Annotated in this window: 48 protein-coding genes (2 of these 48 only partly in view); 23 read left to right on the forward strand and 25 right to left on the reverse strand. The window is 69.7% G+C overall.

Translation table 11 applies throughout. The features are described from left to right. From QSJ60_RS14285 to QSJ60_RS14295, 3 genes are all read left to right on the forward strand, one after another. Positions 1–82 carry the 3' portion of an AAA family ATPase gene (locus QSJ60_RS14285; protein ID WP_189086305.1) on the forward strand. It extends 890 nt beyond the left edge of the window, so only the last 82 of its 972 coding nucleotides appear in the window; its start codon lies beyond the left edge, outside the window; the stop codon is at positions 80–82. Position 83: 1 nt separating this feature from the next. Continuing rightward, on the forward strand, positions 84–1469 hold the full coding sequence (locus QSJ60_RS14290) for a DUF58 domain-containing protein (protein WP_285464011.1): 1386 nt from the start codon (positions 84–86) through the stop codon (positions 1467–1469). 195 nt (positions 1470–1664) lie between these two features. After that, entirely contained in the window at positions 1665–2390 is a 726-nt protein-coding gene (locus QSJ60_RS14295; RefSeq protein WP_230765978.1) for an aquaporin, read from the forward strand. A 102-nt stretch (positions 2391–2492) separates the two neighbouring features. Here QSJ60_RS14295 and QSJ60_RS14300 read toward each other — a convergent pair whose 3' ends face one another. Next, positions 2493–3488, reverse strand: coding sequence for a stage II sporulation protein M (locus QSJ60_RS14300; protein ID WP_285464012.1), 996 nt, complete (start codon positions 3486–3488; stop codon positions 2493–2495). A gap of 17 nt (positions 3489–3505) precedes the next feature. Between QSJ60_RS14300 and QSJ60_RS14305 the strand changes: the two genes are divergently transcribed. After that, positions 3506–4342, forward strand: coding sequence for an RDD family protein (locus tag QSJ60_RS14305; protein WP_285464013.1), 837 nt, complete (start codon positions 3506–3508; stop codon positions 4340–4342). Positions 4343–4427: 85 nt separating this feature from the next. Here QSJ60_RS14305 and ahcY read toward each other — a convergent pair whose 3' ends face one another. The 3 genes from ahcY to QSJ60_RS14320 all read right to left on the reverse strand — a co-directional run bounded on the left by ahcY (position 4428) and on the right by QSJ60_RS14320 (position 7658). Beyond that, positions 4428–5909 carry an adenosylhomocysteinase gene (gene ahcY, locus QSJ60_RS14310; RefSeq protein ID WP_285464014.1) on the reverse strand — a complete coding sequence of 494 codons (1482 nt, stop codon included), beginning with the start codon at positions 5907–5909 and terminating at the stop codon, positions 4428–4430. A gap of 97 nt (positions 5910–6006) precedes the next feature. Then, positions 6007–7446 (reverse strand): phosphomannomutase/phosphoglucomutase, encoded by a 1440-nt coding sequence (locus QSJ60_RS14315; protein WP_285464015.1) that lies wholly within the window; start codon positions 7444–7446, stop codon positions 6007–6009. Beyond that, positions 7443–7658 carry a DUF3499 family protein gene (locus tag QSJ60_RS14320; protein WP_189086299.1) on the reverse strand — a complete coding sequence of 72 codons (216 nt, stop codon included), beginning with the start codon at positions 7656–7658 and terminating at the stop codon, positions 7443–7445. Before QSJ60_RS14320 ends, QSJ60_RS14315 begins: the two co-directional genes overlap by 4 nt. A 45-nt stretch (positions 7659–7703) precedes the next feature. On the opposite strand from QSJ60_RS14320, the gene QSJ60_RS14325 reads away from it, so the two are divergent. Beyond that, on the forward strand, positions 7704–8147 hold the full coding sequence (locus tag QSJ60_RS14325) for a hypothetical protein (protein WP_189086298.1): 444 nt from the start codon (positions 7704–7706) through the stop codon (positions 8145–8147). A 25-nt stretch (positions 8148–8172) separates the two neighbouring features. On the opposite strand, the gene QSJ60_RS14330 is transcribed toward QSJ60_RS14325, so the two are convergent. From QSJ60_RS14330 to QSJ60_RS14350, 5 genes are all read right to left on the reverse strand, one after another. Beyond that, positions 8173–9594, reverse strand: a complete 1422-nt coding sequence (locus tag QSJ60_RS14330; RefSeq protein ID WP_285464016.1) for a DUF5719 family protein — start codon at positions 9592–9594, stop codon at positions 8173–8175. Continuing rightward, positions 9584–12649: a glycosyltransferase family 2 protein gene (locus QSJ60_RS14335; RefSeq protein WP_285464017.1), complete on the reverse strand. Its 3066-nt coding sequence runs from the start codon at positions 12647–12649 to the stop codon at positions 9584–9586. Before QSJ60_RS14335 ends, QSJ60_RS14330 begins: the two co-directional genes overlap by 11 nt. A gap of 152 nt (positions 12650–12801) precedes the next feature. Continuing rightward, a complete protein-coding gene (locus QSJ60_RS14340) occupies positions 12802–13122 on the reverse strand; it encodes a WhiB family transcriptional regulator (RefSeq protein ID WP_189086295.1) in 321 nt (106 codons plus the stop codon). Between the two features lie 214 nt (positions 13123–13336). After that, positions 13337–14299, reverse strand: a complete 963-nt coding sequence (gene galE / locus QSJ60_RS14345) for a UDP-glucose 4-epimerase GalE (protein ID WP_285464018.1) — start codon at positions 14297–14299, stop codon at positions 13337–13339. A 60-nt stretch (positions 14300–14359) separates the two neighbouring features. Beyond that, positions 14360–14509 (reverse strand): hypothetical protein, encoded by a 150-nt coding sequence (locus QSJ60_RS14350; protein ID WP_230765961.1) that lies wholly within the window; start codon positions 14507–14509, stop codon positions 14360–14362. An 84-nt stretch (positions 14510–14593) separates the two neighbouring features. Between QSJ60_RS14350 and QSJ60_RS14355 the strand changes: the two genes are divergently transcribed. Beyond that, positions 14594–15562, forward strand: a complete 969-nt coding sequence (locus tag QSJ60_RS14355; protein WP_189086292.1) for a GlxA family transcriptional regulator — start codon at positions 14594–14596, stop codon at positions 15560–15562. 13 nt (positions 15563–15575) lie between these two features. Here the strand turns inward: QSJ60_RS14355 and manA are convergent, their stop codons facing one another. Further along, positions 15576–16823: a mannose-6-phosphate isomerase, class I gene (gene manA, locus QSJ60_RS14360; RefSeq protein ID WP_285464019.1), complete on the reverse strand. Its 1248-nt coding sequence runs from the start codon at positions 16821–16823 to the stop codon at positions 15576–15578. Positions 16824–16927: 104 nt separating this feature from the next. Between manA and QSJ60_RS14365 the strand changes: the two genes are divergently transcribed. Then, the gene (locus tag QSJ60_RS14365; RefSeq protein ID WP_285464020.1) at positions 16928–18109 is read left to right on the forward strand and encodes an acyl-CoA dehydrogenase family protein; all 1182 of its coding nucleotides are present in this window, start codon (positions 16928–16930) and stop codon (positions 18107–18109) included. Here QSJ60_RS14365 and QSJ60_RS14370 read toward each other — a convergent pair. Then, on the reverse strand, positions 18106–19203 hold the full coding sequence (locus tag QSJ60_RS14370) for a glycosyltransferase family 2 protein (RefSeq protein WP_285464021.1): 1098 nt from the start codon (positions 19201–19203) through the stop codon (positions 18106–18108). The two genes, QSJ60_RS14365 and QSJ60_RS14370, sit on opposite strands and share 4 nt — an antisense overlap. Positions 19204–19258: 55 nt before the next feature. Next, positions 19259–22408, reverse strand: coding sequence for a CDP-glycerol glycerophosphotransferase family protein (locus QSJ60_RS14375; protein WP_285464022.1), 3150 nt, complete (start codon positions 22406–22408; stop codon positions 19259–19261). Positions 22409–22490: 82 nt separating this feature from the next. Between QSJ60_RS14375 and QSJ60_RS14380 the strand changes: the two genes are divergently transcribed. The 3 genes from QSJ60_RS14380 to QSJ60_RS14390 are packed head-to-tail and all read left to right on the forward strand — an operon-like array spanning position 22491 to position 26591. Next, complete coding sequence (locus tag QSJ60_RS14380) at positions 22491–23903, forward strand: bifunctional cytidylyltransferase/SDR family oxidoreductase (protein WP_189086287.1); 1413 nt, start codon at positions 22491–22493, stop codon at positions 23901–23903. Between the two features lie 23 nt (positions 23904–23926). After that, positions 23927–25288, forward strand: coding sequence for an O-antigen ligase family protein (locus tag QSJ60_RS14385; protein ID WP_285464024.1), 1362 nt, complete (start codon positions 23927–23929; stop codon positions 25286–25288). A 16-nt stretch (positions 25289–25304) separates the two neighbouring features. Continuing rightward, a complete protein-coding gene (locus tag QSJ60_RS14390; RefSeq protein WP_285464026.1) occupies positions 25305–26591 on the forward strand; it encodes an O-antigen ligase family protein in 1287 nt (428 codons plus the stop codon). A 27-nt stretch (positions 26592–26618) separates the two neighbouring features. Here the strand turns inward: QSJ60_RS14390 and QSJ60_RS14395 are convergent, their stop codons facing one another. Next, positions 26619–26834: a hypothetical protein gene (locus QSJ60_RS14395; RefSeq protein ID WP_285464028.1), complete on the reverse strand. Its 216-nt coding sequence runs from the start codon at positions 26832–26834 to the stop codon at positions 26619–26621. A gap of 53 nt (positions 26835–26887) precedes the next feature. After that, positions 26888–28333, reverse strand: coding sequence for a LicD family protein (locus QSJ60_RS14400; RefSeq protein ID WP_285464030.1), 1446 nt, complete (start codon positions 28331–28333; stop codon positions 26888–26890). Positions 28334–28470: 137 nt separating this feature from the next. On the opposite strand from QSJ60_RS14400, the gene QSJ60_RS14405 reads away from it, so the two are divergent. Genes QSJ60_RS14405 through QSJ60_RS14415 form a run of 3 tightly spaced genes read left to right on the forward strand, consistent with a single transcriptional unit; the run spans position 28471 to position 30789 of the window. After that, positions 28471–29343, forward strand: coding sequence for an ABC transporter permease (locus tag QSJ60_RS14405; protein WP_285464032.1), 873 nt, complete (start codon positions 28471–28473; stop codon positions 29341–29343). Next, positions 29327–30070, forward strand: a complete 744-nt coding sequence (locus QSJ60_RS14410) for an ABC transporter ATP-binding protein (RefSeq protein ID WP_229781795.1) — start codon at positions 29327–29329, stop codon at positions 30068–30070. Before QSJ60_RS14405 ends, QSJ60_RS14410 begins: the two co-directional genes overlap by 17 nt. A gap of 14 nt (positions 30071–30084) precedes the next feature. Continuing rightward, entirely contained in the window at positions 30085–30789 is a 705-nt protein-coding gene (locus QSJ60_RS14415; RefSeq protein WP_285465337.1) for a class I SAM-dependent methyltransferase, read from the forward strand. A 13-nt stretch (positions 30790–30802) separates the two neighbouring features. On the opposite strand, the gene QSJ60_RS14420 is transcribed toward QSJ60_RS14415, so the two are convergent. Genes QSJ60_RS14420 through QSJ60_RS14430 form a run of 3 tightly spaced genes read right to left on the reverse strand, consistent with a single transcriptional unit; the run spans position 30803 to position 33020 of the window. Continuing rightward, positions 30803–31888 carry a glycosyltransferase family 4 protein gene (locus tag QSJ60_RS14420; protein ID WP_285464033.1) on the reverse strand — a complete coding sequence of 362 codons (1086 nt, stop codon included), beginning with the start codon at positions 31886–31888 and terminating at the stop codon, positions 30803–30805. Further along, positions 31885–32286 carry a DUF2304 domain-containing protein gene (locus QSJ60_RS14425; protein WP_189086279.1) on the reverse strand — a complete coding sequence of 134 codons (402 nt, stop codon included), beginning with the start codon at positions 32284–32286 and terminating at the stop codon, positions 31885–31887. The genes QSJ60_RS14420 and QSJ60_RS14425 overlap by 4 nt, the downstream gene beginning before the upstream one ends. After that, positions 32283–33020 carry a glycosyltransferase family 2 protein gene (locus QSJ60_RS14430; RefSeq protein ID WP_189086278.1) on the reverse strand — a complete coding sequence of 246 codons (738 nt, stop codon included), beginning with the start codon at positions 33018–33020 and terminating at the stop codon, positions 32283–32285. Before QSJ60_RS14430 ends, QSJ60_RS14425 begins: the two co-directional genes overlap by 4 nt. Positions 33021–33136: 116 nt before the next feature. On the opposite strand from QSJ60_RS14430, the gene QSJ60_RS14435 reads away from it, so the two are divergent. From QSJ60_RS14435 to QSJ60_RS14450, 4 genes are read left to right on the forward strand one after another with little or no spacing between them, the layout of a single operon-like run. Continuing rightward, entirely contained in the window at positions 33137–34228 is a 1092-nt protein-coding gene (locus QSJ60_RS14435) for a polysaccharide biosynthesis C-terminal domain-containing protein (RefSeq protein WP_285464035.1), read from the forward strand. Further along, a complete protein-coding gene (wecB, locus tag QSJ60_RS14440; protein ID WP_285464036.1) occupies positions 34225–35370 on the forward strand; it encodes a non-hydrolyzing UDP-N-acetylglucosamine 2-epimerase in 1146 nt (381 codons plus the stop codon). Before QSJ60_RS14435 ends, wecB begins: the two co-directional genes overlap by 4 nt. Before the next feature lie 3 nt (positions 35371–35373). Next, entirely contained in the window at positions 35374–36561 is a 1188-nt protein-coding gene (locus QSJ60_RS14445) for a glycosyltransferase (RefSeq protein WP_285464037.1), read from the forward strand. Positions 36562–36612: 51 nt separating this feature from the next. After that, positions 36613–37644 carry a polysaccharide biosynthesis protein gene (locus tag QSJ60_RS14450; protein WP_285464038.1) on the forward strand — a complete coding sequence of 344 codons (1032 nt, stop codon included), beginning with the start codon at positions 36613–36615 and terminating at the stop codon, positions 37642–37644. 71 nt (positions 37645–37715) lie between these two features. Here the strand turns inward: QSJ60_RS14450 and QSJ60_RS14455 are convergent, their stop codons facing one another. Both QSJ60_RS14455 and QSJ60_RS14460 read right to left on the reverse strand, forming a co-directional pair. Next, entirely contained in the window at positions 37716–38963 is a 1248-nt protein-coding gene (locus QSJ60_RS14455; protein ID WP_285464040.1) for a hypothetical protein, read from the reverse strand. A 19-nt stretch (positions 38964–38982) separates the two neighbouring features. Continuing rightward, positions 38983–41271, reverse strand: coding sequence for a DUF6541 family protein (locus tag QSJ60_RS14460; protein WP_285464041.1), 2289 nt, complete (start codon positions 41269–41271; stop codon positions 38983–38985). Here QSJ60_RS14460 and QSJ60_RS14465 point away from each other — a divergent pair. The 3 genes from QSJ60_RS14465 to QSJ60_RS14475 all read left to right on the forward strand — a co-directional run bounded on the left by QSJ60_RS14465 (position 41215) and on the right by QSJ60_RS14475 (position 43827). After that, positions 41215–42342, forward strand: a complete 1128-nt coding sequence (locus tag QSJ60_RS14465; protein WP_285464042.1) for a hypothetical protein — start codon at positions 41215–41217, stop codon at positions 42340–42342. The two genes, QSJ60_RS14460 and QSJ60_RS14465, sit on opposite strands and share 57 nt — an antisense overlap. A 65-nt stretch (positions 42343–42407) precedes the next feature. Continuing rightward, positions 42408–43394: a glycosyltransferase family 2 protein gene (locus QSJ60_RS14470; RefSeq protein ID WP_189086273.1), complete on the forward strand. Its 987-nt coding sequence runs from the start codon at positions 42408–42410 to the stop codon at positions 43392–43394. Next, on the forward strand, positions 43387–43827 hold the full coding sequence (locus QSJ60_RS14475) for a GtrA family protein (protein ID WP_189086272.1): 441 nt from the start codon (positions 43387–43389) through the stop codon (positions 43825–43827). The genes QSJ60_RS14470 and QSJ60_RS14475 overlap by 8 nt, the downstream gene beginning before the upstream one ends. Before the next feature lie 54 nt (positions 43828–43881). Here the strand turns inward: QSJ60_RS14475 and QSJ60_RS14480 are convergent, their stop codons facing one another. Further along, entirely contained in the window at positions 43882–46494 is a 2613-nt protein-coding gene (locus tag QSJ60_RS14480; RefSeq protein ID WP_285464047.1) for an LGFP repeat-containing protein, read from the reverse strand. Between the two features lie 192 nt (positions 46495–46686). Between QSJ60_RS14480 and glf the strand changes: the two genes are divergently transcribed. Together glf and QSJ60_RS14490 are read left to right on the forward strand one after the other, a co-directional pair. Further along, positions 46687–47850: a UDP-galactopyranose mutase gene (gene glf / locus QSJ60_RS14485; protein WP_189086270.1), complete on the forward strand. Its 1164-nt coding sequence runs from the start codon at positions 46687–46689 to the stop codon at positions 47848–47850. Between the two features lie 36 nt (positions 47851–47886). Then, a complete protein-coding gene (locus QSJ60_RS14490) occupies positions 47887–49923 on the forward strand; it encodes a glycosyltransferase (protein ID WP_285464050.1) in 2037 nt (678 codons plus the stop codon). Positions 49924–50048: 125 nt separating this feature from the next. On the opposite strand, the gene QSJ60_RS14495 is transcribed toward QSJ60_RS14490, so the two are convergent. The 3 genes from QSJ60_RS14495 to QSJ60_RS14505 all read right to left on the reverse strand — a co-directional run bounded on the left by QSJ60_RS14495 (position 50049) and on the right by QSJ60_RS14505 (position 53921). After that, the gene (locus QSJ60_RS14495) at positions 50049–50879 is read right to left on the reverse strand and encodes a glycosyltransferase (RefSeq protein WP_285464051.1); all 831 of its coding nucleotides are present in this window, start codon (positions 50877–50879) and stop codon (positions 50049–50051) included. Next, a complete protein-coding gene (locus QSJ60_RS14500; RefSeq protein ID WP_285464053.1) occupies positions 50876–51811 on the reverse strand; it encodes a glycosyltransferase in 936 nt (311 codons plus the stop codon). The genes QSJ60_RS14495 and QSJ60_RS14500 overlap by 4 nt, the downstream gene beginning before the upstream one ends. Before the next feature lie 88 nt (positions 51812–51899). Further along, positions 51900–53921 carry an acyltransferase family protein gene (locus QSJ60_RS14505; RefSeq protein ID WP_285464055.1) on the reverse strand — a complete coding sequence of 674 codons (2022 nt, stop codon included), beginning with the start codon at positions 53919–53921 and terminating at the stop codon, positions 51900–51902. 178 nt (positions 53922–54099) lie between these two features. On the opposite strand from QSJ60_RS14505, the gene QSJ60_RS14510 reads away from it, so the two are divergent. Further along, positions 54100–55242, forward strand: a complete 1143-nt coding sequence (locus QSJ60_RS14510) for a glycosyltransferase (protein ID WP_285464056.1) — start codon at positions 54100–54102, stop codon at positions 55240–55242. A gap of 21 nt (positions 55243–55263) precedes the next feature. On the opposite strand, the gene QSJ60_RS14515 is transcribed toward QSJ60_RS14510, so the two are convergent. Both QSJ60_RS14515 and purE read right to left on the reverse strand, forming a co-directional pair. Beyond that, positions 55264–56646, reverse strand: coding sequence for an LCP family protein (locus tag QSJ60_RS14515; protein WP_189086265.1), 1383 nt, complete (start codon positions 56644–56646; stop codon positions 55264–55266). Then, on the reverse strand, positions 56643–56874 hold the 3' end of the coding sequence (gene purE / locus QSJ60_RS14520; protein ID WP_285465338.1) for a 5-(carboxyamino)imidazole ribonucleotide mutase. 236 nt of this gene lie beyond the right edge of the window; 232 of the gene's 468 nt are visible here — the last part of the coding sequence; the start codon falls outside the window, past its right edge; its stop codon occupies positions 56643–56645. The genes QSJ60_RS14515 and purE overlap by 4 nt, the downstream gene beginning before the upstream one ends.

The following is a 56874-nucleotide window of genomic DNA, read 5'->3' on the forward strand; positions in this document are numbered from 1 at the left end:
GCGGCCGGAGGCCGAGCTGGAGGGCGTCGCCGTCGATCAGGTGCTCCGCGGCATCGTCCAGCAGGTCAGGGTCCCGCTCTGAGATGACGATCTCCGGGAGGTTCGTGCTGCTCCTCGCGCTCGGCGTGGTGCCGATCGTGGTCGCGGGTGCGCTGGCGGGCGCCGCGTCGGGTGCGCCGACGCCGGCCTCGGTGGCGGCCGCCGGGGGGCAGGCCGCCTGGCTCATGCTGCTCGCCTGGGCGGCGCTCTGCGTCGGGCTCGGTGCGATCGATCTCTCCCTGGCCGCCTCCCCGCGGCGGGTCGCGCTGCAGCGGGAGCTGCCGCCGCGGGTCCGGCTCGGAGAGGCCGCGGATTCGCACCTCATCGTGCAGAACCTCGGCGGGCGGGCGCTCCGCGCCGTCGTCCGCGACGGCTGGCAGCCCTCCGCCGGCGTCGTCGGGGCGAACCGCTCCCGGCTCCGTATCCCCGCCGGCGAACGACGTCGGGTGTCCCTCGTGCTGGTCCCCCGCCGACGGGGCGACCGTCGGGTCCAGCAGGTCACCATCCGCAGCGCGGGCCCGCTCGGCCTGTGGTCGCGGCAGGCGACGCTCGCCGCGCCCGGCGTGCTGCGCGTGCTGCCGCCGTTCGCCTCGCGGGTGCACCTGCCGTCCCGGCTGACGAGGCTCCGGGAGCTCGACGGGCGCACGCCGATCCTGATCCGCGGGCAGGGAACCGAGTTCGACTCCATCCGCGAGTACGTCCGCGGCGACGACGTCCGCTCGATCGATTGGCGGGCGACCGCGCGCCGCACCGACCCCGACGCCCCGGGCGGCACCCGGCTGATGGTGCGCACCTGGCGCCCGGAGCGTGACCGGCGCATCGTGATCGTCACCGACACCTCGCGCACCGCGGCCGCCCGTGTCGCCGACGAGCCCAGGCTCGACACGGCCTTCGAGGCCTCCCTGCTGCTCTCCGCCCTCGCCTCGCACGCCGGCGACCGGGTCGACTGGCTCGCGTGGGACCGCCGCGTCCGCGGCCGGGTGCACGGGGCGAACGGGGCCGAACTGCTCGCCAAGCTCGTCGACGTCATGGCGACCATCGACCCGGAGCTCATCGAGGCCGACTGGGCCGCCGTCCCCGCGCAGGTGCGGCGGCTCACCAGCCGTCGCGCGCTCGTCGTCCTCCTCACGGGCGTGGACTCGCCCGCGAACGCCGCCGGTCTGCTCGCCATGCTCCCGCAGCTCACCTCGCGCCACCTCGTGATCGTCGCCTCCGTGGCCGATCCCGACGCGGTGGCCGCGAGCGCCCGCACCGAGGACCTCGACGACGTCTACCGGGCCGCCGCCGCCGAGCGCGCCCTGCTCGACGGGGCACGGGTCGAGGCGGCCATCCGCCGGCTCGGCGCGGAGACGGTGAGCGCCCCGCCGCACGAGCTCCCGCCCGCGCTCGCAGACCGCTATCTGGCGTTGAAGGCCGCTGGCCGGCTGTAGCCGTCGCCTCCGAGCGGCCCGAAGCGGCACGCGACGTCGCCCGCCGTCATCCGACGTCGTGGCGCGACACACCGGCGCGCCTCGCCGCTTCGGCGATCCGCGTTCTCGATAGGCTCATGCCCGGCGCGGAGGGGTCCCGCGCCGTTTCGTCGCCTCCGCAGGAGGCGATTCGTCTCCCTAGGAAAGGACACCAGCATGGCCGGAACGGCCGCCCCCTCGACGGGGCAGAAGCTCACCGCCGAACTCCTCGGCACCTTCATCCTCGTCTTCGGCGTCATCGGAGCGGCGATCTTCTCCTCCGCCAACGCCACCCTCCTCGGCGTCGCCTTCGCGCTCGGCCTCAGCGTGCTCGTCGCCGCCTACGCCTTCGGTCCGATCTCGGGCGGGCACTTCAACCCCGCGGTGACGCTCGGCCTCGCGGTCGCCGGTCGTTTCGCGTGGAAGGACGTCGCCGGATACCTCGTCGCGCAGATCGTCGGCGGCATCCTGGGCGCCGTCGTGCTGCTCGGGATCGTCGCGAGCGCTCCCGGGGCCGACGTCGTCGCGACGTTCCGCTCGGCCTCGACGGGCTACGACGAGCTCTCCCCCGCCGGCTTCGGCATCGGTGCCTTCTTCATCGCCGAGATCGTCGCCACCGCGGTCTTCCTGTTCGTCATCCTCGGCGTGACCTCCGCGGGCCGCGCCGCGGCGAACTTCGCCCCGCTGGCCATCGGTCTCACGCTGACCGTGCTGGTGCTCGTCGCGGGCCCGATCACGAACGGCTCGTTCAACCCGGCCCGCTCGATCGCGACGGCGATCTTCGGCGGCGGCGACGCGCTCGTCCAGCTCTGGGCGTCGATCGTCGCCCCGATCGTCGGCGGACTCATCGCAGGCGTGCTCTACAAGCTGATCTTCGACCGGGCGGCGAAGCTCAGCGCCTGAGCCGGACCACCACGATGGCGGATGCCCCGGACGGGGCATCCGCCATCGGCGTCTTCGCACCGACTCGGCCGATTCCTGCTGGCGGGCGCGGCCGGAGCGGACTCAGCCGGCGACGATCCGGCGCTCGCCGGAATCGAACTCCGCGAGGTCGCCCGTCTCGCCCGCCTTCGCAGCGCGGCGGCCGAGCACGAGCATCGTGAACAGGAACGCGGCCAGCGCGAGCGCGCCGATGCCGATCTTCACGGCCCACGGCCACGGCTGCGGGGTGACGAAGCCCTCGATGAGCCCGGAGACGAACAGCCAGAACACGAGGCCGATCGCGATGGTGAACAGCGCCCTGGCCTCGGCTGCGAGCGCCGCGCCTCGCCCGCGTGGGCCCGGGGCGATCCAGGCCCAGAAGATGCGCAGCCCGGCGGCGGCCGCGACGAACACGCAGGTGAGCTCGAGCAGGCCGTGCGGCGCGATGTAGAGGAAGAAGGTGTCGGCCTCGTCGAAGTGCAGCATGATGCCGGCGGTCACGCCCAGGTTCTGCGCGTTCTGCAGCAGCACCCACGGCACCCAGACGCCGACGATGCCGAAGGCGATGCACTGCGCGGCGATCCAGGCGTTGTTGGCCCAGACCGAGCCGGCGAAGGAGGCCGCCGGGTGCTCGGAGTAGTAGGCGACGAAGCCTTCGTCGGCGAGCTGCTTGAGCTCGGCCTCGCTGCCGAGATTCGCGATCACGCGCGGGTCGGAGAGCACCCAGGATGCGAAGAGGCCGGCCACGACGACGGTCGCGACGGCCACGGCGAGGGTGATCCAGCGCACCCGGTACAGCGCGGCGGGGAGCGAGACGAGCCAGAAGCGGGTGAACTGGCGCAACGGGTTCTCGGGCACGCCCGTGAAGCGGAGCCGCGCCCGTGCGAGGAGGATCGACAGCCGCTCGCCGAGTGCGGTGGATCCGGCGGTCGTCTTCACCGTCGACAGGTCGGACGCGGCCGACTGATAGCGCTCGATGAGCTCGTCGGTCTCGCGACCGTCGAGGCGGCGCTGCCGGGTGAGCGCGTCGAGACGCTGCCAGTCGTCGGCACGGGCTGCTGCGAGAGCGTCGAGATCCATCTGCTTGAATACTACCCATGACCGTCGCAGCGCCCGAGCGCCGTTCCACCGTGACCGACGAGGGCGTGCTCACGGGCGAGGCGGTGCAGCTCGACGTCCGCCCGGCCGGCGCGGTGCTGCGGGCCGCCGGTGCCGCGATCGACGTCCTGGCGACGCTACTCGTCGGCGGCGGGCTCGTCTGGCTCGCCGCGAGCCTCAGCCTCGACGAGGCGGCGTTCCGTGCCGTCAGCATCGCCGTGCTCGTGGTCTGCCTCGTCGTCGTGCCGACGACGGTCGAGACGGCGAGCCGCGGCCGATCGCTCGGCAAGCTCGCCGTGGGCCTGCGCGTCGTCCGCGACGACGGCGGCTCGATCGGGTTCCGGCACGCCTTCATCCGCGCGCTCACGGGCGTGCTGGAGATCTACTTCACGCTCGGCGGACTGGCGCTCCTCGTCGGCTTCCTGAACCCTTCCTCGAAGCGGCTGGGCGATCTGCTCGCGGGCACGCACGCGCAGATGGAGCGCGTGCCGAAGCTCGAGATCTATCCCTTCGGCGTGCCCGCCCCGCTCACGGCGTGGGCGGCGACGGCCGACGTCGGCCGTCTCCCGGCGCCGCTCGAGCGGCGCATCTCCGCGTTCTTCCGCAACGCGGCGCACCTCGTGCCCGAACGGCGCGCCGGATTCGCCGCGGCGCTCGCGCAGGAGGCGTCGCCGTACGTCTCGCCGATCCCGGATGCCCCGGCCGAGCTGTTCCTCGCGGGCGTCATCGCCCTGCGCCGGGAGCGCGACGCCGCCGCGCTCGAGCTGGAGGCGGCACGGATGCGCTCCCTCGAACCGGTGCTCACTGCACGTCCGAACGGCTTCCCCGAGCGCTGAGTGCCTGACGCCGACGTGGGCGCCGACGCAGGCGCGGGCGCCGAGCCGTCACCGCGGCGGCGCCGGCGCGCCGCCGCGGCATCCGTCAGTAGCGGTAGTGGTCCACCTTGTACGGACCTTCCACCGGCACGCCGATGTAGGCGGCCTGCTCGGGGGTGAGCTCGGTCAGCTCGACCCCGAGCGCGTCGAGGTGCAGGCGGGCGACCTTCTCGTCGAGGTGCTTCGGCAGCACGTACACCGCGGTCGGGTACGCCTCCGGACGGGTGAAGAGCTCGATCTGCGCGAGCACCTGGTTCGTGAACGAGTTGCTCATCACGAACGAGGGGTGCCCGGTCGCGTTGCCGAGGTTCATCAGCCGGCCCTCGCTGAGCACGAGCACGCTGCGTCCGTTCGGCAGCCGCCACTCGTGCACCTGCGGCTTGATCTCGATGCGCTCGGCGCCCGGGAGCGCCTCGAGGGCGGCCATGTCGATCTCGTTGTCGAAGTGGCCGACGTTCGCGACGACGGCGAGGTGCTTCAGCGCGAGGAGGTGCTCGAGGCGCACCACGTCCTTGTTGCCGGTCCCGGTGACGAGGATGTCGACGTCGCCGACGACCGACTCGAGACGGGCGACCTGGTAGCCGTCCATCGCCGCCTGCAGCGCGTTGATCGGGTCGATCTCCGAGACGATGACCCGGGCGCCCTGGCCGCGCAGCGCCTCCGCCGCGCCCTTGCCCACGTCGCCGTAGCCCGCGACGAACGCCACCTTGCCGCCCATGAGCACGTCGGTGGCGCGGTTGAGGCCGTCGGGCAGCGAGTGGCGGATGCCGTACTTGTTGTCGAACTTCGACTTCGTGACGGAGTCGTTGACGTTGATCGCCGGGAAGCGCAGCTCCCCGCGGGCGTGCAGCTCGTAGAGCCGGTGCACGCCGGTCGTGGTCTCCTCGGTGACGCCCCGGAGCTCGTCGGCGATGCGGGTCCAGCGGTCGCTCGACAGCTCGAGCGAGCGGCGCAGGGTCTCGAGCACCACCCGGAACTCGGCGCTGTCGTCGGCGGCGGCCTCCGGCACCGCGCCGGCGAGCTCGAACTCGCGGCCCTGGTGCACGAGCAGCGTGGCGTCGCCGCCGTCGTCGAGGATCATGTTCGGGCCGATCCAGTCGGCCCCGGCCGCAGCGGCCTCCGCCGACCAGTCGAAGATGCGATCGGTGCACCACCAGTACTCCTCGAGCGACTCGCCCTTCCAGGCGAAGACCGGCGCACCGGCGGGCTCCTCGGCGGAGCCGTCCGGGCCGACGACGACCGCGGCGGCGGCCTCGTCCTGCGTCGAGAAGATGTTGCAGCTCGCCCAGCGCACCTGCGCGCCGAGGGCGACGAGGGTCTCGATGAGCACCGCCGTCTGCACGGTCATGTGCAGGCTGCCGGCGATGCGGGCGCCGGCCAGCGGCTGCGCCTCGCCGAACTCCGCGCGGAGTGCCATGAGCCCCGGCATCTCGTTCTCGGCGAGCCGGAGCTGGTGACGGCCCGCTTCGGCGAGCGAGAGGTCGGCGACCTTGAACGGCAGGGTGGTGGCGAGGGGCTGGGAGCTCATGGCATCCATTCTCCGGCCTCGGCGGGAGAATCGGGAACTCGGGGCGCGAGTGTGACGCTGCACGCCTCGGACTCGAGGCGTGCGCCCGCGCCGCGGCTCAGGCGCGGATGAGCGCGAGCACCTCGTCGCGGATGCGGATCATCGTCGCCTCGTCGGCGCCCTCGACGTTGAGCCGCAGCAGCGGCTCGGTGTTGGAGGGGCGCACGTTGAACCACCAGAACGGCTCGTCGATCGCGGTGATGCCCTCGACGGTGAGGCCGTCGAGCTCGTCGAACTCCGCGCGGCCCGTGAAGGCCTCGAAGATACGGGCGTAGGCGGCCGGCACGTCCTCGACGGTGGAGTTGACCTCGCCCGAGAGGGCGTAGGGCGTGAAGCGTGCGGACAGCTCCGAGAGCGGGCCGGTCTGGGCGCCGAACTCGGCGAGCAGGTGCATCGCGGCGAGCATCCCGTTGTCGGCGCCCCAGAAGTCGCGGAAGTAGTAGTGCGCGGAGTGCTCGCCGCCGAACACGGCGCCGGTCTCGCGCATGCGGTCCTTGATGAGCGAGTGGCCGACGCGGGTGCGCACGGCCACGGCGCCGGCGCGCTCGATCGTCTCGGGCACGACGCGGGAGGTGATCAGGTTGTGGATGACGGCGACCTCGCCGGTCTCGCCCGCGGCGCGGACCCGGGCGATCTCGCGGAGCGCGACGATCGCGGCGACCGCGGAGGGCGTGACGGCCGTGCCGCGCTCATCGACCACGAAGCAGCGGTCGGCGTCGCCGTCGAAGGCGAGGCCGAGGTCGGCGCCGTGCTCGACGACCGCGCGCTGCAGGTCGACGAGGTTCGCCGGCTCGAGCGGGTTGGCCTCGTGGTTTGGGAAGGTGCCGTCGAGCTCGAAGTACAGCGGGACGAGCTCGAGCGGGAGCCGGGGCAGCCCCGCGGCCTCGCCGAGCACGGCGGGCACGGTGAGCCCGGCCATGCCGTTGCCGGCGTCGACGAGGATCTTCAGCGGCCGGATGCCGGAGAGGTCGACGAGGCCGCGCAGGTACGCGGCGTAGTCGGCGAGGACGTCGCGGGTCGTGACCGCCCCGGGCTCCGCGACGGACGGGATGCCGTGCTCGAGATAGCCTGCGGCGCGATCGCGGATGGCCGCGAGCCCGGTGTCGAGCGAGATGCCCTGGGCGCCGGCGCGGGAGAGTTTGATGCCGTTGTAGGCGGCCGGGTTGTGGCTCGCGGTGAACATCGCGGCCGGGGCGGCCAGGGCGCCCGAGGCGTAGTAGCTCTCGTCGGTGGAGCAGAGCCCGATCTCGGTGACCGAGGCGCCGCGCGCCGCCGCGCCGCGCGCGAACGCCGCCGCGAAGCGGGGCGAGGAGTCGCGCATGTCGTGGCCGACGACGACGGTGCCGCCGGCCGCGTCGACCTCGTCGACGAAGGCCGCGGCGACGGCCTCGACGATCGGCTCGGTGAGCTGTTCGTCGACGAGGCCGCGGATGTCGTACGCCTTGACGACGGCGGACAGGCTGGCGATGGAACCGGAGGGGTCGGGGGCGGAGATCACGCCTTGAAACCTACCTCACCCATCGGTTTGTGCCGCACGACCTGCCATCCGCGCGGGGCGCTCGTGCGCTCGGAGTGCCTGGCGCAGAGGTCGTAGCCGTGCGGCTCGCGCACCGGCGAGAGCGGCCCCACGACGATCATGGAATCGGCGTAGTCGTAGCTCAGCGTGGCGACCGCCTCAGCGGTGCATGCGGTGCGCGAACAACGTCTCATGGCTCGATCAGCGTAGCGAGCCGCACGGACATTACGATGGAGGGCATGCCCCGTCCTCGTCGTGTCGCCCGGGTCCCGAGCTCGCCGCGGCGCCTCGCGAGGGATCGCCACGGTCGCGGCCTGCGCTCCCCCGTCACCGGGCCGCATCTGCCGTTGCTGACCACCCGCATCGACGAGTTCGAGATGACGATCGCCGCGACCGCGTCGTATCTGCGCGGACTCTGGCCGGAGCTCGACGGCGCGGTGTTCGAGGTCGCGCAGGCGCCGGCGGAGGCCATCCACGACGACCACGTCGATCGTTGGCACGTCTCCCACGACGAGCGGCGCATCGTCTTCTTCCGGCTGCCGATCGTGCGCTTCCTGCGTCTGCAGGAGGGTGAGGACAAGGACGAGAAACTCCTGATCGAGAGCTGCGTGTTCCGAGCGGTCGGCGAACTCATCGGCCGTGATCCCTGGGAACTCGCCCCCGGACGCTACCGGCACTTCTGAGCCCGAGCGCCGCCCGAGCCGAGGCTCAGCGCGGATAGATCAGGATCGGCGAGTCGAGCGGGCCGGGCGGCTGCACGGCGAACGCGGCCAGCTGCCGCTCCCCGGAGAAGCTGACGGAGGCCTGCAGCCCCGCCCCGCCCGTGATGAGCACACGACCGCCGCTCGCCGGCATCGCCGTGGAGACGGCTGCGCCGGCCGGGACGGTGATCGCCTCCTCGCCGCTCTCGGCGACGAGGCTCGCCTCGACGTCGGCGTCGCTCGGGTTCGCGAGGTGCAGCTTCGCGCCGGGCCCCTGCGGCACCGCCACGAGCGTCTCGTCGAGCAGCGGCAGCGAGGCGGGGAACCAGGCGAAGTCGCTCGGCAGCTCGTCTTCTGCGACCCGCGTAGCGGTGCGCGCGGCGGCGACGAACTCGCCGTCGCCGTCGATGCGGACCGTGTAGTCGCCCGCGGCGAGTTCGCCGAGCGGGATGTCGCTCACCTGCCCCGCCTGCAGCACGACGTCGAAGACGGACCCCTCCCCGCCGGTCTCCGGCACGACGGAGACGGCGGCCTCGACCGGCTCGGTGCCGGTCGCGAGCAGCCGCAGGCTCGGGTGCGCGTCGCCCTCGGCGTGGTCCTCGTCGACGGCGATGCCGCCGGACTGCTGCACCACCACGCCGGTGATGGTCTGCCGCTTCGCCGGGGGCGCCGTCGCGCCGATGAGCTCGGCCCCGCTCGGGGTGAGCACGTCGATCGAGGTCTGCTCGAGGCTCGCCGCGACCGTGCCGCCGCTGCTCGTGACCTGCACGACGGGCGACGCGGCCGCGGGCGCGAGTCCCGCGATCGAGACCACGCGCTGCGCGCCGGGCTGCACCACGAGGCCGAGGCCTGACGGCGCGTCCACCGGACCGGTTTCCGAGTGCACGCGCACGTCGACCGTGGCGGGCACGTCGCCGGGGTTGGCGAGCAGCAGCAGCGTCGAACGGCCGAGCTCGGTCGTGCCGCCGGCGAGCCACGCCTCGGCGACGGGTTCGGCGCACGCCGCCGCCACGAAGCCGGCGGCGGTCTCGGTGCCGAGCTGCTGCGACTGCCCGCCGGCGAGCATGCCGGCATCCACCCCGCCCGGCTGCGTCGCGAGCGACACCGCGATGTCGTCCTCGGAGCCTCGCGGCGGGGCGAGGGTGAGCTGTTCGACGTCGGCGTCCGCGGGCTCGGTCGCCGTGACCAGGCGGACGCTCCCGAGCGCGGAGACGCTCTCCGCGTCGTCGCCGAGCTCGAGCATCGGGCCGGGGCAGACGCGGACCGTGCGGCTCTCGGCGGGCTGGATCGAGCGCGACAGCGGCTCAGCGCGATGCTCGGGCCACGGGACGATCGCGGCGGCGCCCAGCACGGTCACGCCGACGGCGGCGGCGACGAGGATGACGAGGCCTCGGCCGCCCGCGCGGATCAGGGTACGGCTATCGGGCATCTCGGCCTCCCTCGGGCTCCTCCGCCGGCGGCGTCCCGCCATCCCGGGCCTCGCCCGAGCTGGCCGGCGCGGGCGCATCATCCGACTCGGCCGAGTGCGAGGTCTCGGCGACCGACGTCGCGCCGTCGTTCTGCGCCGTCTCGCCCGGATCCGCGCCGGCGCCGTCCGCGGAGCCGGCAGCGTCCTCGGCCGAGTCCACCGCCGACGGCCGGGGCTTCGGCCGGCGGCGCGACGGACGTTCGGGCCGGGGGCGGCGCGGTCGCCTGCCCGGCTCCTCGCGGCCTACACCGGCCGGGATGGAGAGCAGGAGCACTGCGCCGAACACGAGCAGTTGCACGGCGGCGATCCAGCCCGTCAGCGGGGCCCCTGCCCGGGCCGGGATCTGCGCCGCCGGCGCGTCCGGCTCCGCGGCGGCGAAGCGCCACAGCGTGCCGAAATCGGTCTCACCGACCGGGACGAGCGCCGCATTGGCCTCGAGCGCGGCACGAGCACGATCGGCGGTCTGGATCTCGGAACGCTCCGCGTCCTCGCCGGCCGCCCCGAGCAGCACGTACGAGACGCCGAACTCGTCGATCGCGCGATCCGCGTCGAAGCCGCCGCGGGACGCGAGATTGCCGGCGATCTCGGCGAGGGCGAGTTCGCCCGCGTCGAGCTTCGTCCGCGTCTGCGCGAACGTCGACTGATCGTCGAGCGTCGCTCCGCTCCCGTGCTCGAGGGTCGCGCGGAGCCCGCCGGATGCCTCGGGGACGAGCCGCAGCGTGGTCACCCGGGGATCGTGGTCCGCCTCGGCCGTGACGAACGCGGGCAGCGACCGCTGGGGGGCCGGCGCCACGTCCGCGCGTCCGGTGCTCATCGAGACGCCGAGCGGGACGACCGCTCCCGCCGTCACGACGACGAGCAGCGCCGCGAGCCAGGCGGCGGCGCGACGCAGGCCGTCCAGGGCGACGACCGCCGCGAGCACCAGCCCCAGCCACATGAGGCTCTGCCCGGGGATCGTGGAGACCGGCACCGCCGTGTCGCCGACCACGGCGACGGAGAGCTGCGCTGCGGCGATCGCCGTGCCGAAGCCGAGGGCCACGGCCGCGAGCGTGAACGCGGCCGCACGGTACCGGCCCGTCGCGATCGAGGCGAACGCGGCGAGCAGCAGCGGGATCAGGAGCGCTGCGACCACCCAGCGCGGGTCGATCGGGGCGCCGATCGCGTCGAGCACCCCCTGCCATCCGCCGAGCTCGGCGCCGTCGAAGCCGAGGGCGATCGCGCCAGGGCCCGGCACCGCGGCGGGCACCGGGACCCCTGGGTCAGCGAAGAGGGCGATCGCGTTGCCCGCCGCGAGCTGGGCCCAGATGAGCGGCGCGGCGAGCGCGAGGGCCGGGATCGGCAGCAGCGCGAGGCGGGCGGCGCCGCGCCCGGAGAAGCTCATCGCGACGATCCAGGCCAGGAGCAGTGCGGGCGCGAGGCTCGGCGCCGAGGCCACGACCGCCGCGAACAGCAGGGAGGCGGTGGCGGCCGTCGCCCAGCTCGTCGCCGAACCGAGCGCGGCGTAGAGCAGCCAGCCGAGGAGGACGTGCGCGAGCACCGGCCCCGGCCGTCCGTCGGCGAGCGCCGTGAGCAGCGGCGGTGCGAACATCCAGAGTGCCGCGGCGAGCGCTCGGAGTGCGCCGCGCTCCGTCAGCCGGGCGGCCGCGAACCAGGCGCCGAGCGCGGCGACGGGGAGCGCGAGCAGCCACACCGCGACCATCGCCCACGACGGGGACCAGAAGGCGAGCGAGCCGAGCACGGCGAGGATCGCATGGAACGGGTCGGCGGCTCCCACGAAGCCGGTGCTGACGTCGCGCCAGCCGTAGGCCGCGTTCCGCCACAACTCCTCGACCGCCGGGGACAGCGGGAGCAGCCCGCCACCCGCGACGCCGCCCGCCGTCAGCAGCGGGAACAGCACGACGACCACGGCGACGACCGAGGCGAGCAGCACCCAGCCGCCGCCGGTGGCGAGGAAGTCGACGCCGTCGACACGGCCGCGGGCCCGTGCGCGGCGCTCCTCCGCCTCGATCCGGCGGCGACGGCGCATCTCGTCGGGCTGGAGCCGCAACGGTGCGATGGCCGACCACCCCACGGTACGGGCGCCGCGCAGGATCCGGCGGGAGTGCGCGATGGCCCCGAACGCGAACAGCGTGCGGAAGGCGGAGCCGAACTCGCCGACGATGCGGCCCGGCGCCTTCGTCACGAGCAGGACCACCGAACGCAGCAGTGCGAGCGGGAGCAGGCTCAACCAGTGCACCGGGAGCGCGGCGGCGGGGGCGTAGCTCATCCTGCGGTGCAGGGCTGCCCGCCGCGTCGCTGCGGCGCGCTTGCGGACCGCGCCGGCGCGATGGCCTGCGGCCGGTCCGATGAGCCCGCCGCCGGCGAATCGCACGTGCGCGCTCGGGACGACCGACACCCGGTGCCCGGCCAAGCGGGCGCGCACCGCCAGATCGAGGCCGTCGTCCACGACGGGCAGCGCGGGGTCGAAGCCGTCGAGCGAGCGCCAGACGGCGCGTCGGACGAGGATGCCGCCGGGGTCCACGCCGAGCACGTCGCTCAGCCCGTCGTGCTGCCCCTGGTCGAGTTCGCCGGAGACGAGCGGGACCGCGGCGCCGAAGCGGGTCATCGAACGACCGAGGCTCGCGATCCGGTCCGGCGCCTCCGCGTCGAGCAGCTTCGGTCCGGCGATCGCGACGGAGCGCGCGGTCTCGAGGGTGGTCTCGAGCGCGAGGAGCGCTCCGGGCTGCGGCTCGGTGTCCTCCGAGAGCAGCCAGACGGCGTCCTCGTCGTCCACGGGCGGGGGCAGGGTCTGCTCGGCGCGGCGCACCGCTTCGCCGAAGGCGACCCGCTCCTCGATCTGGATGAGACCGTCGGGGGCGGCCTCGGCCGCGAGGTCTCGGGTCTCCGCGTTCACCTGGGCGAGGACGATCAGCAGCCGCTCGGGCCGGCGCGATTGCGCGCGGATGGCGTCGAGCACACGGGTCAGGCGTTCGCCGCCGTGGTGCACGACGAGGATTGCGGTCACTCTGGGGGACATCGGAGTCAGCCTAAGCACCGGCTCGCCACCAGCCGGTGCCATCGGCGGGCGTGCCGCCGATCCGCGCGCCGGCCCGCCGGGGCATCCGTCCGCCCGCTCGCACGACGAAGGCCCGTGCGTCGCACGGGCCTTCGTTCGTCTTGCCGGTCTCGCTACACCGCTCGCTTGCGGAGCTTTCGTCGTTCTCGCTCGGAGAGCCCGCCCCAGATCCCGAACCGTTCGTCGTTCGACAGCGCGTACTCGAGGCACTGCGCACGGACCTCGCAGCCGGTGCAGATCTTCTTCGCGTCCCGGGTCGATCCGCCCTTCTCGGGGAAGAACGCCTCCGGGTCGGTCTGCGCGCACAGCGCGTCGCTCTGCCATGCCAGGGGGTTGTCGTCGTCCGTCGTTGGACGCACCCCCGGGACTCCCAGCCGCACCGGATCGATGAACCAGTCGTCAGGTACTCCAGAACGATATTCAGGAATTGCCATATCGTCTCCCACCCAGTTGTACCGCCCGCCGCTCCCGAGGATCCGGGGACCGCGTCACGACCAATTACAGCGGTGTAATTCGAGTGAGTCAAGTCGCAGATCGTAAACCCTCAAGCAGGGCTGGAGGCTTCCGCCTCGCCGCGACACGCCGGAGTCGTTCCGGAGTTGTGATCCTGCCCCCCACTCTGGGGGCACGACGCACCTCGCCGGAACCTCAGGCGGCGGCGCGTCGCGCCTCCCACGCGCTCCGCACCATGTCCTCGAGGGAGTGCCGCATCCGCCAGTCGAGATCGCGCGCGGCGAGCTCCCCGGAGGCCACGATCCGCGCGGGATCGCCGGGCCGCCGCGGCGCGGACTCGGGGACGAAGTCGATCCCCGTGACCTTCGCGACCGCCGACATGATCTCCGCAACGGAGACGCCGTCACCCGAGCCGAGGTTGTAGACGGGGGCGACGGGCTCGCCCGCCTCGAGCCGCTCGGCCGCCACGACGTGCGCCGCGGCGAGGTCGGCGACGTGGATGTAGTCGCGCACGCAGGTCCCGTCGGGCGTCGCGTAGTCGTCGCCGTTTACCTTCGGTGTGCGCCCGTCGAGCAGCGCGTCGAAGACGAGGGGGAAGAGGTTGTGCGGGCTCACGTCGAAGATCTCCGGCGTCCCGGAGCCCACGACGTTGAAGTAGCGCAGGCTCGTGTGAGCCAAGCCGGTGGCTGCGGCCTGGTCGGCGAGGAGCCATTCGCCGATCAGCTTCGACTCGCCGTACGGCGACTGCGGGTGCTTCGCGGTCTCCTCGGTGACGAGGTCGACGTCCGGGGTGCCGTAGACCGCGGCGCTCGACGAGAACACGATCCGGGCGACGTTCGCCGCCTCCATCGCGGCGAGCAGTGTCGCCGTGCCCGTGACGTTCTGCTGGTAGGTGTGCAGCGGCCGCTGCACCGAGACGCCCGCGTACTTGAAGCCGGCGAGGTGCACGACGCCGCGCACGTCGTGACGGGCGAAGACGCTCTCGAGGAGGGCGCCGTCGAGGATCGAGCCGTGCACGAAGTCGACGCCGTCGGTGACGAAGCCGCGGCGGCCGGAGGACAGATCGTCGAGCACGACGACGTCGATGCCCTTCGCCTGGAACGCACGCACCACGTGCGCCCCGATGTACCCCGCTCCCCCAGTGACCATCCAGCTCATCCGTCGTTCCCTCCGCAGCACCTCGACGCGGCGGCCGGTCCGGCCGCCGCCTCGACGATGCTAACGGCTGGAGATCGGCTCGTGCTGGGCGTGCCGCACGCGGTCGCGGATCTCCGGTCGGCCGTATCCGTCGGATTCAAGGCGGAGCAGGGTCGCCACCACGCCCCAGACGGCGAGGCCGGCGAGGATCAGGAGCAGGATCGTGGTCATGGCAGGAAATCTATGACTTGTGAGAAGCTGCCGAAAGTGGCAGCATTGCCACGATTCCACCAGTTCCTGCCACGCGAGGTGCCCATGCTCCGATCCATCGCCTGCATCGCCGTGCCGCACATGGCGCCGTTCGAGTTCGGCGTCATCTGCGAAGTGTTCGGCATCGACCGGCGCGAGCACGGCGGCCCCGAGTTCGACTTCCACGTCGTCGCGGCCGAGCCGGGGCCGATCCCGACGAAGCTCGGCTTCGACGTCGTGGTGCACGAGGGGCTCGACGCGGCCCGCACGGCCGATCTCGTCGCCGTGCCCGCCGCGCTCATCGATCAGGACGCCGACGAGCGGGTGCTCGCGGTGATCCGCGAAGCGGTCGACCGCGGTGCCTGGGTGCTGTCCGTCTGCTCCGGCGCGTTCATCCTGGGACAGGCCGGGGTCCTCGACGGCCGCCGTTCGACGACGCACTGGATGTACACCGACCGCCTCGCGGCCGCCTTCCCTCGGACGGAGGTCGATCCGGACGTGCTGTTCGTGCAGGACGGCCTCGTCGTCACGGGCGCCGGCACCGCAGCCGGCATCGACGCGGCGCTGCACATCGTGCGCACCGAGCTCGGCGCGAGCGCCGCGAACATCGTCGCCCGTCGGATGGTCGTGCCCCCGCAGCGCGACGGCGGCCAGTCGCAGTTCATCCAGACGCCGGTCGTCGAGTGCAAGAGCGACTCCTTCGCGACCGTCACAGCTTGGATGCTCGAGCACCTCGACGAGGAGCTCACCGTCGACCGGCTCGCCAGGAAGGCGCTCATGTCGCCGCGCACCTTCGCGCGGCGCTTCCGCGCCGAGACGGGCACGACGCCGAACGCATGGCTCAACCGCCAGCGCCTGCTGCGCGCGCAGCAACTGCTCGAGGAGACCGGCCTGAGCCTGGAAGAGATCGCGCGCGAGTGCGGCTTCGGCGCCGCCGCCGTGATGCGGCACCACTTCGTGAAGGTCCTCCAGACGACGCCGACGGCCTACCGGCGGCTGTTCGGACGGCGCGAACCGGTCGAGCTCGCCGGCTGAGCGGCGGCCGGCCTCAGCCCGTCGTCGCGACCCAGACGACGCCGGGGCGCTCGAGGCGCACTACGCCTTCGTCGGGCGTGACGAACGCGGCGTCGCCGCGCGCCAGCTCCACCGAGCCCTGCTCGCCCGTGATCTGCGCCGCCCCGCCCTCGGCGAGCACGATGGCGGGCCCGTCGAGGGCCACCTCGGGCCGCGGCCCCTCATCGCCCGCCTCGAGCCGGTGCAGCACGAAATCGGGCACCGGCGGCCGGAAGCTCCGCACCCCGGGAGCGGTCAGCTCCGGCGCGAGTCGGGGCGGCGGCATCGGGGTGAAGTCGAGCACCTCGACGAGCTCGGCGACGTCGATGTGCTTCGGGGTCAGCCCGCCGCGCAGCACGTTGTCGCTCGCGGCCATCAGCTCGATGCCGAGGCCCCCGAGGTAGGCGTGGATGTTGCCCGCGGCGAGGAACAGCGACTCGCCGCGGGCGAGGCGCACCCGATTCAGCAGCAGCGAGATGACGATGCCCGGATCACCCGGATAGGCCTCGGCGAGCGCCGTGACCGTGCGGAACGACGCCGCGTACGGCGAGGCGAGGGCGACATCCGCCCCGGCGAGCGCGACCACGCGCTCGACGAGCCACGCGGACTCCCCCGTGTCGCCGCCGCGGCCGTCGGTGAGCAGCCACTCAACCGCCCCTTCGAGCCCCTCGGCGTCGAGGCGTGCGGCGAGCAGCTCGATCGCCCCGGGCTGCGGGTCGGCCGAGGCGGCATCGGCGGCGCGCAGGGCCTCAACCACCCCGGCGACCTCCTCGAGCGGCCGGAAGCCGGAGAGCGCGTCGAACGTCTCGCTGAGCGCGACGACGAGCTCCGGCTTGTGGAAGCGGTCCCGGTAGTTGCGGTCGTAGGCGTCAACGGGCAGGCCCGCCGACTCCTCCTTGGCGAAGCCGAGCCGCGCCCGTTCCGTCGTCGGGTGCGCCTGCAGCGACAGGGGGCCGCCGGCGGCGAGCAGCTTCAGCAGGAACGGCAGCCGGGGCATCCCCTCGTCGGCGAAGCGCACCGAGACCTCGGCGCCGAGCGCGCGCTCGGGCTCCGCGGCGATCCAGCTCGCGAGCTCGTCGAACGGCGGCTCGGCGTCCAGGATGCGGGACGGCGAGCCGGGGTGCGCACCGAGCCAGAGCTCCGCCTCGGGGGCGCCGCTCGCCTCCCGGCCGCGGAAGCCCGCGATCAGCTCGCGGTCGCCCCAGGCGTAGTCCCTGGGCTCGTTGTCGATCCTGACGAACATCTCGGCGCAGTTCCTTTCGCGGCTTGGCTCCAAACTACCAACGGCTTCGGATGCCCCGACGCGGAGTCCTAGGCTCGGGGCATCCGACCCGCATTGGAGCAGTCATGACCTTCGCGCCCCTCTCGAGCGACTTCTACGGCTACGCCGAGGCCCTCCTCAGCGATCGCGAGCAGGAGGCCGTCATGGCCATCCGGGCCTGGGGCGAGCGCGAGGTGCAGCCCATCATCGGCGGCTACTGGGAGCGCGCCGAGTTCCCGACCGAGATCGTGAAGCCGCTCGCCGAGCTCGGCGTGCTGTCGTTCGCCTGGGACGAGACCAAGCCCTTCGAGAACTCGGCGGTGTTCCGCGGCTTCGTGGCCCTCGAACTCGCCCGCATCGACGCCTCGGTCAGCACCTTCGTCGGCGTGCAGAACGGACTGGCCGCCGGCTCGATCGCCGTCGCCGGCTCCGCCGAGCAGCGTGCGGAGTGGATCCCCAAGCTCGCTTCCGCCGAGATCATCGGGGCCTTCGGCCTCACCGAGCCGCTCTCCGGCTCCGACTCGGCCAGGGGCCTGCGCACCACGGCGCGGCGCGAGGGCGACGAGTGGGTGCTGAACGGCCGGAAGCGCTGGATCGGCAACGCCACGTTCTCCGATGTGACGATCATCTGGGCGAAGGACGAGGCCGACGGCCAGGTCAAGGGCTTCATCGTGCCGACCTCCACCCCCGGCTACACCGCGACGAAGATCGAGGGCAAGATCAGCCTGCGGCCGGTGCAGAACGCGGACATCGAGCTGCGCGACGTCCGTGTGCCCGAGGCGCTGCGGCTGCAGAACGCGAACTCGTTCCGGGACACCGCCGCGATCCTCCGCCAGACCCGTGCCGAGGTCGCCTGGGCGGCCGTCGGCACCGCGATCGGCGCGTACGAGGCGGCCGTCGCCTACGCGACCGAGCGCGAGCAGTTCGGCAAGCCGATCGCCGCGCACCAGCTCATCCAGGAGCACCTCGTGAACGGACTCGGGAACATCACCGCCTCGCTCGCCATGGTCGTGCGGGTCTCGCAGATGCTCGACGCCGGCACCCAGCGCGACGAGCACTCCGCCCTCGCGAAGGCCTACGCCACCGCGCGGATGCGCGAGACGGTGGCGTGGGCGCGCGAGACGGTCGGCGGCAACGGCATCGTGCTCGACTACGGCGTCGCCCGCTACTTCGCCGATGCCGAGGCGCTCTACTCCTACGAGGGCACCCGCGAGATGAACACCCTCATCGTCGGTCGCACCATCACGGGCGAGGCGGCGTTCGTCTAGGCGTCGGCCGCTTCGCGCTGGTCGAGCCAGGCGATCGCCTCGGCCCGATCGTCCGCGAGGACGAGGTCGAACAGCGCTCTCGTCCGCTGGGGAACCTCCCCGAACACCTGTGCGCCCGCGCGTTCGACGAGAGCGCTCAGTCCGATGCGCAGCGCGGCGAATGCCGCCTCGTCCATCCGCCGCAGCTCCGACGCCGCAATCGCCGCATCGTTCGAGAGGAACTGCGCCGCGCGGCGGTCGCTCACGCCCGCACCCGCCTCCCTTTCGAGGACGTCGAGGGCGCCGATCGCGGACGTGAATCGATCGCGCACCGCAGCAGCGCGAGCACCCTGCTGGGTCATCGAGCTGCCGTCGTCGCGGATCCGCCAGTCGACGGTCCGCCGGGCGAGCACATCGAACGATGTCGCCCGAGCATAGGCCCGGGCGCTCACGAGCTGGTCCTGGAAGTGCCCGCCGAGCGGAAACCGGAGCCCGGCGGCGTTCCAGAACGAGCGACGGTAGAGCTTCGTCCACTGCACGGCATTCACCATGATGTCCGGGAAGTCGGCGAGCGCGGTCGCCGGCCGCGCCACCGCGTGGGCGGTGTCGATCCAGGGGGCCGGTGCGACCCGTCGCCCACCGACGAGGCGGTCGTAGGAGCCCACGGCGAAGTCTGAGCCGGTCGATTCGAGACTCGCCACCAGATCCCGGAGGGCACCGGGGCGCAGCACGTCGTCGGCGTCGAGGAAGGTCAAGTACTCGCCGTCGCCGAGCGCGATCCCCTCGTTCCGCGTGGCGTTCACGTCGTGGTGCTCGACGTGGACGAGCGTGACGCGAGGGTCGCGTCGCGCCCAGCGTCGCACGCGTGCCGCGGTGTCATCGATGGAGGCATCGTCGAGCACGTAGAGCCGGAGCCGCCAGCGGTCCTGTGCGAGCACCGAGCGGATGGCGTCGTCGATGAACGCTGCGACGTCATGCGCCGGCATCACGATGTCGACCCGACCCGCCATCGTCGCCGTCCCGCCCGTCGCCATCAGCCGTCCGCGCAGCGCGTAGCCTCGCAGGGCCAGGCCGGTGAGGGCTGCACCGGGTGGACGGCCGATCGGGTTCAGCACCCGGGCAGCGTACCGCAGAGGGCGGCTCGGAGCGCGCTCGCCTAGAAGAGCTGGATTAGTCCGTTTCGGGCACCGCGGGCCGTGCGCCGACGGGTGGGTTCGGGCCGATCTGCGGAACGAACCGTCTCTTGGGCAACCGAGCGACGAATCCGAACCAGATGCGCTTCACCCGTCGGCGGAATCCCACCTTCCGTTGGAGCGTGAACAGGAGGGGTCCGAGCCCTCGCGAACGATGCATGCTCATCGGGAACGAGCGCGTGATCTCGCCGACCGGCTTTCCGCGGAGGTACGCGACGACATCACGGACGCGCAGACGGGGGGCGAACTCTCGTTCGGATCCGCCGAGTTCCACCGAGTAGCGAAGCGGTGCGATGAGCTCGAGGTAGTCCTTGAACGTGGGATTCGCCCGGTAGTGCTCGAAGCCGAAGCGGAAGGCGTCTCGCGCCAGCTGCGGGCGATCCAGCACCGGGAGCGCGAGGAACTGTTCCGTGAACTCCGGTAGCACTCGCTCAGCGGCCTCGAGCAGCGCGGCGTTGTGAGGCCGCGGGGAGGTCCGTGGTTCGATCCGCCCGTCCACCCTCTCGTACCCCTCAGTGGTGCCGTAGGGCAGATTCCCGAAGATGGACTCGACCATCAGCAGCGAGTACGACGCGGAGGTGTAGTTGTGCCGTTCGGACGATTCCTTGGGCGGGTAGATGCTGCGCGCGTAGTAGAACGGCGCGCCGTCGTCGACGCCCATCGTCCCGAAGAGCCGGACGAGGCAGTCCTGGGTGTATCCGCGCCCCCAGTATTCGACGAACGCGAATGGCTCGTCGAAATCGATCTCCTGAGCGAGATACGCCGTGACGAGCTCTCGGTCCTGGCGCGCGATCGCCGCGAGCCTTCCCCGGTACTCTGACGACGCACGAAGCGTCTCCACGATTCCAGCTGCCTCGGCCACGTCGAAGCGGCGCGCGCGTCGGAAGCGATCGAACTCCGGGAACATCGCAAGCAGTTCGGCTTCGTCGAGCCGTGACGCCTCGACCAGAGCGTCGAAGGTGCGGATGCCTCCGAAGCTCCCGTGTGGCGAGAACGTGTCGTCGTCGATCCCGTCGAGCTGGGACGCCAACCGCCATGCACGGCGCGAACCGAAGAGGTACTGCGTCTTCAGATCGAGTCCCAGACTCCGGATGCACGCATCAGCGATGAAGCGCAGCAGGTACCCGTCGCGCGAGACGAAATACAGTGTCCGATACCCTCGGGCGACCGCGTCCATGACCAGCCAGAGCACGTAGGGCACGAGGTAGAGCGCGACGATGCGGAAGACGAAGAGCTCCTCCGCGGTCGCACCGGCCAGCCGACGCTCTCGGAGCATTCCGGCCAGAAGGAAGCCGTCATATGAACCGATCGTGCGAGTCAACGCCCGCTCGAACTCGTCGAGCCGCGGGGTCTCGAGCGCAACTGTGGAGATACCGAGCTGAGACGCCATCCTGACGTCGGTATGCGCGTTGTCACCGGTGTGCACCCAGCGCCCGAACTCATAGCCCACATCGACGAAGGCGCGCACATAGAGCTGCTTCGTCGCCTTCTCGACCCCGAACTCGCTCGAGAGGTAGAGCGGCAGCCCCGCCAGGAGAGGGTCCGCGCTCGCCAGCATCCGCTGGATAACCTCCCGCGGCAGATACATGTCGCTGATCAGGATCACGCGTTCGCCCGCGGCGACAAGCGCCCTGACCTCCTCGACGCGCGCGACGGCCGGGACCACGTTGCGCAGTTCGTAGTCGATCTCCCATGCAATGAGGCTGGCCACCTGGTCCTGCGTGAGATCGAACACCCTCGCGATCCGGTCGTAGATGGCCTCGAAGGTGATCTCAAACTCGCCCGCCTCGGCGAGAAGGGGGTCCTTCCGGCGCCCCTCCCGCACTGCGAACTCACTCTGCTGGCGAATCTCCACGAAGTGCTGCGCAAGAAACGGCGGAAACGCGCTGCCCGCACGCTGGATCTCCTGACGCACGGCGTGGAAGATCGCGACCGGCGCAACGGCGCGCCGATGGATGAGCGTATCGAACACGTCGAAGCTGTAGAGGGTCGGGAGCTGTTCGTCTCGGATCTCATAGGCGAGCGCGTGCTCGACGATCCGCTCGAGCGTTTCGTCGTCGTCGTAGGACCAGAACCGCCGTCGCAGCTCCTCGAGTTGCGCATCGGGTACCCGATTGTCGGATCCGAGCGCGACGAGCAGTTCGTCGAACCCTTCGACCAGGGTGCCGCAGGAGGAGTCGAGATAGTCGAAGCCTGGTTCCAGGGCCGCCGGCGAGTCGAGATCGTAGGCGTACCGGATGAAGGAGTCGACTCCCGCAGCGATGAGGTCGTAGTGGATCGATGAGTAGTCGATGATCGCGGTGTCGATCTGACCGAAGACCTCGTACACGTCGAGCGCGTTGTCCCAGAAGAGGAGCCGCGGATGATGCCCATAGCGGGCGCGCAACTCGACGAACGCCCGATCGCCGAGCAACTGCGGGTGCATCTTGAGGATCAGGAGCTGATTGTTCCGCTCGAGCGCTTCGACGACGAGATCGAGATCGGGGAGCGCCCTGAGCATGAAGCCGCTGTTGCCGCTCAGCCGGTAGGTGGGAGCGTACAGGACGATCCGCGTGTCTGGAGCGAGCCCTTTGGCGCCCAGGAGGTCGTGGTCGTAGCTGGCGATCGGGCCGTGAAGTCTGGGGTAGATGTTCTGGGGGTAGCCGCCACGGATGATCTGGTCCTCGGAGAATCCGATCTGCCGCTCGAAGTGCTCCTCCATCATCTCGGAGGTCACCAGGAAGAGCTGGGTGTCGCGGTACGCCTTGTTGTTGCGGATGTACTTCGCGGCAATGCGCGGCAGCAACAGACCGGAGCTCATCTCCCGCTCGACGCGCTTCACCCCGACGCCGTGCCACAGGTTGAGCAGCACGATTCCCCGCATTGCTTCGGGGATGCGTTCTTTGACTTGGTTGACGACGAAGACGCCAGCCCGAGCCTGGAGACGCTGGCTTCGCTCCCCTTTGAAGCCGACGGCTTGGAATCCCAAATCGCGAACCCTGCGGGCGATTTGTGGCGAGTCCGTGATCCAGTACGCCTCGATATCCGGACGGAATCGGGTCACGAAGGTGAAGAGCCACTTTGGGTTGCCGGAGAAATCCGCGGAATTGAACAGCCAAACCCGCCGATCACGCACAATTTGCGACAAGATACTCCACTTTCTGCCCCCGGCTCTCCCCTAGTCTAGGGGCTTGAACATTCGATGAACGAGTCCGGGAGGGATCCCAATGATGAGAGCCGACCGAGTGATCGCCGTCGTGCTCGCTGGAGGAGTCGGGACTCGTGTCGGCCTCGGCATGCCCAAGCAGCTCATCCGGATCGCCGGCAAGGCGATCGTCGAGCACACCCTCGAACGGCTCGAGCAGCACGCGACGATCGACGAGATCCTCGTCGTGATGAACGCCGGCGCGATCCACGAACTCGATCACCTCCGGGCCGATCCGCGCTTCACGAAGCTCTCCGCCATCATCCCGGGCGGCGAGACGAGAAACGACAGCACGCGGGCGGCCCTGGCCGCGATCCCGGATGTCGACGCGAAGGTGCTCTTCCACGACGCAGTCCGGCCGTTCCTCGACGACCGCATCCTCGACGACTGCATTGCCGCCCTCGACTCCTATGACGCGGTCGACACCGCGATCCCCTCGGCCGACACGATCATCGAGGTCGACGCCGACTCGGTGATCACGAGCATCCCGAAGCGCGCGGTGCTCCGTCGAGGGCAGACCCCGCAGGGATTCCGGCTTCCCGTCATCCGCCGCGCTTACGAACTGGCAGCCGGCGACCCCGACTTCGCCGCCACCGACGATTGCGGCGTCGTCTTCACGTATCTGCCCGAGGTCGCGATCAAGGTCGTCGAGGGCACGGCCGAGAACATGAAGGTCACCGAGCCGCTCGATCTCCACATCGCCGACAAGATCTTCCAACTCCAGTCCGCCTCGTTCGCCGCGGAACCTTCGGAGTCGGCGCCCCCCGACCTCACCGGGCGGTCCGTCGTCATCTTCGGCGGCAGCTACGGAATCGGTGCGGCGATCGCCGACCGCGCTCGCGCAGCGGGCGCGCTGGTGCACGCCTTCAGCCGCAGCGGCAGCGGAACCGACGTCAATTCCCGGAAAGCGGTGCGCAGAGCGCTGGCCGAGGCGGCGCGCAGCGCGCCGATCGACTACGTCGTGGTCACCGCCGGCGTGCTCACGATGTCCGAGCTGACGCGAACCTCGAAGAAGCGCCTCCGTCGGACGGTCGAGACGAACCTGGTCGGACCTGCCAAAATCGCCCAGGAGGCCTATCCGTACCTCGAGGCGTCGCACGGTCAGCTCCTGCTGTTCACGTCGAGCTCGTACACGCGCGGCCGGGCCGGGTACAGCATGTACTCGGCGACGAAGGCGGGAGTCGTCAACCTGTCGCAGGCGCTCGCAGACGAATGGGCCGAGGCGGGCGTCTCGGTGAACTGCATCAACCCGCAGCGCACCAGGACGCCGATGCGCGTACAGGCGTTCGGAGAGGAGCCGGCGGGAACGCTGCTCGACCCGGACGAGGTCGCCCGGGTGTCGCTCGAGGTGCTCGCCTCCGGCCTCACCGGCCAGGTGGTCGACGTGCGAGTGCAACCGAAGACCGCCGCATCCGTGCGGCGCGCCTCGGCCGGGTGATCCGCCGCGCTACCCTGGTCCGCATGACCCCGGCCCGTCGCGACACTCTCGTGGGCGCGTACGCGACCTTCGCATTCTTCACGCTGTTCGCCGGGCAGTTCTGGCGGAACCTGCTCGGCTGGTGGGGCTTCGGGGCGATCGCGCTCCTCGTCGTCGCCGGCGGCGTCTGGCTCCTCCTCTCGCAGCGACCGGCCTGGAGCTGGCGGCGTGTGCCGAAGTCCACGCTCGTGTTCGCGCTCATCGCCACAGCCTCGATCGCCTGGTCCGCCTACCCCGGGTCCTCAGCGCTCGGGGTCGCGCTCGCGCTCGTCACCATGTTCGTCGGCGTCTCGCTCGCGACCGCGCTGAGCTGGAATCGCATCGCACGGGCGCTCGCGGCCGCCCTGAAGTGGATCCTCGCCCTCTCCCTCCTCTTCGAGCTCTGGGTCGCGCTCATCGTCCGCGGCCCGCTCCTGCCGAACTTCCCCGACTTCGAGGTCACCGGCGAGAAGCTGCCGATGGCGTTCTACTGGTCGCGCGGACTCCTGCTCGGCGGCGGCCCGATCGAGGGCATCGTGGCGAGCCGCAACCTCCTCGCGATGGTCGCGCTGCTCGCGGTCATCCTGTTCGCCACCATGCTCGCTGCGGGCAGCGTCCGTCGCGGGTCCGGCATCACCTGGCTCGTCATCGCCCTGCTCACCCTCGCGCTCACCCGTTCCGCGACGGTGATCCTCGCGGGGCTGCTGGTCGCCGTCGCGCTCGCCTTCGCGGTCTGGGCGCGGCGGGTGGGCCCCGAACGCCGCCGACGCGTCTACGTGACGGCCCTCGCGGCCCTGCTCGCCGGCGTGAGCGCCCTCGTCGCGGGCTGGGATCTCCTGCTCCGGGTGTTCGGCAAGGGCGAGGATCTCACCGGCCGCCTGGACATCTGGAACGCGGTCCTCGGGATGGCCCTGGAACGACCGTGGTTCGGCTGGGGCTGGATCGGCTACTGGATGCCGTGGGTGCCCCAGTTCGAGGACCTCGCGGTGCGGAAGGGCGTCACCTACCTGCAGGCGCACGACGCCTGGCTCGACGTGTGGATGCAGCTCGGCGTGCTCGGTCTGCTGGCCTTCGCCTCCATCGTGATCGGGGCGCTCTGGCGCAGTTGGTTTCTGGCGGTCGATCCACCGATGGACGCAGTCGGCCACCGTCTCCGGCACACGGCCGCTTCTCTCGCCCCGTTGCTCCTGCTCGTCGCCCTGATCGGGCAGAGCTTCGCCGAGAGCCGGCTCCTCGTCGAAGGCGGGCTGGCGCTCCTCATCGTGATCGCGTGGTCGACCAAGCGCGGCCAGTGGCTGCCGGAACCGATGCCGGCCGAGGCGCCGCCCGTTCCCGCCCACCGGCTGCCGCCCGAGGCGGACGCATGACCCGGAGCGCCCGCCGATGACCCAGGGCCCGGCCGTCGCCGCGCTGCGCGAGTTCGCGGGCTCCGCCCGCCTCGCGCAGGCGCTCACGCTGATCGCGGTCGGCCTCGCCTTCTCGACGCACGCCGTCCGGAGCCTCATCGGCTGGCCCGGTCTCCTGGCCGCGCTCACGGCGCTCATCGCGCTCTGCGGCGTCTCGCTCGTCGCCAGGTGGCGCGCGGTCGAGTGGTACGGCATCCTTCCGCTCACGATCCTCGTCTTCGTCGGCTGGTGCGCGGCCTCCGTGATCTGGAGCGCGACGCCGGCACGGAGCGCCGCCGGAGTCGCCTACCTGGTCGCGTTCACGGTGCTCGGGATCTACGTGGCGCTCATGCGCGACACCATCCAGATCGTCCGCGCGTTCGGGGACGTCCTCCGCTTCCTGCTCGTCGTCTCGCTCGCACTCGAGGTGCTGTCCGGCGTCCTCCTCGACCTCCCCATCGTGTTCCTCGGCATCGAGGGGGACATCGCGTCGCTCGGCCCGATCCAGGGGGTGTTCGGCTCCCGCAACCTGCTCGGCTTCGTCGCCCTCATCGCGCTGCTGACCTTCGTCATCGAATGGCGCACGAAGAGCGTGCAACGCGGGCGGGCGATCGCCTCCGTCGTCATCGCCGGAATCTCGCTCCTGCTCACCGGCTCGCCGACGACCTGGATCGCGCTCGGCGCAGCCCTCGTCGCGGCCCTGGCCCTGTACGGCCTGCGACGAGCTGCCCCAGCGACCCGGTGGAATTGGCAAGCGGCGCTGCTCGGCATCGGCATCATCGGCATCATCTCCGCCTGGCTGCTGCGCATCCGGATCATCGAGATCCTCGACGCACGAGCCGAGTTCGACGTCCGTCTCGACGTCTGGCGGGAGCTCTCCCGCTACCTCAATCAGAATCCGCTGCAGGGCTGGGGCTTCGTCGGACCCTGGCCCGACCGGATCCCCTACACCTGGATCGAACTCGCCACGGGCCGTCCGCACGGGTCGGCGCTCAGCGCCTATATCGACGCCTACTTCCAGGTCGGCGTCATCGGCGCCGTCCTCTTCGTCGCCCTGCTCGGGATCGCCCTGGCCCGTTCGTGGCTGCTGGCCTCGACGCGGCGGAGCGTCGTGTACACCTGGCCGGCACTCATGCTCGTCGTCCTCGTCGTGACGAGCTTCGCCGAGAGCTTCGCGCTGCTCGAGGGCGGCTGGATGCTGCTCGTCGTGTGCGCCGTGAAGGCCGCGCGTGACATGAGCTGGCGGGACGCGCTCGCGCAGGCCAGATCGGCCGCCGGCGGCTGAGCGCGCCCGGCCGGTCCTCGGCGAGCGTCAGCGCCGCTCGGCGAGCCGCTCGAAGACGAGGTCGTAGAGCTCGGCGATCCGCGGGGCGTCACGGCGGAGCTCGTCGATCTCGCCCGACGCCTCGTCGAGCCTCGCCACCAACTGCCCCAGATCCTCGCGAAGCTCGACGTTCTCCGCTCGAAGCCGCTCGATCTCGACCAGCACACCGCCGTAGCGGCTCTGGATCTCGGCGAGCTCCGTCATCCCTTCCGCCGTGCGGGGGGCCAGTGCCCTGAGCATTCGGCCGATCGCACGTCTCATCGCGTGTCCTTCCCTTTCGGCCGGAGAATCCGGCTGTCGACGTTTTCGTCATTGCGCCGCTCCACTGCAGCGCGATCCGTCGCGATTCCGTCGAGCACCTGTGCGTTCGCCGGGTCTCGCTCCGCGAGCACCACGACCCCACCGCCGCTGACGACGGCATCGACCAGCAGGCGAGCATTCGTGAGCCCGTCGTCCGAAAGGTCCGAGAGGACGTCGCTCAGCACGACGGTCGCCCCGCTCCCGGCCAGCTCGACCCCGAACTCGAGCACCTGGCGCCGGTCGTACAGGTTGAGAGAGCGGGTGGGCACTCCGGCCGCTCGCTGGATCGCGAGTGCTTCGAGCGCATAGTCGAGCGCCACCGCCGTGCCGCTTCGGCGGATGAGCGCGGAGGTGAGCCCCGACGTACCTGCGCCGACGTCGTACACGGGACCGCCCAGCTGCCGGAGCAGGGCAAGCAGCCGGCGGTCCGGTTCCGCGATCGCGGCGCCGCGGAAGACGGACTCCCAGTAATCGCGCCGATGGTTGAATGAGCCGAACCAGGCGTCGAACCGTCGACGAGTGCTCAACGGTGTATCGAACCGGAACCCCGGGTCCGGCTCGCGCCACCCCGGCCCGTAACAGAGCGCGAGCCATGCGTCCGGGGAGGCGGGCGCGGGGAAGAGCCGCCCCTCGAGGTTCGTCGTGCCCAGGGGAAGGATCGCCTCTCGGCGCATCGTGCCACGCATGGCGAACGGCTGGTGGTACTCGCCGTCGCGGAAGTACCCGGTGAAGATGTCCAGATAGAAGCGAGGCGCGGATGGCTCCTCCGCCCCGAAGTAGAGCTGAAGGTGCGCTCCACTGTGCCGGACGACCGTGTAGCCGAGCTCGAGCAGCGCCCGTTCCATCCGATAGCTGAGCAGGTTGAGGTCTGCGGGGTGCCCGGTCGGTGCGACGAACCCGAAGTCGATGTCGTCGTCGTGCGCGAGCAGGACGCCGCCGCGAAGCGCCCCGAGGAGCGAGCCGCTGCAGAGGAAGAGGTCGATCCCGGCGCCGCGGACGTCCTCGACGAGCCGGCTCGCATGGTCGAGCAGACGCGCGGCGAATCCGGACGCGCGCCCCTCGATGGCGACCGCGAGATCCCCCCATTTGTTCACCGACAGCCGCTGACCGTGCTGGTCGGTCAGCTCGGGCCCGCCGTCGTCGTCGGAGAACCGGGCCTCCACCGCGGCGCCCGGCGCGCCACCGTTCGATGGCCGGACCTCGACCTGCGCCTGCCCTCGCAAGCGCTGCGCGAGCGCCGACGGCCAATCGAAACGCTGGCCCGCACCAGCAGCATCCCTCACGGGATCGACGACGACCGACCAGACGCGATGGCCGTCGATGAGCACGTCGAAGCTGCCGCCGGGGGCCCCGGGCTCGATCACGACTCGGATCGACTGTGCGTCCGCGTCGATGCGTCGCACAACTGGAACGGTGAAGGGCAGGGGTCTCTTCGCTTTCGATCGCGTGCGGGGGCACGTGCCGCCATTCTTCCATGATCGGACGCGCCTTGCGCGCCCGGGTGACGGATTGGCGCGCCAGCCCAAGTACAATCGTGCGAGTGACGAGATCGACCCCGGCCGAGGACCTGAGCGGCTTCAGCGTTCCCGGTGCCGGCCGAGGAATCCTGGACGTCTTCCGGTATCGCTACCTGCTTCGCCTCCTCATTCGTAAAGGGACGCAGACGCGCTACCACGGTTCGGTGCTCGGCTGGACCTGGTCGTATGTGAAGCCCGCCGCGCAGTTCGCGATCTTCTACGTGGTGCTCGGCGTCTTCCTCGACCTCAATCGGGGCATCGAGGGCTTCCCGATCTACCTGTTCTCGGGGATCATCGTCATCAACCTCTTCAACGAGGCTTTCGGCAACGCGACGAAATCGATCGTCAACAACGCACCGCTGGTGAAGAAGATCTATCTGCCTCGCGAGCTCTTCCCGGTCGCCGATGTGTTCATCGCGTTCGTCCACTTCCTGCCTCAGCTCGCGATTCTCCTCGTGGTCGTCCTCTTGAACGGGTGGGCACCGACGGCGGTGCAGATCGCGGGGGTCTTCGTCGCACTGATCCTGGTCCTGGTGCTCGCGCTCGGACTCGGCCTCCTCTTCGGATCGGTGAACGTCTCATTCCGCGACGCCCAGAACGTCGTCGAGATCATCCTGCTCTTCTCGACCTGGTCGGCTCCGGTGCTCTACTCCTTCACGCTCGTCCGGGACAAACTCCCCCAGTGGCTGTTCGAGCTCTACATGGCGAACCCTCTGACCAGCGCCGTCGAGCTGTTCCACTCCGCGTTCTGGTACCCGACCACGGTCACCTCGCCGGAGCGTCCTGAGAATCTGTGGCTGCTCGCAACAGTCGGGATGGTCATCGCGGCGCTCTTCCTCCTCATCGGTCAGCTCGTCTTCAGGAAGTTCGAGGGTCGGTTTGCGCAAGATCTCTGAACAGCCGCGCATCATCGTCGACGGTGTCAGCAAGCGCTTCACGCTGAATCACACTCAGTCCTTCAAAGAGCTCTTCATCGCCTGGATCAAGCGCAAGCCCACTCGATCGACATTCCAGGCTCTCACCGACGTGGACATCCGCATCGGCGAGGGCGAATCGGTCGCATTGCTCGGTCTGAACGGCTCCGGCAAGTCGACCACCCTGAAGCTCATCTCGGGTGTCCTGCGACCGGATCAGGGGCGCGTGCTCACCAGGGGACGCGTCGCAGGCCTGATCGAAGTCGGGGCCGGGTTCCACCCGGATCTGACCGGACGCGACAACGTGTATCTCAACGCTGCCATCCTCGGAATGTCGAAGCCAGAGATCGACGAGCGGTTCGACGACATCGTCGCGTTCTCGGAGATCGGCGAGTTCATCGACACGGAGGTGAAGCACTATTCTTCGGGCATGTTCGTTCGGCTCGCCTTCTCGGTCGCGATCCACGCGGAACTCGACATCCTGCTCGTGGACGAGGTCCTCGCCGTGGGCGACGCACCGTTCCGCGAGAAGTGCAAGCAGAAGATCCGAGAGCTCTCGGCGCAGCGCAAGACGATGCTCGTCGTGAGCCACGACATCGGTATGGTCAAGCAGCTCTGCGAACGGGGCATCGTGCTGCGGCGCGGCGAGATCACCTTCGACGGGCCGATCGACGAGGCCGCGCGCCAGCTGGAGCAGAGCAGCCGCTGAGCGGCGTGGTCCGCATGGTCGACGGGTATCTCGATTGGAAGGGCTGGAGCCAGGACAGCTTCGGCGCGCCCAGGCGCGGCGACGACGCCTACTACCGGCGTGAAGTGCGAGAGGCGGCCCGGATCCGGCGACCGCTCGATGTGCTCGAGATCGGCTTCGGCAACGGCGAGTTCCTCGGGTTCGGCCGTCGGCGCGGCTGGCGGATGAACGGCACCGAGCTGCTTCCAGAGCTCGTGGACGCGGCGAACGCGGACGGGTTCTCGGCGCACGCCGCCGACGCCTTGCCCGCCCTTCCGGACGAGAGCTTCGACCTCGTCGCCGCCTTCGACGTCTTCGAGCACATCCCGCCCGAGCTGAGCGTCGAGTTCCTTGGGCTGCTCGCGGACAAGGTTCGCCGCGACGGCTTGATCGTGCTGCGATTCCCCAATGCCGACAGTTGGATCGGCAACCCGTTCCAGTACGGCGACGTCACTCATGTGAACGCGATCGGCATCCTCAAGATGGAGTACTACGCCAGACGGTGCGGCCTCGTGATCGAGCGAGTCCGTGGAGGGACCCGACGCGGCTTCCGGACGTCGTTGATCCACGGGCTGCACCTGATCACGGCCGGTGTCGCGATCCGGATCGGCGCCGGCGTCGCGAAAGCCATGTTCTTCCCCGGGCTGCGGGTCGTGCTCTCGTCGTCGAGCGTGGTCGTCGTACTGCGCCGCGCGTCGTGACGCGTGCCCGCTTCTAGCGTGCGGCGGCGTGCCCGCGGTACGCGGGCAGATGAGCCGCGACGCACGCGTCCCAGCTGAAGCTGGACGCGCGGCTTACCCCTCGAGCGGCCAGCTCCTCCGAACGGCGGATCGCACGCTCGACACCCTCGGCGATCGAGACCGGATCGGTCGGATCGAAGAGTTCGGCCGCATCCCCGCAGATCTCCGGCAACGAGGCTCGGTCGGATGCCGCGACCGGGCATCCGGACGCCATCGCCTCGAGCACCGGGAGACCGAACCCCTCGTAGAGACTCGGGAATACGACAGCGCTCGCGGTGCGGTAGAGCTCGGCGAGCCTCGCCTCCGTCACATGTCCCAGCACCTCGACGCCCTCGGGCAGCGGATGGAGCTTCGCAGTGTCTCCGCCGGTCAGGACGAGGCGGAGCTCCGGGCGGCGCTCGCGCAGCAGGCGGAAGGCCTCGAACAACCGCGCATGATTCTTGTGCGCCCACGCACGGGCCGGGTAGTAGATGAAGGGTTCACGAGCGCCGAAGTTCGGCGCGAATCGCTCGGCGTCGACACCCAGGTACGCGACGTGGATCCGATCGAGCGGCACCCCGAGGTGATGGTGAATGCGCTCCTTCGTGAACTCGCTGACCGTCACGACCGCGTCGGCGCGCTGCGCAGCGCGGTCGTAGGCGAATCTGCGGAAGAGCCGTTCGGCGGGGCTGAACAGCGCAGGCAGATCGCGGTGCTGCATGTCGGCGAGCGTGACCACGCTCCGTCGTGCACCGGCACCCGGCAACGGGATCGTCAGCGGATAGTGGACGACGGCGGCCTCGTCAATGGTGCGGCGGACACTTCGACCGGCGAACCAGACCCCGAGCATGCTGAGGAGCCGGGGCACCGTGCCCGAGCGCGCCTGCACTCTGAGCACCCGTTCGGCAAGCCCAGCGTTCCACCCTCGCGCGCCTCGGGGCAGCAGGACCTCCGCCTGGGCGGATTCGAGCAGGGGAAGCCGCGCGCAGAGCTCCTTCGCGTAGACCTCGCCGCCACCGTGATTCCCGGGGGCGAGGGTGAGCATCGAGAGCGTGACGAGCACAGGGGGCTCAGCGCTCATCGAGCGCCCTCAGCGCGGCCGCCGTTCCTGCCGTCCTCGGCGGCGTCGAGAGCTGCCTCGAGCCGCTGGATACGCTCGTTCTGCATGGCGACGTGCTCGGCGAGCGTCCTGGTCTTGTTCTCGACCACGGTGAGTTCCGAGCTGTGCTGAAGGCAGATCATCACCAGGATCGCGATACTGACGAAGAAGACGAGGTTCGTCGGCTGGCCGACGCCGAGCAGTTTCGCAGCCCAGTCGAGGAGTCCGGGGAACAGGCCGACGACGAGTGCGAGCACCCCGGCGATCAGCCACCACAGTGCGTGTCGCTCCCGCAAGCGACGGCGGCGCAGCATCTCGACGACGAGCAGGAAGACCGCCAGGGCCGCGACGACCCCGAACAGATAGCTGACCGGGCTCACGGGGTGGCCGTCCCGACTCGGAGGGTGGACTTCGGGCGGATCAGCGCGAAGATGAGCGCGATACCGGCACGACCGAGGTAGACGGTGGACTTCCACGGGTTGTGCGAAGGCGTTCCGCCCGTTCGCACCCGCATCTCCACCGGGACCTGGCGGACGACGCAGCCGCTGCGCCCAGCGATCACGAGGGCCTCGATGGTGTCACCGAGGTACTCAGCCGGATAGTGCGCCGCGAACAGCCGCACCGCTTTCGGACCCGACGCACGGAATCCCGACGTCGTATCGGTGAGCTTCGCTCGAGCGACGCGGCTCAGCACGACCGCCAGCACCCGCATCGCCCACTTCCTCGGCCCACGCACCTCATAGTCGCCGACGCCGGCGAACCTCGCCCCCATGACCACATCGGCCGTCTCGAGTTCGTCGAGCAGGGCGGGGACCGCCGCCGGATCATGCTGGCCGTCGGCGTCGATCTGCACCACGTTGTCGAAGCCGTTCGCGAGCGCGTAGCGGAACCCGAGTCGCATCGCGCCTCCGACGCCGAGGTTGAACGGGAGGCGAAGGACCTCGGCGCCCGCAGCAGCCGCAGCCTGCGCAGTGCGATCGCTCGACCCGTCGTCGATGACGACGCAGCGGACCCCGGGGAGCACCGCCTCGATCTCACGGACGACCTTCGCAACGGAGGCTTCTTCGTTGAACGCAGGGAGCACGATCAACGTACGGTTCAGAGCTGCGTTCACGGAGCCGATCCTACCAACTCCCATCCCGCCGGATCGCCGACGGCCAGGCGGGACACGCAAGCCGAGAGGGTACAGTGATCTCTCGGATCGCCCGCGCGGACAGTGATTGGAACGATATGGCGAAGATCGCGCTCACCGGAGCGAAAGGCTTTCTCGGCTGGCATGTCCGGTGCGCGGCCGCATCGGCCGGCATCGAGACGATTCCCATTCCCCTGGGCGACGGCTTCGACCTCTCGTCAGCCGCTGCGGCCCTCTCGGATTCCGATGAAGTGATCCACCTCGCCGGTGTGAATCGCGGGAGCGACGAGGAGGTCGAGTTCGGCAACGAGCGCTTCGCGCGCCAGCTCGCAGAGGCGATTGCCCGTGCCGAGAACAGGCCTGCGCGGCTCGTCGTCGCGAACTCGATCCAGGCAGGTTCGCCGACCCCCTACGGACGGGGCAAGGCGCTCGCGTCCGGCATCCTCTCGGAAGCAGCTGATCGCTCAGGGATCGGCTTCCGCTCGGTTCTCCTCCCGAACTTGTTCGGCGAGCACGGCCGACCTTTCTACAACTCCGTTGTTGCGACCTTCGCGCATCAGCTCGCCGTCGGCGAGGAGCCCCGGGTCGATGGCGATCGTGCACTGACGCTACTGCACGCGCAGGACGCCGCGGACGTCCTGCTCGGCACCAGCGACGCGTCGCAGCACGAGACGGTGGCGACGGTGCGCGAGGTCCTCGATGAGCTGCGGAGCATCGCGTCCGCGTACGCGGACGGAACGATTCCCGATCTCTCGAGCCCGTTCCGCCGAGACCTCTTCAACACGTATCGCGCGGCCTCGTTCGATGCCCGCCCGACCATCCCGCTCCAGCGCCACGCCGATGCGCGGGGCTCGTTCTTCGAACTCGTCCGAGTGGCCGGCGGCGGGGGGCAGTCCTCCTTCTCGACGACTGTGCCGGGAGTGACGCGGGGCGAGCACTACCACCGGCGCAAGATCGAGCGCTTCATCGTGCTCTCCGGCGAAGCGACCATCTCGATGCGGCGACTCTTCCACGACGAGGTCGTCGAGTTCCATGTCCGAGGAGACGAGCCCACAGCGGTCGACATGCCGACCATGTGGTCGCACGACATCACGAACACCGGGGCGGAGGCGCTCTACACCGCGTTCTGGATCAACGAAGTGTTCGATCCCAGCAACCCCGACACCTACGCGGAGAAAGTACAGCCATGAATGCAGCCAAGCTGAAAGTCCTGACCGTCGTCGGAACCCGCCCGGAGATCATCCGGCTCGCCGCGACGATCGACCGCCTCGACCGATCGACCGAGCATGTGCTCGTGCACACCGGGCAGAACTACGACTACGAGCTCAACGAGGTCTTCTTCGAGGACCTCGGCCTTCGCCGGCCCGATCACTTCTTGAACGCCGACACGAGTTCGCTCGGCACAGTGCTCGGAACCGTGCTGAGCGGCATCGAACGTGTGCTGATCGAGGAACGCCCCGATGCCATGGTGGTGCTCGGCGACACGAACAGCTGCATCTCCGCGCTCATGGCCCGCCGGCTGAAGGTCCCCGTGTACCACATGGAGGCCGGCAACCGCTGCTTCGACGAAAACGTGCCGGAGGAGGTGAACCGCAAGCTCGTCGATCACGTGTCCGACTACAACCTGGTCTATACGGAGCACGCACGCCGCAACCTGCTCGGCGAAGGAATCCACCCGTCCAGGATCCTGCTCACGGGATCACCGATGCGCGAGGTGCTCGAGCGCAACGCCGAGGCGATCGATGCGAGCGAGGTGCTCGACCGGATGTCGCTCGAAGAACGCGGATACTTCCTGGTGAGCCTTCACCGCGAGGAGAACGTGGACGATCCGGCGCGCCTCGAAGCGGTCCTCAACTCGCTGCTCGCCGTCCGGCAGCAGTACGGACTGCCCGTGCTGGTGTCGACCCACCCTCGCACGCGCAAGCGCCTCGAAGCTCAGCCGGACGAGCTGAAGGAGGGCATCGTCTTCCACCCGCCGTTCGGCTTCCACGACTACGTGCGACTGCAGAAATCGGCGAAGCTCGTGCTCTCAGACAGCGGCACCATCAGCGAAGAGTCCTCCATCCTCGGGTTCCCGGCGATCTCCGTCAGGGATGCGATCGAACGCCCGGAGGCGATCGACACGGGAGTGACCATCACGTCCGGAACCTCGAGCGAGGACGTCCTCGGCGCCATCGCTCTCACGCTCGAGGAGTTCGACCAGGACGGCCCGGCCGCGACTCCGTGGGAGTACGACATCGACGACACCTCCCGCAGAGTCGTGAACTTCATCCGATCGACCGCGAAGACGCATCACCGCCGTGCCGGCATCCGGATGCCGGCGGTCAACTGAGCGATGCGCATCCTCTTCGTCCACGAGGTCAACTATCGCGAGAAGGTGATCTTCGAGATGCACGAGTTCCCGGAGCTGCTCGCGCTCCGGGGGCATGAGGTGTCCTTCTATCACTTCCCAGAGGCGAGCGGCGAGCGCAGCGCACCATCGCTCCGGACGACACGAGAGCGCGTGCGAGGACGCGTGCACCCCGACGCGAATCTGGAGCTCATCACGCCGCCCCACCTCGGAGGCGGCGGCCTCGATCGGTACCTCGCACCGGTCATCGACGTACCCGGGCTCCGTCGTGAGATCCGAGACGGCGGCTACGACGTCATCGTGCTCTACGCCGTGCCGACCACCGGGTGGCAGACCGTGGCATTCGCGAAGCGGTTCGGCGTCCCCGTGGTGTTCCGCGCACTCGACGTCTCCCACCTCATCCGACGCACCCCCGTCGCCCCCCTCATCCGGCGGGCCGAGCACTACGTGTACCGCAACGCCTCGTTGCTCTCCGCCAACAACCCCGCTATGGCCGACTATTGCGTGGAGGCCTCCGGTCGGACCGGTCCGACGCAGGTCGACCTGCCGCCGGTCGACCTGAGCCACTTCGCCGATGAGGGGGTTCGGATCGATCGCAGCACCATCGGGCTCCGCGAAGACGACGAAGTGCTCCTCTACATGGGAACCTTCTTCGAGTTCTCCGGCCTGGACACCGTGCTCGAGGCGCTCGTGCCCGAGTTCGCACGACGGCCACGGCTCAGAGTCGTCCTGGTCGGCGGAGGCGAGCTCGAGCCCGAACTTCGACGCATCGTCGAGCGGGAGAGCCTCGGCGACCGGGTCGTCTTCACCGGGGTCGTCCCGTACGCGCAGCTTCCCGGCTATCTGCGGCTCGCCGACGTGGCGATCAACCCGTTCCGACCGGAGCTCGTGACGCACGTCGCGCTCCCTCACAAGGTTCTCCAGTACATGGCAGCGGGCGTCCCCGTCGTCTCCACGGCGCTCCACGGCATCGTCGGCATCCTCGGCGACGACGCCGGCGTGACCTGGGCGGCGGAACCGGCCGCGGTCGCCGCCGAGGCGCTGGCGCTGCTCGACACCCCGGCGGAACATCGCCGGGGCATCGTCGAGCGCCAGCGCGATACCGCGCTGCGCACCTTCTCGGAGGCCGCATCGGTCAGCGGCTTCGAGGAGACGCTCCGGTCCATCGACTAGCATGGCGAGGTCGATGTCAGCACACACGAGCCGCAGGGTATGGAAAGGCGCATGACGCACAGGCAGATCAAAGACTCCACGGTGACCATCACCGGCGGCACCGGCTCCTTCGGATCGACGATGGCGAAGTTCGTCCTCGCCGAGGGCGCCGCTGAGGTTCGCATCTTCAGCCGCGACGAAGCCAAGCAGGACGCGATGCGCCACGCGCTCAACGACTCGCGGCTCCGCTTCCACATCGGAGACGTCCGCAACGAGCGGAGCGTCGACCAGGTCGTGCGCGGCACCGACCTCGTGTTCCACGCGGCGGCCCTCAAGCAGGTTCCGTCGTGCGAGTTCTTCCCGCTCGAGGCGGTGGCGACGAACGTGCAGGGCAGTGCGAACGTGCTGCACGCTTCGATCGAGCACGGTGTGAAGTCAGTCGTTTGTCTGAGCACCGACAAGGCCGTCTACCCGATCAACGCGATGGGGATGAGCAAGGCGCTCATGGAGAAGACGGCGATGTCGATCGCGAGGAACAACCTGGACTCCGACACGGTCATCTCCGTGACCCGATACGGCAACGTCATGTACTCGCGCGGCTCTGTGATCCCGCTCTTCGTCTCGCAGCTCGAGGCGGGTCGGCCGTTGACGGTGACTGATCCGAACATGACCCGCTTCCTCATGTCCCTCGCCGAGTCGGTCGACCTCGTCCGCTACGCGTTCAGCGAGGCCTCACCCGGCGATCTCTTCGTGCGGAAGGCTCCGGCGAGCACCGTCGAGACGCTCCTCCGAGCCGTTTCCCGGCTGCTCGGCTACGGTGAGCCGGAAGTCCAGGTGATCGGCTCCCGGCACGGTGAGAAGCTCTACGAGTCGCTCCTGAGTTCCGAGGAGCGTGCCCTCGCCGAGGACCGCGGCGGGTACTTCCGAGTCCCGCTCGACAGCCGCACGCTCGACTACAAGCCGTTCGTCGATGAAGGAACGAGGCTTGCCGCGGGTGACGATGACGCCTACACCTCGCACAGCACGCAGCGTCTCGACGTTGCGGGTGTCGAGGAGTTGCTGCTCCAGCTCCCCGAGATCCAGGCGATCCTCGCGCACCGCTGAGCGGTGATCGAAGCCCCGGCGCCGAAGGCGCCGGGGCTTCGTCGTCTCCGCGGGGACGGGACCGCGAGTCGCTAGCGGCTGTCCCGTCGGCGCCCTCCGACCACACCGACGACGTGCACGATGATGGCCGCGAGCGGGGCGATGAGCATCGCGAGCAGACTCCGAGGGATGAGCTCGAGTGGCAGGACGAGCACGATGACCGTGACGACTGCAGCGAGAACCCAGCCGAGGGTGTAGATCGCGTGCCTCGACTCGGCGAGTGCGAGTGGACCGCTCAGGCAGAGCACCCCGAGGAGTCCGGAGGCGAGCACGAGGCCTGCGGCCACCAGCGGCGTGATCTCATACGCGGGCCAAAGCAGCGAGAAGGCCCATGGAGCGAAGAACCAGGCGCCCACCGCAAGCAGGAGGGCCGCGGCAAGCACGACCGCGCTCCCGGTGGCGAAGAGTCGGATCGCGTCTCGTGGACGCGCGCTGAATCGCACGATGAAGTAGCTCTGCAACGACATGACGACCACGACGAGCGGGGCGCGCACGATGTTGATGGCGAAGAGCAGGCTGCCGAGGCGCCCCGGGTCCGCGGATCCGGAGGTCATCGTGAGCAGCAGCGGGAATCCGCTCACGAGCAGTCCTGTGGCGATCGAGGCGACCACGGTCCTCGAGGAGTTCCACGCGAGACGGCCGAGCCCGACGTCGAGCGTGGAACTCCCGACCAGCCGCGAGCGGAACGTCCACCAGAGGATCGCCAGGGTGAGCGGGAACGGGAGGACGACCGCCCAGGCGAGCATCTCGAACGAGCCGCCTGCGAGTAGCGCGAGCCCGATTCCCGCGAGTCGAAGCAGCCCGTCGAGGCCGATCATGCCGGCGATCGCCAGCCAGAGGCGATGCCCGTAGAGGAGCCCGCAGACGACTGCGACGAACACGTAGCCAGCCGCGCCGAAGGCGATCGGCACGGCAAAGCCGATCACCGAGGATTCCGCCACCGCCCGTGTCCAGAGCGGCGACGTGCCGACGACGGCGACCGCGACGACGGCCGCCGCGATCAACGCGAAACGGCCGGCGATCGCGCGCGGCCCGGGCCCGGCGCTGACGTTGGCACTGGCGCTGGCGCTAGAGGCGCGCGTGACCTCCTGCTGGATGCCGGAAAGCGCCGCGATGACCAGGTAGAGAGCCGACCAGAAGGCGCCGAACACCAGGTACTGGTCGGGACTCTTCGCCGCCGCCACGACGGCCGTCGCGAGGTACCCGCTCCCACCGGCGACGGCGGTCGCGACAAGGATCAGCGGCGCCCCCGACAGCATCGAACGTAGGCGCGCGATCATCGTGACCTCGCCGCCATCGTCACCCGCACGCGGTGACGCGATAGAGCCGCGCGGCGCCCACCTCGTCGACCAGCTCGACGGCATCCGAATCCTCGAGGTCTTCGAAGCCGACGAAGATGTGCGTGCCGCCGTGCACCTCCTGCGGGCCGAAGTCGAGGATGTACCAGGCGTTCTCGCGCTTCAGCGCGCTGCACACCTCCGGTCGGGCATCAGCGTCGCGGAGGCCGTCCATGATCAGCTGCACGTCCTGGTCGCGGTCGCCGTAGATCGCCGGCATCAGCGCCCGGTACCCGCTGATCGCGTACACGAGCGATGTGCCGGTCCAGGGGCTCCCGACGACCACCGAGTCCTCGGGGAGCTCGCCCCGGATCTCTTCGAGCAGTTCGAGCTCATCCGTCGAGAGCAGCAGCGACTCGTCGGTCATGGCGTAGCTCGCCTCGGCATTCTCCGTGGCTTCGGCCATCGGCGCGCTCCACTGCGTGCCGAGCACGAGCAGAGCCGCCGCCGCGGCCGGGACCGCGATCCGGAATCCGCGCGCCGTGTTCCGGCGCGCGATCAATGCGAGCACGGTCGTGACGAGCCATGCGGCTCCGGCCGCTGCAATCGGCAGCGCCAGCACCGGGATCAACGACGCGAGCCGGTTCGAGTCGTTGTACCAGGTTCCGGTGAGCCCGTAGCGGAAGTAGCTGGCGGGCAGACCCGCGCTGATCACGTACAACCCGACGGCGAAGAGATACGAAAGAAGGAGCCAGCGCTGGTTCTTCCGTCTCCAGATCGCCCAGAGGCCGGCGATCGTCAGCCCGGTGATGACGAGATCGACGGGGTAGCCCACCGTCGAGTTCGTGAAGCCGGCGAACACCGATCGGAGGAACGACTCGCGCGGCCCCCAGAACGCGGCCTCACTGGTGGGCCGGGCCTTGATCAGCAGCACCGCCGCCGCGGCGACGCCGACCACGAGGATGACCGACGTGAGGACGTATCGCCAAGCGGCGGCATGCTCGGCGCGCAGCCGGCGATAGTGACGGAACACGGCGACGCCGACCGGCGCGGCGGAGAACGCGATCAGCGCCATCAGCGTGCTCGGGTGGGCGAGCGAAAGCCCCGGGAGCGTCGCCGCGAGGCCGAGCCACGCTGCCGGCACAGACATCGGAACCGCGTCGTCGAGGCGGCAACTCGCGACGACGAAAGCGAGCGCGGCGGGCAGGAGCGCGATGGACAGGACGTTCGGGTAGAGCACGCCGAAGTCGAGCATGAGGTAGGGGAACGCAGCGAACCCCGCGGCGAGCACCCCCGCTGCAAGGAGACCGAACCGGTTCGCTCCGAGCACGACCCGCGTCAGGAGGAGGACTCCGAGCGGCCAGACCGCAGCGACGATCACCAGATTCACCGCGTTCACCGCGACGGGAATGGTCGCTCCGGTCAACTGGACCACGAGGGCCGTGATCGCATGCCAGGCAGCCGGGTAGAAGGATCCGGCGCCGTCGAAGGCGTAGGTCAGACTGCCGAGGCGCAGCGGGGACGCGTCACCCGTCTCGACGATGTACTGCACCGCGTTCAGATGGAAGATGTTGTCGAACGTCTGGGAGACGTCGCCCGGCTGCCCGACCATGACCGTGAAGCGCGCGGTGAGCAGCACGGCAGCGACGACGGCCGCGGTCGGAACGGCCCAGCCCGCCCCGGCGGGCTTCGTGGGCGCGGCGCCGCTCCGCGAGATCCAGATCCGGCGGGCGGCATACGCCGCGAGCGCCAGGACGGCGGTGACCGCGGCGACGGGGAGCACTCCCCATTTGAAACCGATCACGTGCCCGGCGAGGCTGGTCACCGCGACGACGGAGACGCCGGCCGCAGGAACGAATCCTGCGAACGCGATCCCGCGGAGCCCGAGTGCAGCGGCGACGAGCGCACCCGGAACACCGAGCACGAGGACGCTGACGAGCACCGCCGGGACTATCGCGAGCCACTCAGCCACGTCAGCCGTCTCCTTCTCGTCCGGTATCTCGGCCGCCACCGCGTTCGGCCTGTACGAGTATCGCAGACGCGTTGCTGTGACCACGCCGAACGTCGCCGAGCGGCGCGACGAAGGGGTGCGCGGGCCGGAGCCAGCCGACCCGGCCGGATAGGCTCGAGTCCTCCCCTCGTTCCCATGCACTGGAGGCCCCCCTCGATGACGTCGCCCACCGACGCGTCCCCTGCACGCACGCGACTCGCCAGATTCGCGAACTCGCCGTGGACCCAATCGTTCGCGATCGCCGTGCTGTGGCAGCTCACGCTGACCGTTATCGGTACCCTCATCGACGCGTCGACGCATGGCCGCGCGGCCTCAGTCGGGCTGCTCGGGCACACGGAGCGCTGGGACGCCCTCTGGTTCGAGGGGATCATCGACAACGGGTACGGCGCTGAGCCCGCATCGGTGGCGTTCTACCCGGCGTTCCCGCTCCTGATCTCGATCCTGCGCATCGTCACCGGCGGGCAGGTCGGCGTGCTCGTCCTCGGGCTGGTCCTGAACACCGTCGCCCTCGGCTTCGCGATCCGCGCGCTCCTCGTGATCGCCGAGCGGCTCGGCTTCACCGCTTCCAACCGATGGACCCCTGCGGCGATGCTGCTCACGGCTCCCCCGGCACTGTTCTGTCACGTCTTCTACTCGGAATCCGTGTTTCTCGCCTTCGCGGCCTGGGCCTACGCCTTCGCCCTGCGGCGACAATGGGCGCTCATGGGGCTCATGCTCGTCGGCGTCACCGCATCTCGGCTACCGGGTCTGCTGATGCTCGCCCTGTGCGGACTGGAGTTCTGGCGCTCGAAGGGCTGGAGTCTTCGTGGCCTGCTCGATTGGCGGATCCTGTGGCTGCCGTTCGGACTGCTCGGATTCGGGGCCTATGCAGTGCACATGTGGGCGGTGTTCGGGGACCCGCTCGCAATGATCAACAACGTCCGGACCAGCGGGGCTTGGCCATACCACGTGCTCCAGCCGAATGTGCTGCTCACGCTCGCCGACCAATCCGCCGATGTCATCCGTGCCGTGTTCGGCATCGATGGCGCCGTACTCACCCCCGAGGTCCTCCACTACCAGGCGATCCCGCTCATCTCCCTTCTCGTCCTCGCCGTCTCGGCGGTGTTCCTCGCCGTGGTCTGGCGCCGCGACTCCATCCCTCTGGTCGTCTTCTCCGCTCTCGCGATCGTCATGTACACGCTGAACAGCAACGTCATCTCGGTGCACCGCTACGTCTTCGTCTGCTTCACGATCTACGTCGCAGGCGCCGCGCTGGTGCAACGATTCCCGAAGTGGCGCCCGCTCGTCGCCTGGGTGATGTATCTCGGAGTCTTCGCGCAAGGCTGGTGGTACTACATCTGGATCACCCATCCGACCCTGCTCACCTCATGAGTGCGCCCAGCGCGTAGGCTGTCGTTCGGCCGCGCCTCGGCCGGAATGGATGGAGCACCGCTGTAATGACCGAACGCAAGAAGATCGCCTACGTGTTCCCGATCTACAACGAGCGCGGGAACATCGAGGTCCTCTATCGGACGTTGGTCGAGGAGCTCAAGCGAATCGAGAGCCGCTACACCTTCGAGTTCGTCTTCGTCGACGACGGCAGCAAAGACGACTCGCTGGAGCTGCTGCTCGAACTGCGCGAGCAGGATCCGCGAGTGACCGTGCTCTCCTTCGCCCGGAACTACGGGCATCAGATGGCGGTCACCGCCGGCATCGACTACGCCGAGGCCGATGCCGTTGTGATCATGGACTCCGATCTCCAGGATCCCCCCGCAGTCAGCATCCAGCTCATCGAGCGGTGGGAGAGCGGCGCCGACGTCGTATACGCCCAGCGCCGCACCAGGAAGGACACCGCCTTCAAGCGCACGACGGCGCACGCCTTCTACTGGGCGCTCAGCAAGCTCGCCTCGATCGAGATCCCGCGCAACACCGGTGACTTCCGGCTGCTGGACCGACGGGTGGTGGCGGAACTGCGCAAGTATCGCGAGCACAACCGGTTCCTCCGCGGCCTCGTCAGCTACGTCGGTTTCCGTCAGGAGGCGGTGCTCTTCGATCGGGACGCGCGACTGAGCGGTGAGACCGGATATCCACTGCGCAAGATGATGAAGTTCGCCGCCGACGGCATCCTCGGCTTCTCCACCGTTCCGCTCCAACTCATCAGCCGCGTCGGACTGGCGATCTCGGCGCTCGCGTTCCTGGGGATCATCTACTCGGTGACCGTCCGTCTCGTGGCACCGGAGACCACGGTGCCAGGCTGGGCGTTCGTGACGGTCGCGATGTTCCTGCTCGGCGGCATCCAGCTGACCATGCTGGGCGTCCTCGGCAGTTACGTCGGCCGGATCTACGTCGAGGTCCAACACCGACCGCTCTACAGCTTCGCGCTCGTCGCTGGGGGCACCGAGGGCCGCGACGACCGGACCGAAACCGTGCGGCGCATTGGCTGACCGCGGCGGACTCTTCCGACGCACCGAAGTCCGCTTCGTAGCAGTCGGAATCGCCAATACCCTCGTCGACCTCGTCAGCTACACCGTGCTGCGGTCTTGGCACGTCGACGTGCTGCTCGCGAACTTCATCGCGACGTCGCTCGGGATGTGCCTCTCGTTCGTGCTCAACCGCAGCTTCACGTTCCGCTCAACGGGTGGCAGCCGAAGCGAGGTCGCGCGGCAGATCACCGGCTTCGTGATCGTGACCGGATTCGGGCTCTGGGTCATCCAGCCACTCGTGATCTTCGGTTCGACCTGGCTCTTCGAGGCCTTCGGCCTTCGAATCGTGCCGCCGCTCGATCTGCTCCCGAAGCTCTGCGCCATCTGTGTAGGGCTGGTGTGGAACTACGTGCTCTACGCGAAGCTCGTGTTCCGCCGACCGCGCCGCGGCTGAGTCGCGCGCAGACCCGCCGGGTGGCGTAAACGCACCCGCGTCGATCGATCCCCGTCAGCGACGGACGATACGGGCCCCCGCGCTATCGACGATGATCGATCCACGTTCGAAGTCCTGTCGCCATTCCCGACCGCTCCACCACTCGTTCCCCGTCGGCCAGCCGAGGCTTCCCCCCGCGCCGCCGTCACCGGCGTATGCCGTCGCGATCGCCCCCTGTACGACGAACACCCGGCCGCCGCGCGCGTAGTACGATCCGCCCACGAACACCTGACTGAATCCGCCGCCGACGACCGTGGCGTCCGAGACCGGCCACTTCACCTGCGAGTCGGACCCGCCTGCGGCCGCATAGGCGCGAAGGATGTCCCCGCCGACCAGCGCCGTCCCGGCCGGCGAATTGTGCACGGTGCCGTTGTCGAACTCCTGGATCCAACCACCCGGGCGCGCTCGCTCGGCGGAGACCGGCCAACCGGCCGCACCCGCCTGCTCACCGGCACCCGCGTAGTACGTCCCGATGTCGCCCCAGACCACGATCGGCGCCCGACCGTCTTTCGCGTAGACCGTGCCACCGGTAAAGGACTGCCGCCATCCGCCGTCGACCTTCGTCTCCGCGCCGGACGGCCAGCCGAGCCGGCCCTGCACTCCGCCGTTGGCGTCGTGGTAGCCGCGAATCGCCCCCATGACCGCGTAGACGCCGGCCGGGCTGGAGTACAGCACACCGCTCGAGAACGTCTGCGCCCAGCCGATGCCGGACTGGCGCTCCTGCGAGGTCGGCACACCGAACTTCGACGCGACGTCCCCCGCTGCCAGGTAGCCGCGGCCGAGATCACCCTGGACGACGAAGGCTCGCGCGGAGGTCACGTAGACGATTCCTCCGACGAACCGCTGCCGGACTCCGCCGGTCACCTTGGCTTCTGCCTCGGTCGGCATGCCGAGTGCAGAACTCGCCCCGCCGACGCGCGCGTACTCCCGGTAGACGGCGCCGGCGACGGCGACATCGGGGTTCGTGGAGAGTTGCCCGTTCTGGAACGACTGCGAGACACGTGCGTCTTTCGTCACGGCATCGCTCGTCGGCCAGCCGAGGGACCCGGTCGGCCCGCCGGCCGCCTGGTACTGAGGGCCGAGTGCGTTCGGGACGGCGCGGGTGCCGACCGACGACGAGTACAGGATCCCCTGCTCGAACGACTGAGTCCAGCCGGTGCCGAGCCTGGCTTCGTTGGAACTGGGCCATCCGAGAGCCGACGCCTCGGCACCGGCGCGGACGTAGTACGCACCGAGGTCGCCCTTCACCACGCGGTCAACGCTCTTGCGAACCACGATCGCGCCGCTCGTGAACTTCTGGCTCCAGTCGGACCCGACACTGCGCTCGTCCTCCGTCGGCCAGCCGAGACCGCCTGCAGCTCCGCCCGCCGCGTCGAAGCGCTTCTGGATCGTCCCCGTGATGACGAAGGTGCCCGCCGTCGACGAGGCGATCACCCCGCCCTGGAACCTCTGCAGCCATCCGCCGGAGCCCCAGGCCTCGTCCCCCGTGGGGAAGCCGAGCCGCCCCTGCTGAGCACCAACTGACAGGTACTTCTTCGCGATCTCGCCCCGCACGGCCTTGACCGTGCTCCCGGTCACGAGGATGCGGCCGCGTTCGAACGCTTGATACCAGTTCCCGTTCCCGAGCGAGACCTGCTGCTCGACAGGCCAGCCGAGGCCGTCGGCCTGTTCTCCGACACCGCGGTAGTAGTCGCGCATCAGCCCGCGAACGGCGAACACGGGCGTCCCGACGCGTGTGAAGAGCGTGCCGCCGCTGAAGCGCTGCTTCCAGCCGCCGTCGACCACCATCTCGTTCGAGGTGGGGGCGCCGAGGAAGCCTTCCGGCCCGCCGTTCGCCCGATAGAACTCGGCGAAGGCGCCCTTGACCGTGTAGCCGGTGGAACCGAACCAGTCGGTGAAGATCCGCCAGAAGTTCCGGTTGCCGTACGCGGAGCACGAGTCGCCCACACCGTAGAGATTGTCGAGGGCGGCCTGGTTGGGACGGTACGGCGTGTACAGGTAGAGTCCGGCGGTCGCCTGATTCTCGATGAACACCTGCGAGCTTCCGCAGGAGGCGTTCGGATGCCACTGGATCGTGTTGTTCCGCCCGGCCCGATAGGCGCGATCGGGGCGCGCCTGGTACTTCTTGAACTGCCACGCCGCGTGGTACACCTGGTTGAAGAACCCGTAGTAGTTGGTATCGCAGTCGGAGGTGTCGGGGCATCCGTACCCGGTCGCCGAGCGGTACTGCCGCGATGACGGCCAGGTATCGGTGATGAGGCTCTGCTCCTTCTCGAGCAGCACGATCAGCGCCCGGGGGTTGATCCCGCAGACGTTCGCGACGCGCCAGATGATCTCGGCGGCCGACTGCCACCCGCCCGGGTAGGCGGCGCACCCCTCGCTCTTCGCGCTCTGAGATGCGGTCGACTGCGCGTAGTCCTTGAGGCAGGTGTATCCGGAACGGCAGGAAGGCACGCGCGCGTTGAGGAACGCCTGGATATCGCCGACCGACATCGTGCTGCTGTCGTAGAACACTTCGTCGCTGATGATCATGCCCGCGTTGAAGTCAGAGCCGCTGGCCGCGACCGCGGGCGCCGTCACCGCCCCGAGACCCGTCAATCCGGCAGCCACCATGATGATGGCAGTCACCGCCGCCCACAGCTTCGCCACCCGATGCATCGCTCCCCGACTTTCGCGTTGCTTCACGGGCGCACCCCGTTTGGCGCCCCTTTCGGAGCATAGTATCCCGCCAAGGGGGATCAGCTATCCTAGGACGTCGGCCGGCGCGCTGGAAAGCGCGAAACATTGCCAGCTGCTACACCTGGAAACCGGAGGAAGTGCATGACTGTGGATCTCGTCGTCGTCGGATCGGGGTTCTTCGGCCTCACCATCGCCGAGCGGGTCGCGAACGAGCTCGGCCGAAAGGTCCTCGTCATCGACCGGCGCAGCCACATCGGCGGCAACGCCTACAGCGCGGCGGATCCAGAGACGGGCATCGAGGTCCACGAGTACGGAGCGCACCTCTTCCACACCTCGAACCGGCCGGTCTGGGAGTACGTGAATCGGTTCACCGCGTTCACCTCCTACCAGCATCGCGTGTACACCACCCATCGCGGCGAGGTCTACCCGCTGCCGATCAACCTCGGCACGATCAACCAGTTCTTCCGGGCCGCGCACTCCCCGGAGTCCGCGCGCCAGCTCATCGCCGGACAGGCCGCAGAGTTCACGACCGCCGATGCCGCGAACCTCGAGGAGAAGGCGATCTCGTTGATCGGCCGTCCCCTCTACGAGGCGTTCATCCGCGACTACACGGCGAAGCAGTGGCAGACCGACCCGACCGAGCTGCCCGCCGATGTGATCAGTCGCCTTCCGGTCCGCTACACCTACGACAACCGCTACTTCAACGACACGTACGAGGGACTCCCCGTCGACGGCTACACGGCCTGGCTCGAGCGGATGGCCGATCACCCGAACATCGAGATCCGTCTCGGCGTCGACTTCTTCGACGATTCGCAGGACGTCAGCAAGAGCCGCGTGGTGGGCCAGGTGCCCGTGATCTACACGGGACCGGTCGACCGCTACTTCGACTACTCGGGCGGGGAGCTCTCGTGGCGCACGCTCGACTTCGAGCGCGAGGTCCTGCCGATCGGTGACTTCCAGGGCACCTCGGTCATGAACTACGCGGATTCGGACGTCCCATACACGCGCATCCACGAGTTCCGCCATTTCCATCCGGAACGGGACTACCCCACCGACAAGACCGTCGTCATGCGCGAGTTCTCTCGCTTCGCGACCCGCCAGGACGAGCCGTACTACCCCGTCAACACGCCGAGCGACCGAGCCGCGCTCCTGGGCTACCGGGAGTTGCAGCAGGGGGAGCCCGACGTCCTCTTCGGCGGTCGCCTCGGCACCTACAAGTACCTCGACATGCACATGGCGATCGGCTCCGCGCTCTCGATGTACGAGAACCGCGTGAAGCCGCTCCTCAGCCCCGTCGCGCTCTGACGCCGACCGATCGATCACGAGAACGAACTGCAGATCATGTCCAATCAGACACTCAGCAAGGTCTTCTTCCCGACTGCCGGCGACCCCGACGTCGTCCCGCTCTACCTCGACGCGGACGAGTGGACCGAGGTGCGCGAGGAGCGCCGACCGATCGCCGAGGCCGTCCGGCATCGGCGGGGTCCGGTGCCGAACGAGGTGCACTCGACGCCGCTCCGAATCTCGCATGTGAACGCGACCGGGTACATCACCGGCCGCAGGAGCCTCAGGATCCCCGCCAACGAACGGGTGTCGCTCGGCACCTACTTCAACGCGTTCCCGGCGAGCTACTGGCAGCGATGGACCACGCTCGATCGCGTCGTGCTCCGCGTCGTCACCCGTGGCAGGGGGGACGTCACGGTGTACCGGTCCAACGCGCGCGGCGTCGTGCAGACGGTCGACTCGGCTTCCCTGAGCGGCGACGGACGGCACACCTTCGAACTTCCCCTCGGAAAATTCATCGACGGCGGCTGGTACTGGTTCGACCTGACGGCGAGCGATGAGGACTTCGAACTCATCGAAGCCGACTGGGCGGCACCCGAGGGCGTCGCGCCGAACCGGGACGGCCGGATCACCGTGTCGATCACCACGTTGAACCGCACCGCATACTGCCTCGAGCTCCTCGCGGCGATCGCCGGCGACGCGGACGCGCTCGAAGGGATCGACCAGATCCTCGTCGTCGATCAGGGCACCCAGCTCCTCCGCGATGCGCAGGGCTTCGAATCCGTCGAGGCGTCCCTCGACGGACGCCTGCGCGTCATCGAGCAGGCGAACGTCGGCGGCTCGGGCGGGTTCTCCCGCGGAATGCTCGAAACACTCGACGCCGGCACCTCCGACTACGTGCTGCTGCTGGACGACGACGTCGCGGTGGAACCCGAATCGATCCGGCGGATGCGGTCGTTCGCGAGCTACACCGCCGAGCCGACCATCGTCGGCGGGCACATGTTCGACATGTACGACAAGACGAAGCTGCACGCGTACGCGGAGCGCGTGGACCGCTGGAGCTTCATGTGGGGCCCCATCACGCCGGATCGCCACGACTTCACCTCCTCCAACCTGCGCCAGACGAAGTGGATGCATCGACGCTTCGACGTCGACTACAACGGCTGGTGGATGAGCCTCATCCCGGTCCCGATCATCCGGGAGATCGGGCTCTCGCTGCCGGTGTTCATCAAGTGGGACGACGCGGAGTTCTCCCTTCGCGCGGCGTCCCGCGGGTACTCGACCGTGACGATGCCGGGCGCCGCGATCTGGCACGTCTCGTGGGTGGACAAGGATGACAGCCGAGACTGGCAGGCGTTCTTCCACGCGCGGAACCGGCTGATCGCCGCCATGCTGCACTCCCCTCACCGACGCGGCGGTCGACTGCCGGTCAGCAACCTGGCGAGCGATGTCCGGCACGTGCTGACGCTCGACTACTACGCGGTCGCCCTCCGGCAGCTCGCGTACGAGAGCGTGCTCCGGGGCCCGGAAGCGCTGCACGGCGAGATGAAGACGCGTCTGCCGCAACTGCGCGCCCTCGCCCCACGGTTCCGTGAGACGGAGCTGCACCGCAACCCGGAGGATGTGGAGCATTTCCCGCAGACCGCCTACTTCGGGGATGACCCTGCGGCGGACGGCTCGAAGCCGAGCGGACTCTCCGCGTACCGCTTCGTCGTCCGCGAGGTCTGGTCCCACTGGTTCGACAAGTCGGATGCCGGCGCGTCCCCGTCCGTGCATCTCCCCCACGGGACGCCGTGGTGGAAGCTGACGGCGCTTCGGAACTTCGCGCAGAGCAACGCGGAGGGGTCGGGGTTCGCGTGGCACGTCCACGATCGTAAGAAGTTCCGCAAGCTCCTCGTCTCGAGCGTCCGCTACGGCCTCCGCATCCGGCGGCAGTGGCCCGAGCTCTCCGGCCGGTATCGCGAGCAGTTGTGGGATCTGACCTCGATCGCCCGTTGGCGGGACTCCCTCGGCGTCACGCCGGGAGGGAGTGCCGTCGAGGCGGCCCCGGTCACCCCGGTTCCGGAGGACGCCGCAACTCCCCGTACGCGCTGATCCGACCTGCCGCGCGCGGTGCGGGGGCGGAGGGCAGATCTGTCACCCGCAGTGCGCGATGCGGGTGGGCCCGACCCGCTGCCGACGCGGCGCACGCAGCGCGTCGCGTCGGCATCGGGTCGGCATCAGCCTGCGGATCCGCCGCGCGCGATGAATCGTCGGTACGCGATCTTCCGCACCCCCACCGGGACGAAACGGTACGCGCCCCGAACGGCGACATTGCGCAGATACTGCATGGGCGTCGTGAACCCGATGCGACGGAAGGCACGTTGAAGCGCGAGCTCGCTTCGAAGCTGCGCGAACCCGCCACGACGGGCGTACGCGCCCGCCCCCACTCGATACATCACGAGCGGCTCGGTGAGGTTCGCGACCGTCGCCCCGGACTGGATCATGCGCGCGAACAGCCAGTAGTCCTCCATCAGCCCCATGGGCTGGTAGCCACCTGCGGCCTCGACCGCGGCACGGCGGTACACCACGGTCGGATGGGAGAAGGGGTCGTGGAACCGCGCGTAGCTCGCGATCCGTTCCTGCCCCGAAGGAGGGACCCGGCGTCCCACGATGCTGCCGATGTCGTCGAGGAACTCGAGCATTCCGGTTCCGACGAGGTCGGCTCCGGCTTCGATCTCGGGGAGCTGGCGTTCGAATCGTTCGGGCAGCGAGATGTCGTCGGCGTCCATTCGTGCGACGACATCGAAACGCGCGAGCCCGAGACCCGTCGAGAGCGCGCTGGCGAGGCCGGTGTTGCGCTCGAAGACGTGGAACGTCGTCTCCACCGGGCTCTCGGCGATCCGTCGGGAAATCTCGAGCGCGAGCTCGTCGGGGACCGGTCCGTCCTGCACGAGCACGACCTGCGAGGGCCGCCTGGTCTGCTCGTGCACCGCGGAGAGGAAGGCCCGCCGGAAGTGCGCGGCGTCGTCCCCGCTGTAGACGGACATCAGCAGGCTGAACTCGCTCACCGCTCGACTCCGTCGAAGGCCTCGACGGCGATCGTCACCTGTCCCAGACCGGACAACGCCTGCGCGTTACGTCGGGGCCGGCTACGGAGCCCGTCGCGGCGGCCTCGCCTCCAACCGTCCGCGATGACGGAACGCTCTCGGGAACGGAGATAGGTCCGGAGCCAACGGCGAACGCTGGATGCTCCGTACATCACTTTCTCCGGGGCGGTGAGGCCTTGGGAGAAGCGGAACAGCCACAGCTTGTTCCGCACCTCGAAGAAGAACCGTTCGCCGGGGTCCGCGTCGGTGGACGCGAGTTCCTTCGTCTTGTGAACGACGACGGACGCGGGGACGTGCACGCCCCGCCGTCCCCGGAGCGCGCGCGCCGAGTACTCGAAGTCGTCATTCCAAATGAAGTAGTCGGCGATCGGCAGGCCGATCTGACGGACCACGTCGGCGCGAATGAGCATCGAGACGAACGACGTCGTCCGGATGGGCACCGACCCGTAGCGCTCGGCGGCGCTCCGCTCGCCACGCGACGCGAACGGCTTGCTCCGCGGCGTGTTCATGGGATGCTCGCGGCCGTCGACCCACACGACTCGCGACCCGCCGACGGCGTATCCTCCCGGCTCGACGACGCCGAGTAGGGCGGCCAGAGCCTCGGGCTCAGGGACGGTGTCGTCGTCCATCAGCCAGATCCAGTCCGCCGGTTCCGCGTCGAGTGCGACCGCCATCCCCGCTGCGAAGCCGCCGGCGCCGCCCGTGTTCCGCTCGAGCCGGACGACATCCAGCGGGAGTCGGTCGATGTACGACGCGGCGACGGCTGCCGAGTCATCCGTGGAAGCGTTGTCGACGACGACGACGCGGTCGAGCGCCCGAGTCTGCCCCGCGAGAGCGTCGAGCGTCTCGGCGAGCAGATCCCGCCGGTTGTACGCGACGATGACTGCCGTCACCAGACGCCCGCCCGATCGTTCCGACATCTGCTCTCTTCCAGTTGGTTCCCATGGCGACCTGGCGGTTGCTCCGGAGCAGCTGTCCCGCTTAGGGGATGACCCCCGCCAGCTGCAACTGCAGGGAGCCGGCGAGACTCCTCGCGTACGTCCCCGTCAGATGATTGTCATCGAGGTAGACGAAGACGTTGCCGAGGACTGCCCGGCAGTCACCGTCCGGACACAGCTCCTCAGTGAAGTCTACGAGGTACACCCCGTCGATGCTGCCAATGGCGTCGAGCGGGCTCTCGTCGGCCAGCGCCAGCGCCCGCGGCACACTGCAGGACGCACCGCTGGTGAGCGCCTCGAGCGCGCACTCGTACATGTTGTAGCCGAAGCGCGGGTTGTCACGGACCGCGATGAGGTTGATGCCTCGGTCGGTGATCTGGATTGCGACATCGTCGAGGCCGGCCGTGAGCTGCTCGTCCGGGCCGTCGACCTCCGCGGCGGTGCCGACGGTGAAGACGGCGTCCGGCGCTACATCCAGCACGTACGCGAGGGCCGCCGAGCTCCATTCCGGGCACTTCCCCTCCGTGCCGAAGGAACAGCCGCCACGGAGGACCGAGATCAACTGCCAGCCCGACTCCTCCGCGATCGGGATGAGCGCACCCATCATCTGTTCACTGTGGGAGTCTCCGACGACCACGACCGTCGCCGCGGGGTCGCCGATCTCAGTCGACTGCGCGCATCCTTCGACGAGGAGCGGGTCGTTCGTCGCGAACCTGCCGCTGCAGGACTCGGGGAGGGACACCCACTCGCTGTCCAACATCGTCGCCGCCGGGATCGGCTCGACGGTGGGAACGAAGCGATCGGCGATCAGAGGATCGAGTGCGACCGCCCCCGGGTGCTCGCCCGCCGCGATTAGCGCCTCGGCTTCGGCTTGCTCCTGGAACTGCCAAGTACCGAGCGGGACCACGACCGCCACGACGCTGGCCGCGACCACGACCAGCCCGTTGCGCTTCTTGCGGTTGCCCCAGGAGAACTCGCGGAGCGGACGCTCGACGAGCAGGTGGATCACGATCGCGAGCGCGATCGATACGCCGATGATCGCCGCACCGGCGAGCGGCCCGGGGTCGCCCCGGCCGGCCAGCGCCATCCAGAACACCAGGATCGGCCAGTGCACCAGGTAGAGCGAGTACGCCGAGTTGCCGAGCCAGCGGAGCGGGCCGAAGGCCAGGAGCCGGTCGGGGCCGAAGCTCGTCGGCGAGCTCCCGGAGACGATGAGCATGGCCGCGCACATCGTCGGCCAGAGGGCGAGGTAGCCGGGGAAGCCGCCTTCCACGTCGAAGAGCACCCCGCAGAGCACGATGCCGGCGAGGCCGGCCCAGCCGAGCACCGCGCGCACCGGCTCGGGGAGCCGGACGAACGGCAGCACGAGCGCCACGAGCGACCCCAGGGCGAACTCCCAGAGCCGTGCGCCGGTGTCGAAGTACGCCCACTGCTGGTTCACCGCGGTGATCACGACGGAGTAGCTCAAGGAGGCGGCGAAGACGACGCCGAAGATCGCGACGAGCGTGAGCCGCACGGAGCGGCCCAGCCGTCGCGCGAGCAGCGTGCCGCCGAGGATGAGGATCGGCCAGAGCACGAAGATCTGCCCCTGGATCGACATCGACCAGAAGTGCTGCAGCGGGCTCAGCATCGCGCCGTGCGGGGCGTAGTAGTCGACCGCGGTCGTAGCGAGCTCCCAGTTTTGGAAGTAGAACAGCGAGGCGACCGTCTGGGACCAGATCGTCGGCCAACGCGTCGCAGGGAGGAGCAGCGCGGTGGCCACCAGCACCCCGAGCAGGACGACCGCGGCAGCCGGGAGGAGTCGTTTGAACGTCTTCGTCCAATACGCGAGCGGGGCGATCGCGCCGCCGGCCTCCGCGCGCTTCGCGAACGACGCGGTGAGGAAGAACGCCGAGAGCATCAGGAACACATCGACGCCGCCCGAGACACGCCCGACCCAGACGTGGTAGACGACGATGAGGAGCACGGCGAGCGCCCGGAGCCCGTCGAGGTCGTGTCGATAGCGCAGCTGCGGGGCGCTCTGAACGTCCCGGCTCGGCGCGTCGGGGGTTGCGCGAAGAGTCATGTGTGAAATCGCTCTCATGCGTGGGGGAAGCCCGAGAGCAAGGCTGATTTCGATACAGGGTAATCGAACTGCCTGAAAGGAGCCACAATCGATTCGACCGGCATCGCCTCTCACCCGGGGGTCGGCCGAGCGCCTCCCGCAGCTCGGAGTGATAGCTTGGCTCGTCTGAGGAGGTCCGATGCCCGTCAACCTGCGCGTCGTCGTCGATCAGCTCATCGCCCCGGTGCCCGGCGCATTGGGCCGCTACACAGAGGAGCTGACCCGCGCCGTCATCCGCACGACGCCGCCCGATTGCGCGGTCGAGGGCATCGTCTCCTCGTCTCCGGAGGCGGACTACGAGCGGGTGCGCGCGGCCCTGCCCGGACTCGCGGACCTCTACAAGACGAGCCTGGCCCGGCGCGAGCTCGCCGCAGCATGGCAGCTCGGCCTCACCACCTCGCCCGGCGGCGGGATGATCCACGGCACCGGCCTGTTCGCCCCGCTGCGCAAGCACGATCGGCGTGCCGGCGATCAGACGGTCGTCACGGTCCACGACGTCCTCGCCTGGACGAACCCGGAGGCGATGAGTTCGACGGCCGTCGCGTGGCAGAAGGGCATGCTGAAGCGGGCCCGCAAGCACGCGGACGCCGTCGTCGTGCCGACGCACGCGCTCGCCGACCAGCTCTCGATGATCGTCGACTTCGGTGAGCGGCTCCGGGTCATCGGCACCGCCCCCCGGACCGGACTCGTGCTCGGACCGGACGCCGGCGCTCGAGCGGAGCGACTCGGACTCCCCGCCGAATACCTCCTCGTCCAGGGCACGCTCGAACCCCGGAAGGGTCTCGTCGATGTGCTCGCCGCGCTCGGCCGGACGGGCGTCCCCGAGCTCCCGCTCGTCGTGCTCGGCCCGGAGAGCTGGGGCGACCAGCACCTCGTCACCGTCGCGGAGGAGCACGGCGTCCGCGCCGATCGACTGCTCCGACTGGACGCGCTCGACCCCGCGGATCTCGCGGTCGTGCTCGGCCGCGCGACGGCGGTGGTCGCGCCGGCGCACGACGAGGCCAGCGGCACCTGGCTCATCGAGGCGTTCAGCCTCGGCGCGCCCGTCATCCACTCCGACGCGCCCGCGCACCAGGAGATCGCCGCGGGCGCCGGCCTGTCCGTCGCCGTCGGCGTCGGCGGCTCCGACGGCTTCGCCGACCGGCTGGCCGCCGCCATCACCCGGGTCGCCGAGGATCGCGAGCTCGCGGCACGGCTCTCGCTGACCGCCGCCGACCGCGCGCGCGCGTTCAGCTGGCAGGACGCCGGGGAGCGGGTCTGGCAGCTGCACGCCGACCTCTGACGGTCCGGGCGGCGGCGAGGCTCAGCCGGCGGGCTGTTCGCTCGGATCCGGGCTCGGCGGCACGAGGGCCTGGGCGATGAGCGAGCGGATGTACTCGAAGTCCGGATCCGTCGGGTCGACCCCGTTGTCCGGGACGAGTTCGACCTGCCCGATCGGCAGCTCCTTCGTCTTCATCGCGAGGTTCGCGAAGTAGCCGAGCATCGACTGCGGGATGTCCGTCTTCACCGTGTCGGCGCCGGCCGAAGCCACGTCCTGGAACTTCGCGAGCACGTTCCCCGGCGTGAACTGGTGCAGGATCGCCTCCTGCAGGACCCGCTGGCGGGCCATCCGCTCGTAGTCGCCGCCGGCCACGCCGTAGCGCGCCCGCCCGTACCAGAGCGCGTGGTAGCCGTCGAGGTGCTGCTGGCCCGGCTCGATCCAGCCGTCGACGCCGTCGTTGTCCTCGTCGCCGCCGATGGGGATGCGCGTCTCGACGTTGATGTCGACGCCGCCGAGCGCGTTGATGAGCTGCTCGAAGCCCTGCATGTCGATGAGCACGTAGTACTGGATGTCGAGGCCGGTGACTCCCTCAGCGGCGTCGCGCATGCCCTCGATGCCGGGCTCGCTGCCGCGTGCCACCGCATCCGGGTACATCTCGGGGCTCTTCAGCTCCACCTCGGTGTAGATCGAGTTCAGCATGCACACGTCGACCTCGCAGCCGTCGATCGCGCCGTAGCCCTCGGGATAGACCTGGGCGAGCGGCGAGTCGTCGGGGAAGGGGACGTCCTCGAGATCACGGGGCAGGCCGATCATCACAGCGTGCCCGGTGTCGGCGTCGATGGAGACGACCGACATGCTGTCGGGTCGCATCCCCTCACGGTCGGGGCCGGAGTCTCCGCCGAGCAGCAGGATGTTGTAGCGGCCGTTCTCGTCCGGCGGCTCCGTGGGGCCGGCGATGAACACCGAGTTGAGGAAGCCGCTCGCGGTGAACGCGAGATACGCACCGTACGAGGCGCCTCCGGACAGCGCGATCATCAGCACCGTCGTGAGGCCGGCGATCCATCCGCGAGCCGACGGGGCGGTCTTCACCAGTCGGACGATCCGCAGCGTGTCGAAGGTCAGGACGACCCAGAGCACCGCGTAGAACACGAGGACTGCGGCGAGGATCCAGAGCGACCAGGCCATCGAGACGGCGCTGAACACCACGGTCGGCCAGACGAACCAGCAGACGAGCGCCGCGACCAGCAGCAGCCACAGCACGAGCGTCGCGCCGAGGCCGAAGCGGCCGAGCCGCCGACTGCCCGCGAGCACCTGCGGCGAGCCGGGGATGAGGAAGTTCAGGACGACGAGCCACCAGCCCCGCCGGGTCATCAGCGGGCGCGAGGCGACGTCCGGGTACCGGATCGGGCTGGCGGCGAGGCTCATCGGGACTGCTTCAGCCGTTCGTTCTTCTCCTCGACGAGCTCGGCGAGCGCCGTCGCGTAGGCGGCGAGCGCCTCGCTGAGCGCCGGGTCGGCCGTCGCGAGGATCTTCGCCGCGATGAGCCCGGCGTTCTTCGCCCCGCCGATCGAGACGGTGGCGACGGGCACGCCGGCGGGCATCTGCACAATGGAGAGCAGCGAGTCGAGGCCGTCGAGCCGGGACAGCGGCACG

It is taken from the genome of Agromyces sp. NBRC 114283 (assembly GCF_030268405.1).
Lineage (GTDB): Bacteria > Actinomycetota > Actinomycetes > Actinomycetales > Microbacteriaceae > Agromyces > Agromyces mediolanus.

Bases quoted from the DNA above. Each gene is read 5' to 3' on its own strand.
- QSJ60_RS14290 (WP_285464011.1), top strand. From the start codon at position 84: ATGACGATCTCCGGGAGGTTCGTGCTGCTCCTCGCGCTCGGCGTGGTG.
- QSJ60_RS14295 (WP_230765978.1), top strand. From the start codon at position 1,665: ATGGCCGGAACGGCCGCCCCCTCGACGGGGCAGAAGCTCACCGCCGAA.
- QSJ60_RS14300 (WP_285464012.1), bottom strand. From the start codon at position 3,488: ATGGATCTCGACGCTCTCGCAGCAGCCCGTGCCGACGACTGGCAGCGT.
- QSJ60_RS14305 (WP_285464013.1), top strand. From the start codon at position 3,506: ATGACCGTCGCAGCGCCCGAGCGCCGTTCCACCGTGACCGACGAGGGC.
- ahcY (WP_285464014.1), bottom strand. From the start codon at position 5,909: ATGAGCTCCCAGCCCCTCGCCACCACCCTGCCGTTCAAGGTCGCCGAC.
- QSJ60_RS14320 (WP_189086299.1), bottom strand. From the start codon at position 7,658: ATGAGACGTTGTTCGCGCACCGCATGCACCGCTGAGGCGGTCGCCACG.
- QSJ60_RS14325 (WP_189086298.1), top strand. From the start codon at position 7,704: ATGCCCCGTCCTCGTCGTGTCGCCCGGGTCCCGAGCTCGCCGCGGCGC.
- QSJ60_RS14330 (WP_285464016.1), bottom strand. From the start codon at position 9,594: ATGCCCGATAGCCGTACCCTGATCCGCGCGGGCGGCCGAGGCCTCGTC.
- QSJ60_RS14335 (WP_285464017.1), bottom strand. From the start codon at position 12,649: ATGTCCCCCAGAGTGACCGCAATCCTCGTCGTGCACCACGGCGGCGAA.
- QSJ60_RS14340 (WP_189086295.1), bottom strand. From the start codon at position 13,122: ATGGCAATTCCTGAATATCGTTCTGGAGTACCTGACGACTGGTTCATC.
- galE (WP_285464018.1), bottom strand. From the start codon at position 14,299: ATGAGCTGGATGGTCACTGGGGGAGCGGGGTACATCGGGGCGCACGTG.
- QSJ60_RS14350 (WP_230765961.1), bottom strand. From the start codon at position 14,509: ATGACCACGATCCTGCTCCTGATCCTCGCCGGCCTCGCCGTCTGGGGC.
- QSJ60_RS14355 (WP_189086292.1), top strand. From the start codon at position 14,594: ATGCTCCGATCCATCGCCTGCATCGCCGTGCCGCACATGGCGCCGTTC.
- manA (WP_285464019.1), bottom strand. From the start codon at position 16,823: ATGTTCGTCAGGATCGACAACGAGCCCAGGGACTACGCCTGGGGCGAC.
- QSJ60_RS14365 (WP_285464020.1), top strand. From the start codon at position 16,928: ATGACCTTCGCGCCCCTCTCGAGCGACTTCTACGGCTACGCCGAGGCC.
- QSJ60_RS14380 (WP_189086287.1), top strand. From the start codon at position 22,491: ATGAGAGCCGACCGAGTGATCGCCGTCGTGCTCGCTGGAGGAGTCGGG.
- QSJ60_RS14385 (WP_285464024.1), top strand. From the start codon at position 23,927: ATGACCCCGGCCCGTCGCGACACTCTCGTGGGCGCGTACGCGACCTTC.
- QSJ60_RS14390 (WP_285464026.1), top strand. From the start codon at position 25,305: ATGACCCAGGGCCCGGCCGTCGCCGCGCTGCGCGAGTTCGCGGGCTCC.
- QSJ60_RS14395 (WP_285464028.1), bottom strand. From the start codon at position 26,834: ATGACGGAGCTCGCCGAGATCCAGAGCCGCTACGGCGGTGTGCTGGTC.
- QSJ60_RS14415 (WP_285465337.1), top strand. From the start codon at position 30,085: ATGGTCGACGGGTATCTCGATTGGAAGGGCTGGAGCCAGGACAGCTTC.
- QSJ60_RS14420 (WP_285464033.1), bottom strand. From the start codon at position 31,888: ATGAGCGCTGAGCCCCCTGTGCTCGTCACGCTCTCGATGCTCACCCTC.
- QSJ60_RS14435 (WP_285464035.1), top strand. From the start codon at position 33,137: ATGGCGAAGATCGCGCTCACCGGAGCGAAAGGCTTTCTCGGCTGGCAT.
- wecB (WP_285464036.1), top strand. From the start codon at position 34,225: ATGAATGCAGCCAAGCTGAAAGTCCTGACCGTCGTCGGAACCCGCCCG.
- QSJ60_RS14445 (WP_285464037.1), top strand. From the start codon at position 35,374: ATGCGCATCCTCTTCGTCCACGAGGTCAACTATCGCGAGAAGGTGATC.
- QSJ60_RS14450 (WP_285464038.1), top strand. From the start codon at position 36,613: ATGACGCACAGGCAGATCAAAGACTCCACGGTGACCATCACCGGCGGC.
- QSJ60_RS14455 (WP_285464040.1), bottom strand. From the start codon at position 38,963: ATGATCGCGCGCCTACGTTCGATGCTGTCGGGGGCGCCGCTGATCCTT.
- QSJ60_RS14460 (WP_285464041.1), bottom strand. From the start codon at position 41,271: ATGCGTCGACGCGTCGATGAGGGTACCGATAACGGTCAGCGTGAGCTG.
- QSJ60_RS14470 (WP_189086273.1), top strand. From the start codon at position 42,408: ATGACCGAACGCAAGAAGATCGCCTACGTGTTCCCGATCTACAACGAG.
- glf (WP_189086270.1), top strand. From the start codon at position 46,687: ATGACTGTGGATCTCGTCGTCGTCGGATCGGGGTTCTTCGGCCTCACC.
- QSJ60_RS14490 (WP_285464050.1), top strand. From the start codon at position 47,887: ATGTCCAATCAGACACTCAGCAAGGTCTTCTTCCCGACTGCCGGCGAC.
- QSJ60_RS14505 (WP_285464055.1), bottom strand. From the start codon at position 53,921: ATGACTCTTCGCGCAACCCCCGACGCGCCGAGCCGGGACGTTCAGAGC.
- QSJ60_RS14510 (WP_285464056.1), top strand. From the start codon at position 54,100: ATGCCCGTCAACCTGCGCGTCGTCGTCGATCAGCTCATCGCCCCGGTG.
- QSJ60_RS14515 (WP_189086265.1), bottom strand. From the start codon at position 56,646: ATGAGCCTCGCCGCCAGCCCGATCCGGTACCCGGACGTCGCCTCGCGC.